Here is a 57671-nt window from a genome sequence, read left to right as displayed (position 1 = left end):
GCTAGCCGGGCAGCGATCTCCTCGCCGTCCGCAGGCGCAGGCGGGGTGAGGTCGACCGGCGCGGGGCCGCCGGCGTTGGTGGGTCCCATGTGCGCGTAGTAGGCGGGCACGTCGTCCAGTGAGGCGAGCAACTCGGCGACGAAGGTGTCCACGTTCCGGGTCAGGGCGTTGTTGGCCCGGCGCTCCCGGCCGATGGTGGTCGCGCCTCCCTCCGCCTGGGCGGAGGAGCAGAAACTTCCGAACCCGTGGGTGGGCAGCACCGGTACCTCGTCGTCCAGTTCGTCAGCCAGACGGTGGGCGGAAGCGTGCTGGGCGCGGGCCAGCTGCTCTGTCAGTCGCGGCTCGACCAGGTCCGGTCGGCCCACGGTGCCGATCAGCAAGGATCCGCCGGTGAACGCCGCCACCGCTCGGCCGTCCTCCTCCAACACGTAGGAGGTGTGGTGCGGGGTGTGCCCGGGGGTGGTGATCGCGCGCAGCACCAGGCGCTCGTCCACCGTGAACGTGTCTCCGTCGGCGACCGGGGTGCGGGCGAAGGCGACCGACGCCCCCGCCGGCACCAGGTACCGGGCCCCGGTCACGCGGGCCAGTTCCAGACCACCCGTGACGTAGTCGTTGTGCAGGTGGGTCTCGGCCACGAGCGCGATCTGCACCCCGCGTCGCGCGGCCGCGGCGATGACCTGCTCGATGTCGCGGGGCGGGTCCACCACCAGTGCGGTCCGCATTCCGCCGGACAGGTAGCTGCGGTTGCCCAGACCCTCGAATTCCATGGTGTCGACGAAGAACACGACTACGACTCCTATTGAGCGAGCGATGTACCCCCCGGGGTATCTGTCCTTCACCTTAGCAGGGGTACCCCCGGGGGTATCTTGAGGAGTGGAGCGCCCCAGTGGATGGCGGTCCGACCAGGTTTGGTCACGTAGGGGGTAGAAGGGCGGTTGTTCCACGTCAGGCCGGGATGTTCGTGCCCTGCGACCGCGCTGTCCGCCGCGACGTGGAAGACCGCGCCACCAGCACCATGACATCGGCGCGGCCGTCGGCACCTTGGTGTGCACTGCACCCCGACGATGTGCGTCGAGTGGCAGCAATACCCCGCCCCGGTATATTGAGGCTCGGCCCTACTCGAACGAACCAGGTGCACAAGCCATGACGACAGCCCTACACCGGCGGAGCGAATCCCCGGGCAGCGCCACGCGCTGGACTCGGGCTGTGATCATTGCGCTGGTCGCTGCGTTCGCCGTCCTCGTTCACCACGACGCGGCCTCTCCCACAACCGGGAGCCCCCCACCCGCGATGAGCGGGATGCGGGGGATGGATCACACGTCGACAGGTATGACGTCGGTGAGCACGGCCATGGACGGCGAAGCCCTTGGGGCCGCCGCACTACCCATGGACGGCGAAACCCTTCGGTTCGCCGCACCACCCATGGACGGCGACCACAGCGCCTGCTCGGTCCTGCTCACGGGGCACTGCTCCGCCGCGAGCATCAACACGTTGCAGCTCGAGCCCCCTACTGCCGCACCCTTCACCGCCCCTACGGACGCCCTGTACGGCGTCTTCGTCGGGCACGTGCCTCCGGGGACGGCACTTCGCGCCCCGCCCGATCTCTCTGTCCTCTCTCGCCTGCTGATCTAGGCCGCGATCCCGAGGCGCCCTCGCGCCCCATTCGGGAGTGAGGTGTGCCCGCATACGGCCTGACCGACGGCACATCGAACAGAGGACCACCACATGAACAGCATCAATCGCCGCTCCGTCCTGCTGGCCGGACTCGGCGCCGCAGGCGCGGGCGCGCTCGCCGCGTGCAGCAGCGGCTCCGGCAACTCCAGCGCCGAGCCTGGCCTGATCAACCCTCGCGGCCCGCAGGTCGCCACCGCGGACAAGCAGCGCAGGAGCACCGGCAAGGTGCATGAGACAACTTTGACCGCCGCGCTCGCGATGCTCGACCTCGGCGGCGGCGTCATGGCCAAGAGCTGGGCTTTCAGCGGCCGAGCCCCGGGCAGGGAGCTGCGACTGTCCGCCGGCGACACGCTAGTCGCCGAATTCTCCAACCAACTGCCGAACAGGACCGCCACGTCCATCCACTGGCACGGCGTCGCCCTGCGCGCCGACATGGACGGCGTGCCTCCGGTCACCCAGGCCGCTGTACGAGCCGGCACCAACTTCACCTACCGGTTCGTAGCCGACACCCCCGGGACCTACTTCTTCCACCCCCACGTCGGCGTCCAGCTCGACCGCGGTCTGTACGCACCCCTGATCGTGGAAGACCCCAGGGAGCCGCTCAGCTACGACGACGAGTGGGTCGTCGTCCTCGACGACTGGGTCGACGGCGTCACGGGGACGCCCGACGAGGTCTTCGCCGAGCTCAAGCAGGGCATGGGCGGCATGAGCGGAATGGGCATGGAGAGCTCCCACTCGTCCTCTCACGACATGGGCGACATGGGCGGGATGGACATGAGCGGAGGAAGCATGGACGGGATGAGTGCCTCGCCGTCCGCCTCCGGCGGCGGGATGCCGATGAAGTTCATGCTCATGCACTCCGACAGTGCGCTGCTGGGCGGGGACGCCGGGGACGTCAAGTACCCGTACCACCTGATCAACGGCCGTGTGCCGGCAGACCCGGACGTCTACACAGCAAAGCCCGGCGCACAGATCCGGCTTCGCATCGTCAACGCCGGCGGCGATACGGCGTATCGGGTCGCGCTCGGCGGCCACAAGATGACCATCACCCACACCGACGGGTACCCGGTCCGGCACCAGCAAGTCGACGCCGTGCTGGTCGGCATGGGGGAACGCTACGACGTCCTGGTCACTCTTGCCGACGGTGTCTTCCCCTTGGTCGCGCTGGCCGAAGGGAAGAACGTCTCCGGCATGGCGCTGGTCCGCACCGGATCCGGCAGCGCACCGAAGCCCACCGTCCGACCGGCGGAACTGAACGGCATCATCATGAGCGCCTCGCAACTCAAGGCCGCTGACGATGTCCGGCTCTCCGCGAAGAAGGCCGACCGGGTCCACCGTATCGAGCTCTCAGGCGACATGGCCGCGTACGACTGGGCCGTCAACGGTGAGCGGTTCGACATGAACGACCCGACAGCAAACCCGGCCCTCGTCGAGGAAGGCCAGCGTGTCCGACTGGACTTCGTCAACGACACCACCATGTGGCACCCGATGCACCTGCACGGCCACACCTACCAACTCGGCACGGACGGCCCGCGCAAGGACACCACGATCGTGCTCCCGAAGAAGACGGTGTCCGTCTACTTCGACGCAGACAATCCCGGCCAGTGGATGCTGCACTGCCACAACGCGTATCACGGGGAGGCAGGGATGACGGCGCTGATGGCGTACCAGGCCTGAAATCGAGCGGACAGGTAGACCACCCTGCCTGTCGATCGCCAACTCCTTGGGCTGTGCCCGTCGCGGTCAGCAACTGATCCCGACGGGCACAGCCACGTGGAGCGACGCGGTAGATCCGCGGGTTGAGCGTTTGGCGTCACCCGGGTAGCGCCACTGGCCGGTGCGCGAGATACCCCGCCCGGTGGAGCCGCACCACCAGTCCCGCAGACGAGAGCCCGGTGACAGTGAGCGCGGCCCAGGGCAGCCAGCGCACGCCGGTGTCGAAGAGCGCTCCGACCGCGAGGTTGCCCAGCGAGATCGCGATGCCGGAGGCGGTGCTGTAGGCCCCGTAGTAGGTCGCGATGAGCCGGTCGCCGGAGAGGCGGACCAGGGTGTCCATCTCGAACGGGTAGAGCAGTGCCCCGCCCCACGCCAGCAGCGTCGCGCTGATCAAGAGCGCGACCATGCCCGCCGCCGCGCCGACGACTCCTTCAGGCAGGCCGGGTAGGAGCGGCAGGAACGCCGTCCCCATCAGGACCAGTCCGTACGCGATGGCCTGTGGTGCGGTCAGACTCCGCTTCGCCCACGCGGTCAACCTCAACTGTCCCGACAGCGCGGCCAGTGCGGAGACGGCGAACAATGCCCCCGTCACGAGCCCCGTCCGCTCGCCGAAGAGAGCACGGGCACGCAGAGGGAGAGCGAGGTACACCTGGAAGCCCAGTACATAGGAACCGGTCATGGCGGCGGCGAAGAGAAGGAAGGGCCGGTTGGCTGCGACGGTACGCCAGTCCGTGGCGACCGCCCGCCACGCCGGCTCGGCGCTCCGGCCGGACGGCGTGCGTGTGGGCAGGGCGCGGGCCTGGAGCAGGGCCAGCGCGCCGAAGATGAGCGCCGAGGCCGTGCACACCACGCCGAAATCCCAAGCGAGCAGGGCAAGTCCGGCAAGAGGTCCGATCAGAATGCCGGCCTGATAGAACACGTTGAAGGCGGCGAAAGCCTCGACCCGGCGCTCCTCGCCCGCATCGGCCGCCAGGTATGCGCGCACGGCCGGATTGAAAAGAGCTCCCGCCAACCCGGTCAGGGCAGAAGCCACGATCAGCGCAGGAAGCGTCTCCGCCACCGCAAGCAGCCCGAAGGCGACTGTCCGCAGAGTGCAGCCGGTCAGGATCATCGGCTTGCAGCCGTACCGGTCGGCGAGGGTTCCCCCGATGAGGAACATTCCCTGCTGGGAGAGGTTGCGCACGCCGAGCACCAAGCCGACCGTCCAGGCCGCGAGACCGAGACCGTGGGCGAGATGGTCGGCCAAGTAGGGCATGAGCATGTAGAAACCGAGATTGATGGCGAACTGGTTGACCATCAGCAGCCGTGCCGGTCGGTCGAAGGAGGCCCACCGGGCTCGCAGGCCGCTCACCGGACGACCACCTCAGTGCGCTGTGCGGGTGTTCGGCCGAGGGGGTCCCGGACCTTGCTGCAGCGGGTCCAGCCGGTCACCACGCATTCGAACGGCTCCGCGATCTCGTCGGGCTCCGACGGCTGTTCCTGACCGAGAAGCTGATGTTCGAGGCACCATGCGTCGTTATAGACGGTCTCGAGGTAGCGGTGTGGTCCGTCGGGGAAGACCGCGGCGATCCGAGTGCCAGATGGATAGGTACGCGCGGCCCATCCCGCTACGAGCGCGACGGCCCCGACGCTCCAGCCGCCTGATGCGTGGTGGCGGCGGGCCAACTGTCGGCAGGCCCACACTGCTTCGGCGGGCGCCACCCAGTGGACCTCGGCGAAGGCCGCGTAGTCCACATTGGACGGGTAGATGCTGGAGCCCAGGCCGCGCATCAACCTCGGTCCTGCGGGCTGTCCGAAGACGGTGGAACCCACCGAGTCCACGCCGATCAAGGTCAGGCCTGGGCAGGCCTCGCGAAGTGCGGCGGCGGTTCCGGCGGAGTGGCCCCCGGTGCCCACCGACGCCACCAGGACGTCGACGCTGCCGAGCTGAGCGATCAACTCGGTGGCCAGCGGCCGGTAGGCGGTGACGTTGTCAGGGTTGTGGTACTGGTCTGTGCAGTAGGCGCCCGGTGTGCCGGCCAGCAGTTCGGCGACGCGCTCGCGGCGGGCTTGCTGCCAGCCGCCGTCCGCGTGCGGGGCGCCGACCTGGTCGACGTGCGCGCCGAGGGTGGTCAGCAGCCGGATCATCGACGGCTCCATGCCAGGGTCGGTCACTACGGTGACCGGATGTCCGAACGTAAGCCCGGCCAACGCGAGCCCCAAGCCGAGGGTGCCGCTGGAGGACTCTACGATCGGTGTGCCTGGTTCGAGGTCCCCGCGACGCCGGGCCTCACTGATCATGTGCAGACCCGGTCGGTCCTTGATGCCGCCGGGGTTGGCGCCTTCGAGCTTGGCGTAGAAGCCGCGGCCGGGCGGGGCGAATGGTTCGTCGATCCACAGGACCGGTGTGCTGCCCACCAGCTGTGAAGGTCTGTGGGCAACCAGAGGGAGCGAGGTGTGTCGGGCGTCGGATTCAAGCAGGGGGAGGTTCATGTGTGCACGGCTCCTTCGCACCCCGTATCGGTGAGCGGGGTGCGTGCAAATGGCGGATCGTGGGCGCGTGGGCACACCCCGGCCCTGGACCGGGTAAGGGGTGCGCGGGCAGCGCCTACTGCCGCCGGATGCAATGGAGCGCGAGTGTGCAACCGCCTTGTACAGGCGCGGAAGCATGCGTCAGGTCGCGCCATGCGCCGCGTACGTCGGTCACTCTCGTCGCCGGGGACGTGGCCGTTGATCCGCTTTCGTGATCGGGTTCGGCAGCCGTGTCCCGAGAGGCTGTTCTGGGCCGATCGGCGGCGTGATCGATGTGCGCTTCGTACTTGTGGTCGTGCCCGGGAGGCGCGGGGGACCTGTCCTCGACGGCGCCATGCTCGGAGATGACCGCAACGGCACTCATATGGGGGCCGGCGAAAGAGCCGCCGTGCACGGCACCTGAGAGGTGAGCGGTGATCAGCACGAGGAGGCCGAGCACCAAGCCGATCCGGCCGGAGCGCCCAGCAACCTTGATCCAATGCGTGATCACATGCGCACCGTATTCGATCGGATGCGCTGCGCCGCGCAATTGAGTGCTCGAGCCTCCATCAACGCGCCGAGTGGACGACATCACCCGAGGTACGCGACGCAGCAGAGCGACCGACGGATCGCATGCCCCCTCGCTGTCGCGCAGCGGTCCCGACGCCTACGGGTTCCATCTTCTGCCGGTGACGACAGTTGGACCCTTCGCAGCCGCGGTTCAGCCGGTGTCGCTGCTGGTCGTTCCATCTCGGGGTGCCGCGTGAGCGCCGGTGGGCGCGGAAAGCCGGGGGAGTCGTAGCCCCTCTCTGCCCCGTGGGCGCGGCGGTGTTTCCGGCCCGGGCCGTGACGGCGACGCGGATTCGTTCCAGAAGCCGGGCGGAAGCTGTCCTGGCGTTACCGGGAGCCGGGCGGGTCCCCAATTGTCGCGGGCAAGGTGGAATGTCGTGGTGAGTCCACCTCGGAACCGGCCGACGGCGTCATCGTCCGGTTCCGTCCTGCGCGTTCCGTCATCTTCGGCCGGGTCGCTGCGGCATGCTGGTGCGCGCGGACGTTGCCGTCCTGGCCCATGGCGTTGTACGCGTCGCGGGCAGCTGCAGCGCCTGGCCGGGCGCGACATCCTGACCGAGCCCGATGCGGGCCTGTTCGCCCTGCCATGGCCATGACCGTCCACTGTGACGCTTGGGCCACTCGCTACTTTCCACAGTTCAGGGCATGATCAGCATTTGAGGCATGCTATCGCGGCAGGCGCGGGTCAGGGGGTGCGCGTAGCCACCTTCGATCTCGGGCAGAACCGATCATTTCTCCGTTCTCCTGGGCGCCTGGGGCGAGGCGGTGAACCTCCGCCAGACCGGCGCATGGTGGTCGACGCCGAGGAAGTTCTGGAAGTCCCAGTAGACGCCTCCTTCAAGGCGGCCATACCCATCGCTCGGACGGACGGGGCTGTTGAGAGGGTCGTGCTCGTTCTCCCAGTCGATGTCCTCGTACCCGGGGTCGTCGATGCTGTACTGGCTCAGATAGCCCCGGGCATGCTCGATGTTCAGGTCCAGAGCGGGGAACTGGGCCAGTAGGAGGTCGGGGCGCCCCTGGCACGGAAGATCGCCGAAGAACGAGCCAATGATGCCGGTCTCCTGCTGGAACTGGTCGATCGCCGTGCCGTGGTGGAACAGCTCGCAGCCCCAGAAGTCGTCGTCGTAGATGAAGACCAGCAGCCCTGGGCAGTCGTAGGCGCGTGAAACGTGAAGCTGGGCGCGTCGGCGCAGATCCCACTCCCAACCCCGGGTCCATTTCAGCACGGTCCAGTCGCCGCGCCGCTCGTGCAGGGCGTAGGAATCGAGGTTGACGTCGTGGGCGTCCTCCAGTTTGAGCGTGTGCTCCTCGTGGTGCCAGAACTCCTCCAACGCGGCGTACACCTGCTCGTGGTCGACGCCGTAGAAGAGGTTGACGCGCGAGAATGTGCCCATGTGTGCCCCCGAGGCATGTGGTTGGCGCCGGCGGCCGGCGCTCTCGCCCGGCTGTGTCGCAGCCGCCCGGCTGGAGCTGGTGACCGGGCCGATGGCGATGTCGGCCGATGCTGTGGATGCCGAGACCCGCTGCGCACTCATGAACCGCACAAACGCGCCTGCGGAGAACGCTCAGATAACAGCGCAGTTACTCACCCCGCGGCAGCGAAACGGACTGTGGACGATCACGTAATTCCCCAGGGCTGCGGTCACGTAGTTCCTCCAGGCTGCCATCCCGTCGTTCCGGAGGGGTGTCCGGGGCCAGCATGCCTTACCGCCCTGAGCGGAGGCCACGCGAATTCACATGACAGTTGCGAGCCAGCTCCGCGATCACGGGCCGATGACCACGAGACCGGACCTTCTCAGTCTGAGCATCGCGTCCCCTCCACCCGACGAGGGCAGCGTGGAGGTCCGCCCGATCGTCAATGGCCGGGATCGTCTGGCCGAGGTCCGCATTCGCCTTGCGATGGATGGCTACTACCCCGTCGGCAGAAGGGTCGACTTCTCTCCGCGCTCGCCCAAAGCCGGCCTGAACTCAGTGGTTCACACCACGCACCGTCAGAACTTTCTGATTCCATCGCGAAGCCGCCCTTCCCACTCGCGGAGTTTCTCACCCGACCGGAAGGCATGGTGTCCTCGCCCAGCCGGGCCACCACGGTTGCCCGGTGACGCGGTCGGCGCTGCACGGAAGGTCAGGTGCAGCGCAGCAGGATCATGAACCCGTAGTCCATGTGGAGCTGCTGGTGGCAGTGGAACAGCGACAGGCCTGGTTGGTCGGCAGTGAAGTCGAAGTCGAGGGTCTGGTATCCGCCGAGCATGACGACGTCCTTGCGCAGGCCGTGGGTGGGAGTGCCGGCGATGTGGCTGACCTCGAAGGTGTGGCGGTGCAGATGGAGGGGGTGGATGTCGTCGGTGGCATTGCGGAATCGCAGCCGGTACCGCTTGCCGTGGACGACATCCATCACCGGCTCGTTGACGCTCATGTCGAAGGGAGCGCCGTTGAGAGACCAGATGTTGAATCCCTTGTCGGCTGCGTTCTTCTTCTCCACCAGCAGGTCGATCGGGTGGTCGGGCTGTTGTGCGGGAGCGCCGGGGTGGGCGAAGGTGCGGTAGTCCCAGGTGAATTTCGGTGGTGCGATCCATTTCGGCATTCCGCTGTGTCCGGCGTACTCCACCACGGTGCCCATGCCGGCGTTGCGGTCGTCGTCGGACAGGTCTCCCAGCACCCACACGCCGGGATGGTTCATCTCCACTACGGCTGAGACACGTTCGGCGGTGCCGATCCACAGCACCGGTACCTTGACCTGGCGTGGTACCGGGTTGCCGTCGAGTGCAATCACTTTGAAGCTGTGGCCCGGTAGGGCAAGGCTGCGGATTTCTGTGGCGCTGGCATTGAGGACATGAAACACCACGCGTTGCCCGGCCTTGACTTTGATCGGCTCGCCGTGGCCCAGTTTGCGGCCGTTGATGCTGAAGGCCCGGTAGCCGACTTCGTAGCCGTGCGGCATCCCCCCGGCCAGCGAGTCGGCCATCGCCTTCTCGCCCTGGGTCTTCAAGTCCTCGACGGGGGAGCCGGCCAGGAAGTTCTGGGCCATGTCCCCGCCGTGGCTGAGAGAGGGTTCGAACTCCTTGAGCGTCAGGAACACTTCCTGGTCGTAGTCGCCGGGCTCGTCCTTCGGCTCGATGTACACCGGGCCGACCTGCCCTGTGTACGTGCTCCGGGTCAGGTCACCGTGTGCGGCCACATGGGTGTGATAGAAGCGGAAGCCGGCCGGTGCGGGGGTGAAGGACAGACGGCGCATCCCGTGTGCGGGGATGAAGGGGGTGCCGTCCTCGGAAGCGCCGTCCACGTCCGCGGGAACGAATTGGCCGTGCCAGTGCAACAGCTCGGGGACGCCCGTGTCGTTGTGGACATCGACGATGACCGGGTGGCCTTCTTTGAACCGCAGAAGCGGGCCGGGGAACTGCCCGTTGTACGTCGTGGTGGAGATGATCGTGTCCGGCGCGAGTTCGACGCGACTTTTTGCGATGCGCACCGTGTAGTCAGCTTCTCCTTCGGGAGCGGCCGCGCCGGTGGGATCCAAGGAGTCGCAAGCGGCAAGTGCTGGGGCACCTGCCCCGGCGAGGAGGGAAGCGCCACCCAGCTTGAAGGCGTCACGACGAGTGATGGACACAGCTCTGCTCCTTCCCCCGTTCCTACGGATCGGGTCTGCAATATGTGTGCAGATCGGGCCATGTGCTCCCAATTCGGTACAGCAGAAGAAGGTAGCCGTGCAACGGTCGGGATGCCGTGGGGACGCGCCCTGGCTGACGCCACGTAAACTCGAAGGCCGATATCGGCTTCGTCACTGCAGGAGCGGTGGCGTGGAGGTGGACGGTGCGTGAATTCCAGCGAGGAGCAGTGCGTTTGCACATCCTGCACCATGCTGCCGAAGGAGAGATCCATGGCGCGTGGATGACGGAGGAGCTGGCGCACCATGGCTACCAGATCAGTCCGGGCACCCTGTATCCGACGCTGCATCGGTTGGAGGCCGACGGGCTGCTCATCTCCGAACAGCGCATTGTCGACGGCCGCACCCGACGCGTCTACACCGCCACCGAAGCCGGCCGCCAGGCACTGGCCGAGGACCGCAGGGCACTGGCCGAACTGGCACGCGAGGTGCTGGGCAACGACACGTCCCCCAGGACGGACTGACAGCCGCATCGACCGATGTCCGCCGGTGGCAAACTCGTCGAGTCGTTCACGCCCGTGGACCTAGGTACCGCCCGAGGCCGGGTAGCGGGCCGCGAGCCGTGCCGACGATGTCGCATTGCAGTACGCCACCGCGAGACCGAGCAGAAGCCCGGAGCCGGCCGCGTGCGCGGCGGGAGCAGGCACGGCGAAGATCCCCGCCCCGATCATCGCTCCCAGCCCGATCAGCACGGCATCCGGCACGCCCAGCCGCCCCTCCAGTTCGCCCGGGACGGAGGCCGCCTCCGATGGTCTGCTCGTCATGCGCTCACCATGGATGATCGGAACTCCGTGTCATCCTTCGGTGGCCGATATCGGGTAGCGATATGGACCGTCGTTGGGCCCTGACAGGACCTACTCGGCGCATCGGCTGCCGAGAGGCGGGCAGGACCGTCCACCACCACTTGCCTTTCGGCTAGTGCCTACGCGGCTTCACCCACCGGAAGCCACGACCGGCATCGGTGGTCCGACCTGGGATCGCGGTCATATGGCGACGACGAGAATTCGGGTCGGTTCAGCGGATGGACGAGGCTTGTGCCCTGTGTCGGGCAATGCGCTTCGCAGCAAACTCCGTTCCTGCCACGAACCTCATCATCGGCCCGAACACGGGGGCGGCGAGTGAACCGGTGAAGTAGAGGCCCGGGACCGACGACTCGAACGAAGCGGACAGGCGGGGTGCCTTCGATCCCGGCACACGGGCGATGGCACCGCGCATTCCAGGTGACAAGAAGAGCAGAGCGTTCAGATCGAGCCGGTATCCGGTGGCCGCGAGTACATGGTCGACGGTGAGTGTGTCGGAACCGCCGGGTCCGTCGATGTCCAGGCGCACCCGGGACCCGGACGCCTCGGCGTGGGTGACGCGGCTCGAAGTGCGTACGGCGACGACGCCCTCGACGCGGTCGCGCAGCCACCACCCCCCGGACGGTCCCAAAGCGCGGCGGAACAGCAGCATGCGAGCAGCCGCCGGAAGGTGTCGCACCCCTTCCGGGGCCTTGCAGACCGCGGCCAGCATCCAGCCCGTGCCCAGGGGCGAGGCGGGCCTGGCCAAGCGCCGCGTCCAGGGCCGTGCCGGATCCGGCTTCATCCCCCACAGCACCCGCGGTTCCCGGACCAGCACCCGCACCTCGGCGCCGGCCTCGTGCAGCAGTGCGGCGCTTTCCAGCGCCGACTGGCCGCCACCTACGACGGCGACGCTGCGGCCGCTGTACGGCGACAGATCTGTGTGGTGACTGGTATGCGACACCAGGGGGCCCACGCCCGGCTTGTCGTGAGCAACTCGCCGCAGTTCCTCCGGAATGGATGCGAGGCCGTTCAGCCCAGTGGCCACCACCACGGCAGCGGCGGGCAGCTCCCGACCGTTGTCAAGCCGGACGAGGAAGCCGTGGCTCGGCCGCGGAGCGCGGTCGACGGCCACGACCCTGGCCGGGTCGACCTCGCCGACGTAGCGCTCCTGAAACCACATTCCGTACCGGACGAAGACGTCGCACGGGATCGGTGTCAGCTCGGTCAACTCCTCCTCACCATGTACTCGGCGGAAGTCCGCCAGCCGGCCGCCCGGCCTCGGCGCGGACAGATCGGTTGCGGCCGGCGTCGACTTCAAGAACATCCCAGTCGCCATCGCGTGCCGCCAACTGCCCATCACCTCACCGAAAATGCGGACCGGCACCCCTGCCCCCCGAAGATGAGCGGCCACTGACAGCCCGTACGGACCGGCGCCGATCACAACGACCGGAAGTCCCGCGTGCCCGGTGAACTGCTCGTCATGGGCAGGGCGTTGCCCCGGAAGCGACTGCGTCATGAATCCCCCCACCAGCACCACACCACCTTCCCCAAGGCAGCGCGAACCCAGGGATGGCGCGTCGGCGCAGCGGCCGAGGCATCCGTCCCCCCTCCAAGACCTCAGTGTGGGTCATCCGTCGGTATCGGGTGGCGATATCGCCATACGTTGTCCAAAACCTGGTCGAACTGTGGAGCGCAGGGCGCCGCGTCGAACTCCCCGCGGCGCACAGTGACCGTGCACCGGGGCTCCGCCTGCGTGGAGACCTTGCGGCGGCTCACTGCACCGCCCGTTTCCACGCTGTCTCGCGCAGCAGCCGCAGTCCGTTGAGGCCGACGATGACGGTGGATCCTTCGTGGCCGGCCACACCGAGAGGCAGCGGCAGGGTGCCGATCAGATCCCAGGCGACCAGACCGGCGATGAAGACACCCGCGATGATCAGGTTCTGCACGACCAGCCTGCGGGCTCGCCGGGACAGTGCGATCACGGCGGGGACCGTAAGCAACTCATCGCGGACGATCACCGCATCGGCGGTCTCCAGCGCGAGGTCGGATCCCGCCCGGCCCATGGCGACGCCGGTGTGGGCGGCCGCCAGGGCAGGGGCGTCGTTGACGCCGTCGCCGAGCACCATCACCCTACGGCCCGCATGCTCCAGTTGCTTGACCGCGTCGACCTTGTGCTGTGGCAGCAGTCCTGCCCGTACGTCGTCGATACCGACCTCGTCGGCCAGACGGGTGGCTGCGCGCGCGTTGTCGCCGGTCAGCAGCATGGGCGCCGTGCCGGTCAGGGAGGCCAGGGAGGCCACGGTCGCGGTGGCGTCGGGGCGCAGCCGGTCGGCGATGGCGAGCAGTCCCATGGGGGTGCCGTCCACGATGACCAGGACAGCGGTCCTGCCGCTGTCCTCCAGTTCGCGCGCGGCGATGGCCGCCCGGACGGAGCGTGCGTCCGAAGACCGCTCCAGTAGCCGTGCCGGCGCGCCGACCACGATCGCTCGCCCGTCGAGGGACGCGCTCACCCCGACGCCGGGTGTGGAGTCGAAGTCGCCCGTCACAGGGAGGTCGAGTCCTCGCTCGCGGGCTGCGTCCACGACAGCGCGGGCCAGTGGGTGCTCGCTAGGGTGCTCGGCCGCTGCGGCGAGGGTGAGCAGTTCATCCTCGTTCAGCCCGGACCCGGCGAGCGGTCGGATGTCGGTCACCCGTGGCGTGCCTTCGGTCAGCGTTCCGGTCTTGTCGAGCGCGACCGCGTCGACCTGTCCGAGCCGTTCCATGACCACCGCTGACTTCACCAGCACGCCGTGGCGCCCGGCGTTGGCGATCGCCGACAGCAGGGGCGGCATGGTGGCCAGGACCACCGCACACGGCGAGGCCACGATCATGAACGTCATGGCGCGCAGCAGCGAGTGGGTGAGGTCCGTGCCGATGGCGAGCGGGATGAGGAAGACGGCGAGAGTTGCCGCGACCATGCCCAGCGAGTAGCGCTGTTCGACTTTCTCGATGAACAGTTGAGTGGGCGCCTTGGTCTCGGACGCCTCCTGCACCATCCGGACGATTCGGGCGATCACGGTGTCGGAGGCGTCCCGCTCGACTCGTACGCGCAGGGCGCCGGTGCCGTTGAGGGTGCCGGCGAATACCTCGTCGCCCGCTTCCTTGGTGACGGGCAGCGGCTCACCGGTGATGGTCGCCTGGTCGACGTCGCTTGCCCCGTCCAGGACACGGCCGTCGGCGCCGACCCGCTCACCGGGCCTTACAACGATGATGTCCCCGACCTCGAGTTCTTCGACGGGGACGATCACTTCGCTTCCATCGGTGTCGAAGCGGGTGGCCTTGGCCGGTGCCAGGTCCAGCAGGCCGCGCACGGAATCAGCCGTCCGGGCGGTGGCAAGCGCCTCCAGCGCGCCCGACGTGGCGAAGATGACGATCAGCAACGCGCCATCCATCACCTGACCGATCGCCGCCGCCCCCAGCGCGGCCACGATCATCAGCAGGTCGACGTCAAGGGTCTTCTTCTTGAGCGCCTGCAGGCCCGCCCATCCCGGCTCCCAGCCTCCGGTCGCGTACGCCAGTGCGTACAGGGGTCCCCACGCCCACGCAGGGTCACCGGTCAGCTGCAGCGGGAGCGCGAGCAGGAAAAGGACGGTGGCCGCGGCGGCCCAGCGTGCCTCGGGCAGGGCGAAGACCCGGGTACGGCGCTGGGGTGCACCGCCATCGCGCGGGGCCACGGCCCGCTCTGTGGAAGGTGCGGTCAGGGTGGAGGGCATGGGAGAGAGCAGTCCTTCACGACGGCATGACAAGACGACGGCAACCGGGGCAAGCCGGTGCCACCTCTCTACCGTACAGGAACACATGAACAAACATTCATGCGTGCCTGTCCGTAGGATGGTGAGCATGGGCCACGGAGCTGACGCCAACACCACCGCCACCGCACGCGAGCGCCTGGAATCCGTTGGTGCCGCCGATGTGGCCACCACCCTCCAGGCCCTGGCCACGCCTTCGCGGCTGAGGATCCTGGCCCGCCTGCAGGAGGGGCCGTGCGCGGCCACGGAACTGGCCGATGCCGTCGGAATGGAGCAGTCCGCCTGCTCCCACCAGCTGCGCCTACTGCGCAATCTCGGCCTGGTCACCGGTGAGCGTCAGGGCAGGTCGGTCGTTTACGCGCTCTACGACAACCACGTCGCCGAGCTCCTGGAACAGGCCCTGTATCACGTCGAGCACCTACGGCTGGGGCTGCGCGACGTCCCCGAGCCCGCTGTCGGCTGAGCGGCCGGGACCGCGCCGCCCTGTTCCCAGTCGCCGGTGGGGTCGGTCGGCGGCCCGGGACGCGGATGGAACGGAAACGTCCCGGCCGTGGGGTAGCTCCGGGTGCCACGGATGTCGATGGCGGCCTATCCGGTCGTGGTCCCCACCACGGACAGACCGATTATCGCGATGGATTGAGGGTGCAGCACCTTGCGGGCGTAGTTGACCCCTACGACCAGTGGTTCGAGGGGGAACGTCAGAGCCGAGAAGTCTGACGACTCGTAAACACCAAGACAGTTGTGCGCCTTTGTGCCGCCGCTGATATCAATGTGTTGCTTCGAGTCGCTGGGTTCCTGGATGCGTTGTCGTCCGTACGGGGTGCGCTTGGAGGCAGTTGCCAGGGACTTCGCTCCCTGGCAGACCGTGTACAGGTACTTCACCTGGTGGCATGACGACGGGCACGGTCGGACGAATCCACGACGCCCTGTGGAGGAAGGTTCGTGAGGCTCCCTTCCCGTGCCTGATCGGGTGGCGTTGGCAGGCATCATCTACGTGCTGCGCAAGGGAGTGGCCTGGCGTGACGTTCCTGTCCGGGTGGTGGGCTGTTCCGGCATCACCGGCCGACGCCGACTGCGGGACTGGACCGAGGCCGGAGTCTGGCCGACCCTGCATCATGCCCTGCTGACCGAACTGCGGCCTGCAGACGCGCTGGACATGGACGACTGCGCAGTCGACGGCTCCCACGTCCGGGCGCTCAACGGGGGGACCACGTCGGGCCTTCGCCCGTCACCCGCGGGCGACCGGGATCCAAGCATCACGTGATCGTGGATCGCCAGGGGACACCGCTCGCGGTCTCGCTGGCCGGCGCAAACCGTCACGACGTCACACAGGTCATTCCACTGCTCGACGCGATCCCTCGCATAGCGGACTGCGGAGCCGCCCGCGGAACCGGCCCAAGCGGATATTCGCCGATCGGGGCTACGACTTCGACAAGTACCGCCGCCTGCTGTGGAAGCGCGGCATCAAGCCACTCATCGCCAGGCGAGGTGTCGCCCATGGCTCCGGCCTGGGGAAGACCCGGTGGGTGGTCGAGCGTACCTTTGCCTGGCTCCACCAGTTCAAGCGCCTGCGCATCCGCTATGAACGCAGCGCCGGCCTCCACCACGGGCTCCTGCAACTGGCATGCTGCATCATTTGTCTCCGCCGACTGCCGGCATCGTCCCGGATGGATCAGTAGGGTCGTTGGCGTGCGTGATGTACGGGTGGTTCTGATCGGCGGGACGTCGAATGTTGGCAAGTCGACCGTTGCCCAAGTGGTGGCGGAGAAGCTCGGGTTCGAGTGCCTGAGCACTGACCGGCTGGCCCGGCACCCTGGGCGACCCTGGAGAACCCCGGAGTGGGAGGTGCCGGCGCACGTCGCCGAGCACTACGGATCACTCACGGTGGACGAACTGATCACGTCTGTTCTCGGCCACTACGATGGACTGTGGCCCCGCATCGAAGAGCTGATCACGGCCCGGGCGACCGAGGACCGCGGCAGAACGGGCCTGATTCTGGAGGGGTCGGCACTCTGGCCCGTCCGCGTCGCGAGGCTGCAGATCCCGCGCACGGCCGCCGTGTGGCTCACCACCGACGACTCCGTAGTACGCGCCCGCGTGCACGCGGCGGGCTGCTATGAAGCAGCCACAGACGAGGAACAGGTCCTGATGGACAAGTTCCTGGCCCGCACTGAGCGCTACCAGACACTCATGATCGATGCCATCGACAGGCTGGGCCTGGATCGCATCGACGCGGGAGGCGGACAGTCCGCCACAGAACTGGCTGACATCGTGCTCGCAGCAGCCGACGCGCAGACCGCGGTGGGACGGTCATCCTGCGGTCAGTGACCACTCGTGGCGGCTCACCTACGGCACATCCCCACGCCAAGCTCCCCACCAGCTCATATTGAAACGATCAGTAATTCAGCTGAGGCCGCTTGAGGGTGCTGTTCGGACGTGACCAGTGTTACTGCCGGCCCAGCGGGGGGCGGGGATAGGCGTGGTCGCAGTGGCTCACCCGGTGGTTGGAGGAGAGGGCGAGTCGGCCGCTTTGGACCGAGCCGCGAGCCTGACTCTGGAGGGTCACGTCAGGTCGTGCTCCGGCCCTCCCGCTCGGGGGATCCGTGCGGGTAGTCGGTGGGGAGCCATTCGCCGACGCTGAACAGGCGGCTGCGGAGCAGGTCACTGTCGGGTTTCAGGAGGCGGCTCGGGGTGTGCTCGTCCAGGTCGAGCCAGGATCGCACCATGCGGTCGTCTTCGGGCTGGTTGAGGTTGGCGATGACGCAGGTCAGTGCGCCCTGCAGGACGTGAGCGCCGACGGCGGGGGTCCACACCCCGAGAGTGACGGGGGCGAACAGGGCGACCCGGGTGATGATGTACCGGCTCTCCGGCACCGGGTCGTCCCAGTCGAGGTGGGTGTCCGCGAGGGGATACGGCGGGCCGGTGATCACCAGTCGTTCCAGCACGGTCCCGCGATCGTGCGCTTCGAGGGCGCACTGGGCCTGGCCGCACAGAAGCTCGAACGGGTTGCCGAGGAATCGGGCGAACAGGTCGAGGGGTTGGTATCGGTGGACGAATGCCGCGAAGTGGCCCTCGCTGGCTATCCCGGGGATGTCGTCGGGGGTTTCGGCCATGGTGAGCGGGCTTGTCCTTCCGCCGTGCGAGGGTGGAGGTCACCTGTGAGTGCCGTGGGACGGGGGTGGCCCTCGGCGACTCCCGCTGCGGCACCTTCTCACGCCTGATCATCATGGGCAACGCTGCCGGGAAGACACGGCTTGGCCCCCAGGAACAGACTTCCGCGTGTGGTACACCACCTGGCCAGCACTGCTGCAGATCTCAAACGCGGTCTGATAGATGCCGAGCCGTTGATTGACCTGCCCTTGGGGCTCGAGGAGTTACCGAGTTCCTTGCAGAAAGCCCCGGCGTTCACGCCGGGGATGAATGCATCTCAAGGCTGCTCTGACGTGCACCTTAGAGCGGACGTTTTTGCTGCTCGAAGTACTGGCGCACGATCGACAATGGTGCTCGGCCGCACGACGCGGAGAAGTATGAGGGCGACCTCAGGTGCCCGTGGATGAGATCGCGGTTGATCCGGCCGGTGAACTCCTCTTCGCAGCGTGTCAGCATCTCGTCGTTGAACACCTCACGCTGTACTTCGTCACGAAGACCAAGTGCACGTGCATCGTCGAATCGACGCGCCTGCCACGCCTGTAGTCATCCTGCACAATCCATGAGGCCAATCGTCATAAGGTCTCGTGTGTGCAGCTCCGTTACACCTACCGGGCCCATCCGGACGCGCTGCAGCGCCGTGCGTCGGCGCAGGCGTTCGGGTGTGCCCGGGTGGTGTGGAACGACTGCCTGCGCGACCGCGTCGACACCCACGACCTGCTGCGGCTGGACCATGTACGGCATCGTCATGTGATCCGCGATCGCCTGGTTGGCCGGGGCGACCGGCGCGGACGGATCCTGGCTGGGGGAGGCGCCTTGCGTACGGCAACGGCCCGTTGGTGCGCCGCGGCGGGCGAGACCTGCGGCAACGGCCGGTAAAAGCACTGCCCATCAATGCACAACCCGTTCGGCCGATATCACCGGTCGACATCAACGATGCCGAACGAGGGTGACAACAGCGATTCGGAGGGAAGGCCCCATCAGCCACGAGGGCTCGTTTCGCGCGGTCGTGCCACCGCGGGTTCGAACTCCTGCAGCGGGTGTCGAAGGCCGGTACGCCCGTGGCCACGGCAATCCGCTTGCCCTGTGCACGAGTTGATGCCGACCATGGCGCATGGCCTTCCCCAATCATCCGGGCAAGCACGCCTTGCCGGCGCTCTTCCAGCCCCGCGACACTCTGCGCCACGCCCTTCGGCAGCAAGTGGTACCGGACGCCGTCGTGATGATGTACAGCGCCAGACTTCGACGTGAGGTCCTGGAACGATACGAATCACGACGCTTCGAAGCTTTCTTCGGCGAGTTCCACGTCGTGGAGGTGGCGAGCAAGCAAGTCGGTTTGTTGAGCGGATTCGGTATCGGCGGCCCGGCCGCCGCGTCCGTACTGGAGGAGGCCATCGCCGCGGGTGCCCGGCGCGTGGTGAGCATTGGTGGCGCTGGTGGGCTCTGCGTCGACCAGGTTCCTGGCGACGTGGTGGTCTGTGACCGGGCTGTACGGGATGAGGGCGTCTCGCACCACTACCTGGAGTCCGATCGCTACGTGCGGCCGCACGAGGAGCTGACAGCCGAGTTGATCGACATGCTCAAGAGGCGCGGACGCCGAGTGCAGGTGGGCGGCACTTGGACGACCGATGCGGTCTATCGGGAGACTCGCCAGGAAGTGCTGGCCTATCGGGCCGAAGGTGTGCTCACCGTCGAGATGGAAGCCGCATCCCTGGCAGCAGTGGCCCAGTACCGAGGCATCGCCTTCGCGACCGGCTTCGTCGTGATGGACTCGCTGGCTGAGGAGGCTTGGGAGCCAAAGGGGCTCGCCGACGCGGCTGCGTACGAGGCACTGAACGATTTGTTCGACTCGACAGTCGCCGTACTCGTCGCTGGCTGAGCCTCTACACGGCCAGGTGTCCCGCCGCGGGGGCTATTCGCGGACGTAGTGGCGTCATACCAGAGGTTCGACCTGACACTGGATTGCTCCGCTGGCCGCGGGCTCGCCCTTCTTGGCTTCGACCCGCAGAGCTATGATCGCCAGAGTGGATGACTCCTTGGTACCCCGAGCTCTGACCAGTGAAGCGCAGCTCCGAGAGCTGTACGCCGACCCCGGAGAGCGGGCGGTACGCAAAGAACTCGACCACATCGACGAGATGTCGCGCCGTCTCATTGCGGTCTCGCCCGTGGTGTTCGTCGCCACCAGTGATGCCGAGGGCCGCTGTGACGTGGCCCCTCGGGGCGGCACCCCCGGTTTCGTCACGGTCCTCGACGAGCGTCACGTCGTGATTCCGGACGCGACGGGGAACAACCGGCTCGACAGCTATCGCAACATCCTGGCCAACGGGCACGCCGGGCTCAACTTCGTCATCCCCGGCCGGGACACGACGCTTCGTGTCAACGGCGCAGCCTGGATCACGGCCGATGGGGACCTGCTTGCGCGGCTGACCCCGGTCGGCAAGCCGCCGAAGACTGCGCTGGTCGTGCGGGCCGACGAAGTCTACGTCCACTGCGCCAAGGCGTTCGTGCGGTCGAAGGTTTGGCGCCCCGAGGCATGGCCGCTCAAGGAGGAGCAGCCGACGCCGGCCGAGGTCGCTCTTGCTCATCAGCGCGACCCCGACTTGACCCTCGCCGAGGTCGAGCAGGATCAGCGCGACTCCCTTCTGCACCGGCTGGCCTGATATCGGTTCGCCGAGGCGACGCCCATCAGTGCCGAGTGTCCTGGTTGCCGGGCCCTGCCTGGGCCGTCCGAGGCGAACCGACGTCGACAAGCGACGACAGCCGGCCCCGGCATCGGCGCAGGCCTCGCGGGTAGCCAACTGACCCCTACGTTGTTCTGCGGGAGGTGGTGAGCTCTTCGTATGGTTCACCCGCCCACGGGTGTCGAGTGTGGCTTTAACTGATCTGCTGCTCGTAGCCAGAAGCGATTGGCTGCTCGGCGGCCCACGACGACTCGGCCCGTTCGTCTGCAGCACCGGGAGGGAGGCGAACCGCTACCCGCGGCAGGAAGTAGCCGACGAGGGGCCCCATGAATAGTGCGATAAGCACGGTTCCGACTCCGACAGTTCCCCCGAGAAGCCAGCCGGCGGTGGCGACGGTGATTTCGATGCCGGTGCGCACCGCCGCGATGGGTAGGCGGGTGAGCCGGACAAGCCCGGTCATGATGCCGTCGCGGGGGCCCGCTCCGAACTGTGCACCGAGGTAGAGCGCGTCGAAGAAGGCCAGTGCGATGAGGCCGAGTGCGAGGTATCCGATCTCAGCGAGTGTCCCTTGGGGGTGAGGGAGCACGGTGGCGGTGGCATCCGCGGCGAAGCCGACGATGGCCACGTTGAGGAGTGTGCCCAGGCCGGGCAGTTCCCGCAGAGGAATCCACAGGAGAAGCACAAGAAGCGAGATCAGGTTTGTCGTCCAGCCGAAGGAGATGCCAAGGGCCTCGGCGGTGCCCTCCGTGAGCACGTTCCAGCTGGCTGCTCCCAGACCGGACTGTACGAGTGTCATCACGGCGGCCCCGTACCCCACCAAGCCGAGCAAGAGCTGGGGGATGCGACGCACCTTTCGCCCCGCCTGAATTTGGGCGAAGGTGTTCATACGGTTCAGGGCGGGCTGGTCGTGGCCAGCCGGGATGGGGGTGCGTGCAACGGACGCAGGAGGTGCCATAAGGCAAGCCTGAGAGGCATCTGGACCTGGATTCCATAGCCAGATTGGTTAGGCTGGCTGGGTGAAAGTAACTTCGCACGTGGTGGCACGCATGCTGGGGACCTGGCAGGAAGGGCCCGGGCCGGCGCATCAACGCCTCTCCGACAGGCTGCGGCTGCTGGTCCTGGACGGCCGCCTCCCCCTCGGCTCTACCCTGCCCAGCGAGCGAGACCTGGCCACCGCCCTCTCCACCAGCAGAACCACCGTCGGCGCCGCATACCGCACTCTGGTCGAGCACGGATACCTGGCCACACGGGCGCGCGCCAAGGCGACCGTGCGGCTCCCCGATGACCCGCCCCCCGAGCGCCGGTCCGGCACGAATTCGGCGACCATCGACCTGTCCTTCGCGGCTCCCCCCGCGCCTGTCGAAATCCTCCACGCTGCGTTCGCAGCCGCTCTCGAACAGCTGCCACGACACTTCGAGCGGCACGGCTACGACCGAAACGGCACCGCAGAGCTGCGCGAAGCGGTGGCCCACTGGTATCAACGGCGCGGACTGCCCACGCCGCCCGATCACATCCTGATCACCAACGGCGCGCAGCACGCGCTTGCCCTCCTGGCGCGAACACTCCTGTCGCCACGCGACCAGGTCCTGATCGACCATCCGACCTACCCGCACGCGATCAGCACGTTCACCGAGGTGCGGGCTCGTCTTCTACCCGTCGCCGTGGCATCTTCAGGCTGGGATACGGCGCAACTCCACGCAGCGGGCCGAATCGCGACTCTGGCCTACCTGATACCTGACTTTCACAATCCGACAGGGCTGTGCATGCCTACGAGCGCCCGCCAAAGCCTCAAGCTCGCCTGTCCCACAGTCATCGACGAAACCATGACCGACCTGGCCCTGGACCGCGCAAGCCCGGACCCCTTCGCGATCCACATGCCGACCGCCATCAGCATCGGCTCGGTTTCCAAAAGCATCTGGGGCGGCCTGCGCATCGGCTGGATCCGCGCGACGCCCTCTCTCCTGGAACGCGTCCAACAGACCCGTCACGCCACAGACCTCGGCACCCCTGTCGTCGAGCAACTCGCCACAGCCATCCTCCTGGACGAGGACCAGACCCAGCGGCCCGGCACGCTCGAGCAACTGAGATCGCAACGCGACGTACTGCGCCAGGCACTTACCGAGGACCTGCCCGACCTCCACGTCCCTCAACCAGCCGGCGGCCTGACGCTATGGGCAACATTCCCCCAGCCCATCAGCTCACGGTTGGCCGCGATCGCGCCGGACTACGGAGTGACAATCGCAGCCGGACCGCGATTCGGGATCGGAGGCGCGTTCGAACGCAACATCCGACTTCCGTACACACTTCCTCAGGATCAGCTGACTCAAGCAATCCGCAGACTCGCACAGGCAGAACAGGCGCTCACCCGAGGCGCTACAGGAGCTCACAGCCCCGCACCCGTTGCATGAGCCTCGACACGTCATGACCCGGAGCAGCTTCCAAAACTGACGATCATCGTTGGCACCTGGGTCTCCCATCACCACGGAGATCTACACGTCGAAGTCGACGCCTCTCACCCCGCCGCTTGACCGTGAGGCCAAGCGGCGTCTGGCCGTTATACGCCCGCCGGAAGAGGTCACCGGGAACGGCACCGTGTCCTGCAGGTGCTTCGGGATCAGCCGGCAGGCCTACTACGCCTGGTATCGAGGGCGTCGAGGGCCTGCGCACACGCCCCAATGCGCCCACGGCGAGGGCCCCGGACCCGGATCTTCTTCAGCACCGGGACGAACTGCGGGCTGTCGGCTGCCTGCCCAGCGGTCAGGACGAACGCCGGCGGGCGGCACTTGCGGTCGGCGGCGAGGTGGACCTTGCCGGTCTGCCCGCCCCGCGAGCGTCCGAGGAGGGCGGCCTTCAGCCGGAGTTTTTGCTGGCACCGGATGCGCCGCCGCTCTTCCCGCTCGGGATCCACTTCGGCATCCAGTCCGTTCTGTCCTTCAGGGTCGTCCCCTTTGACCTGTTCTTTTTCTCCTCAGCGGCTGCCTCCTCCAGAGCGGCGAGCACGTCCTGGCCCAGGTGCATCCCGGCAGCGTCGTGGTGAGCGCGCGCGGTGGTGGAGTCGACGCTGACCAAGGACAAGTCCACCTCGCCCCGCTTCGCGGCTTCCGCGACCAGGCCCTCCAGTAGAGCCTCGAAGACACCCGCGTCACGCCACTGCCGGAAGCGGTTCGAAACGGTCGACCAGGCACCGAACTCCCGCGGTATCTCACGCAACTGCCCGCCGACCCTGAACCTCCAGACCACACCCTCGAACTGCTGCCGCAGCCCTCGGGGTACGGCCCGTACTGACCGATCGGCAAGTACGGCTCAACGAACTCCCATTCGTTGTCACTCAGTTGCGCCTCGTCATACAAGTCGGTCTACCAGTCTGTCCTGTGATAGCGAATCTCGTTCGGTTGCCACTGAACTTTGACCACCGGTACTCATCAGCCCCCTTGGAATCGATCATCTAGGCTGACGCGGTGACTGATGAGCAGGAGCGGGTGCAGCCGTCGGGAGTGTGGGCCACGGCGGTCGGGGTGGCCAGGGTGCGGGCGCTGGAGACCGAGCGGGAGAACGCGCTGTTCCGCGACCCACTGGCACAGGCCTTCGCCACCGCCGGTGGCCTATGGCCCTCCTCGCCGCCGCTGCCCGATGACGAGGCCGCGCGCCGCCGTCGACTGGCCGTGTCGTTCTCCATCGTCATCAGGACGAAGTTCCTCGACGACCTGTTGCAGCAGGCCTCCGCGTCCGGGGTCCGGCAGGTCGTGCTGCTCGGAGCCGGCATGGACAGCCGGGCCTTCCGGATGGACTGGCCCGAGGGCACCCGGCTGTTCGAGGTCGACACCGCCGCGCCACTGGACTTCAAGGCTTCGGTGCTGCGCCAGGAGCGGGCCGTCGCACGCTGCGAGCGGATCACCGTCGCGGTGGATCTGCGTGAGGACTGGCCAGGCGCGCTGGCCGCCGCAGGGCACGACCCGACCGTGCCGACCGCGTGGATCGCCGAAGGACTGCTGATCTATCTGCCCGAGGACGCGGTGGAACTGCTGCTGGCCCGGATCAGCGCGCAGTCGGCGGCAGGCAGCCGGATGGGGCTGACATTGGGCTCGCGCGGCGTGATTGAGCGCTTCGGCGCGGACGCCGTGCCGGGATCGGCGGCGTCCATGTGGGTCTCGGAGATGCCCGACGACCCGGTGGGCTGGCTGGCCGGGCACGGCTGGGAGGCCGACAGCCACACCCTGCGCGAGCGCGCTGCCGCCTACGGCCGCCCGATCAGCACCCCGCCGCAGCGCGAGGAGCGGCCCGGCGGACTGATCTCGGCGGTCCGCTGGTAAACACCTCCAGGCGGACCACCTTCAGTGGCAATCGGTCAAGGTCACTGTCACAGGACCCAGTCCAGCCCCACCGAGAGGGGCGAATCCCACAGATTGATCACGACTCGATACGCGCCCTAGCACGTCATTGGGCTTGTCAAGGACGTCAGTGCCCTGCGGGACCGTGACCCGCACCCACAGCTCTCCGTGAACCTCTGCCGGCGGCACCTTCAGGCTTGGCAGGGTCGTCCGTGCGCAGTCCGAGGCGAACCGACGTTGGCAGATGCCGGCAACTCAGGGGCAGTTGCATGCTGCGGCCGGGCTCGTCGGGGAAGGTCAGCTTGCCGACTTGGCGGGGCCGAGCCCGAACGCGGAGCGGTTCTCGTTGATGAACTCCTCGACCGTAACCAGCGGCTGGCCGGTGATGTTCGGGGCCGCGTCGCTGACGCCTGCCAGCAGCCCCTCCTGCTGGTCGATGATCATCGCCTCGAAGTGCTTGAGCTTGGCGGTGTCGTTCAGAAGACCGATCGACTCAAGGAACGTGCTTACGGTGATCTGCTCAAAGGGAAGGTCCTTGCCCAGCACCCGGCACACCTCGGCCGCGAGCTCCTGGTGGCTGTACTCCACCGGGCCGGTGAGCCTGTAGGTCTGGCCGGCGTGCTTCTCGGGCGAGGCGAAGATCTTGGCGGCGGTCAGTGCGACGTCACGGCCGGCGATCGGAGCGACGCGGCTGTCCCTGTTGAAGGGCATCGCGTAGCGGCCATTGCGGATGAACCCGGAGATGTAGAGGAGCCGCTGCGCGAAAACCGTGGGCCTCAGGTGAGTGGTCGGGACGCCGGACCAGTCGAAGACCTGCTCGGCCAGCCAGTGGTTCTGGGTGGTCTTGCTGCGCGCGACGGGACGCGACTGAAAATGCGACATGTTCACGATGAGCTCGAGCTTCTGCTCCTTCGCTGCCTGCGCGAACATGACGGCCGCCTCCACCAGGCCGTCCGCTACCGGGCAGTTGAAGTAGGCACGCTGGACCCCGTCCAGGGCCGCTCGCACGTCGCGGAGGTTGAGAAGGTCACCGAAGACGACCTCGGCACCCGCCTCGCGCAGTTCCGTGCCCGTGCGTCGTCCTTGCGGACCAGGGCGCGGAACACCGCCGCGTAGTCGACCTCCGGTTCCGACATGACTTTCTTGCCTTGCCTTGCCGCTGCCGCTGTCTGTCTTCCCACGATACGAGCGGAGTGTCACAGCTCGCGCGCCGGCGGGCGGACATCAGCAGCTCGCTTCAGCTGAGTCGCGCGGGTGGCCCGCGGTCCTTCAATCCCAGGCAGGACCGCAATCCAGCCGTGCCTCTTGCGCTCCCGATCCGAGGGGAGACGGCGGGGATTCACGGGAAACGGCAGCGCCGAGCGCACTCCGGCCCAGGCCAGCGCCTTGGCAAGTCAGCCCTCCATCTTGCATACCGCGTCTTCCGGGCTGGTGCACCGCCGATCAGGAGTAGCAGCCCTGGCTGAAGGCTGTACTCCTCGGGCCCGACGGTGAAGTCGTCCGGACAATCACGGCGCAGCTCCTCATACCGCACCACGAACACGTCGATGGCTTCATGAATTGTGCAGCTCAATGTCTCGCGGATCACCCTGATCGCAAACAGGATCCGATGATCGAGGATGTGGCGGTCCACGGGCATCGACGATGCTCCGACCGACCCCGTCGATGGACCCGACGTCCGGCGCCTTGGCGCGTGCCCCGCTGGCTCCGACGACAACCGGGGCCGCCCACCATGGACAGCCCCGAACGTCTTGGCACCGGTGCAGCTTCGCACTCGGACGTTACTGCGGTCGCGCCGCGGCCCGGACCTGGCGGACGACTTCCTGCACGCCCCCGTTCCAAGGGGTGCCGTGTCCCGGGAGGACCCATTTCGCCTGCAGCTCGCCGAGCCGGTCGAGCGACTCGAGTGCCTGGTCCCGATCATCGGTGAACGGTGCCGGCTGGGGACCGTGCTGTCCGGTCAGCACGTGCCGGGTCGTGAGGCCGTCGCCGACGAACACCGCGTCGACCGCGGGCACATGGACGGCGATGCTGCCGGGTGAGTGTCCGGGCATCCCCAGGATGCGGGGCGCGCCCGGCAGGTCGAGCACGTCGCCGTCGGCCACCTCCGACACCTCGGTCAGATACGTCGTGCGCAGGCCGCCCTTGCGGCTGGCGTACCAGAGAAAACCGGCCGTGGCGCCGATTTTCGCCTGGCCCCAGGTGTTCTTGACCTTCACCTCACCCCGTGCGCGCGCGGCATCGGCGCTGTGGACGAAGACCGGTACCCCGTACTCGCGACGGAGCCGTTCCGCGAAGCCGAGGTGGTCGGTGTCGCCATGGGTGAGCACGAGGCCGCGGATGTCGGCCGGGGTCCGGCCCAGGGCGGCGAGCTCGGCGGTCAGCTCGCCCCAGTGGCCGGCCATTCCGGCGTCCACGACCGTCACGCCGTCGTCGGTGACGACCAGGTAGACCGCCACGATGTCGTTGCCTATGCGATACAGCTGCTGATCGAGCTTCATGAACCTTCTCCTCGCCGAACCGGGAACGATGGCTACGATACATAGCCATCATGGCTATGGCCAATAGCTATGATGAAGACGACACCGCACCCGCCGGAAGGAGAAGGCATGCCGACGCCCGAACGCACCTCGCTCGAAGCCATCGTCGGAGCAGCCCGCGACATCCTGGAGTCGCAAGGGCTCGCGCAGCTGACGATGCAGGCCGTCGCCGACCGGGTCGGCGTTCGCGCCCCCTCGCTCTACAAACGCGTCCGCAACCGCGACGCGCTTGTCCTGCTCGTCACCGAGGAGACCCTCCTCGACCTGGAGAAACACCTCGACGCTGTACCGCCGGCCGCCGACCCCCGCAAGACTCTGGCCGACCTGCTTCGGGCCTTCCGCGCGTTCGCCCACGCCCGCCCGGCCGCCTACCACCTCATCTTCGCCGGCGCCCCGGGGCCGACCAGGCCCGATCCCGCCCGCCTGGCGCGCGCGGCGGCCCCCGTCCTGCAGATCGCCGCAGAACTGGCCGGCCCCGCCCAAGCCCTGGAAGCGGCCCGCACGATCACCGCCTGGGCGTACGGCTTCATCAGCATGGAGCTGGCCGACGCCTTCAACCTCGGCGGCGATGTCGACCGCGCCTACGAGTACGGACTGACCCACTTGGCGGCCGCCCTCACCGAAGGGGCCTGATGCCGACCGCTCGACCCTACTTCCCCCGGTCCGGGCCCTACGAGGTCTGCTGATCTTCCTTCACGACTCCGGAAGCGGACTCGGCCGGCTGCCGGCGGACCGCCGGGGCTCTCGACTCAGCGGTGCGTCACGGTTCTGCCCTCGCTGTACAGGCGTACCGCCACTTCAGCGGACTTGCGGGCGCCATTCGAAGAGGAGGATGGTCGCGTCGTCCCGCAGCTGGTTGCGCCGGCGGTCGAGGATGGCGTCGATGAGCAGTCGCAGCACCTCGGCCGGGCGCTGGCCGGCCGCGGAGGAGCGGATGATGAAGTCCGTGAACCGGTCGAGGCCGAACTCCACTCCGTTCGCGTCACGCGCCTCCACGACACCGTCCGTGTAGAGCAGGACCTGATCACCCCGCCTCAGCGTCGTCTCGTGAACTTCCCGTGCGCCCGGAGCGAACGGTCCGGCCAGGCCGAACGGGGGCTGCGGAGGACTGTCGAGCACGCCGTGGACCACCTGCTCGGCCCGGATCAGGAGCGGCGGCGGGTGCCCGCAGTTGACCCAGTGCAGCACCCCGGTCTCCGCGTCGAGCCGGCACAGCACGCCGGTGCAGAAATGGTCCGGTCGCCATCGGGCGAGCGACTGGTCGACGCACCTGACGATGTCCGTCAGGTCACCACCACCGCGCCGAGAGGTGCGCGCCGCCGCCATGACCACCGATGTGGCCAGTCCGGCGGCCAGATCGTGCCCCATGGAGTCGAGGATCATGGTGTGGAGGATGTTCTTGACGACCGAGTGATCGAAGGCGTCGCCGGCGATCTTGTACGCCGGTTCCAGGACCGCTGTTGAGACACATCTGCGACTGCCGACGGTGTGCGGTGGCAGGAAGGCCCGCAGCATCTCTGCCGGAAGTCGCATGGTCGTGGTGCGGGTGCGGGCGGCGAGCCAGTCGCTGTAGGTGCGCTTGGAGGTGACCAGCATGGCGAACAGATGGGCCAGCATCCGGCTGCGGCGCATCCGCACCCCATCGAGGGCGGCCGTCCGCAGCGCCAGTACACCGAGCCGCTCCGCACCGTCGACCAGAGGCATCCAGACGATCACGCCGCCGTCGGACTCGACCACTCGCGGGGAAACAGTGCGGTACGCCCAGCCCGCCGAGGAGCAGTCCACCGGCAGTGGTTCCAATGCCTCGTCGAGGGATATCAGCAGCTGTTGTTGCAGGTCGACGAGGTAGATCAGGGCGGAGTCCAGGCCGAGAGCTGTAGCGCACCGGTTCGCCAGGGCGGGCAGTTCGAACGGCAGAGCCGTCTGCGCCTCGATGATCAGCTCTTCCAGTCGACTCTCGTCGACGGCGGCGTCGGGGCCGGCGGACGCATGCGGTGGGTCCGACACGAGGATCACCTCTTCCGCGCCCAGTCTCACACCGAAACCCACCTCTCTCACGTCAAGCGTGATCGGAGCGGGGCGGCCGTGACGGGGGGCGCTTCGGTGCTCTACGTGGGGTGATGGGCGATCGGGTTCTACGAGAGGCAGGGGCGAGCCAGGGTAGTGGGGTGCCGATCACGGCTCGGCGCAGCATCCGCTCGCTGCCAAAATCGAACGTAGGGTCTATGTGGCGCAAGATCTCGGATGCCTTTGGCCTGGTCTGCTCCACCTCGAGCAGCCAGCGCCCGTGCCCGCACCCTCTCCGCAGGCGCCCGCACGCACGGGCAGATCCGGATTGCGCTTTGCGGGATGAGGTCGGTCAGCGCACCAGTTCGGCGGCCAAGACATCCATCAGGAGACCGTCGTGCCAGGTGCCGTCCGGGCCGCGCTCGTACTGTCGCATGATGCCGACCGGCTGGAAACCGACCTTCGTATAGCAGCGAATCGCAGGGGTGTTGTCGGCCGCAGGGTCGATGACCAGACGGTGGAACCCGTGGTCGTCGACGAGGTGGCAGGCGAGTGTGCGAACCGCGTCGGTGCCCAGACCGCGCCCATGCACCGCGGGATCGAGAATGATGTCGATACCTGCGTGGCGGTAGTCGGGATCCTCCTCGGAGTACCACTGGATCAAGCCGACCGTCTGCTGCTGGTAGAGGATGGTCAGAATGTCGACGCCGGGGTCGGCGAGATCGGCTGCGATGTCCGCTTCGAGGTCGTCTTCGACCCTCCACCGTGCGCGCACCTCGGGCGTGGCCCGAATGGCGGCCAAAGCGGGAATGTCCCCTGTGACGGTGGGGCGGAGGACGACGAAGGCGCCATGCAGCACGGTCATGGCCAGGAACACTAATCCACCAGGACGCCGGACGCAGGTCCCCGGCATTCTCGCCGTCAGGGACATCGATCACGGGTCAGAGACCCGGGACGGGACCCGCGCCGGATCGGAACTCCGGTCGGTCGGCCGGAGTTCCGATGCCGGGATGCCGTCAGATCACCGAGAGGCTGATCAGCCGGGCGTCGTTCTTCCCGCTCGCGTCGGTTGCCAGTGCCACGTAGCGCGCGGTGGCGTCCGTGGCGAGTTGTCGCGTCCGGCCGTGACCGGTGAGCCGTCCGGCCGGTGTGTAGCTGATGCCGTCGCTGCTGAGCTCCGCTGTCAGTGCGGGGAGCCGACCCCCCGTCCACTCCGTGCGGATACTGCGGATCGGGAGTTGGGCCCCGAGGTCGACGACCATGCGGCCATCGGATCCGGGAACCCATGCCGTCTCCGTATCACCGTCGACGGCGGCTGAGGGGTCCGACATTCCCGGCGGCAAGGGGTTGGTCGGGAAGACCGTACGGCCGAGAGCGAGGTCGCTCAGGGGGTAGGCGTCGGCGCGGCGCAGGGAGACGGTGGTGGTACGACCCGCGCGGACCACCGCCACTTCGTTGTCGCCCTGCCCGGCCACCTGGATACGACACGACGGGCCGGTGAGCCTGAGCGTGGCGCCGTCGACGACCTCCGCCACCAGGCCCACGGGCAATGAGCCGCCGGAGAGCGGTCGAAGCGTCAGCCGCGGCGGCAACAGGACGGCCGTAGCCGTATCCAGGGCCGCCTCGTAGGCACTGCCTTGCGCAGTCACTGTTTGGCGACCCTCGAAGAGCACGACGTGGGATCGGTCCTGCGGAAGGTCGACGCGCGTGGTGATCTTGCGGTCCGACAGGTTGAACAGGCTGAGATGGTCTTCCGTGAGAGCCACACGGACGGCGTCGTCCTGGGACTGCGGGACGGCGCCTTGGGCAAGTCTCCGCAGGGTGTCGGCGGAAGCGTTCGGGAGTCCCTCGACCAGGAGGGGAGCGGCCGGTCCATCGGACAGGACGACGGTGTCGTCGTAGACGGCGAGTTGCTGCGTTGCGCCGCGCACGATGACGCCGGCGCGGCCGTCGATGTCGAGCCACCCGCCCCGGCTGGCGACATCGGGTACGGGCCAGGAGACGAGATCCGACCACTGCTGCCCGTCGGCCGATCCCTGCACCGTGTAGGCGCGTCCGGCCGCAGCCTCCCAACGCAGGGTGACACGGTCCACGCCCTGCGTGGCGCCGAGGTCGACGGCGAGCCAGCTGTCCGCGCGGGGCCGGTCGCCACGTGAGACCGCCCATCGGGTCGTGGCGTTCCCGTCCACGGCCAGCGCCGGCTCTTTGCCCGAGTCGAAGGAGGAGGCGGTGGCCGTCCCACCCTGGGCGAGGTCGGCGCCGCCCGCCCCGCCGCGCGCCTCGAAGGCGTACAGCGAATAGCCGTAGGTCGGGTCGGGCCTGACGCCGAGCATGCGCAGATGCCGCACCTCGGTGCGCGCGAACGTCAGCTCGTCCACACGTGGCGTGGTGGCCGACGGACGGGCGTCCTGTGCGGTGACGGTGGCGGTGCCCTCGGCGAAGCGGTAGGTGCGCGAGCCGGTCAGGCCCGCTATGCCCGGCATGGTGAGGTTGTGCACCTCGAGATGCCCCTCGCCTGCGCCGATACCAGTGGTTGCGTAGACGACAGCGCCCGAGGGCAGGGTGGTGAGACCTGCGTACCCCGAACCGAGCCGCAGCACGGTGGCGCTGCCGTGGAACCCGTCGCGGAGCCTCGTATAGGTCCGCACCTGGCGGCTCGTCACCTGCGCGGTGACCGTCGGCAGGAACATCGGGGTCGATCCGCTGAGCCGGAACAGCCAGTCGTCGTGGGCCGGTTGCCACGCGAACTTCACGAATCCCGGTTTGGTGACGGCCCCGGCCCAAGCGGCGGTCGATTGGTGTGACACCAGACCCGGTCCGGTACCGAAGTCGGTGACTCCCGAGGCCTGCCGGAACAGTTCGTCCTGAGACAGAGGCCGGACCGTGCGGTGCTGTCCCGCCGCCCACAGGTGCAGCAGATAGCTGATGGCCAGCTCGGCGCGTGCTTCCGGCTCGTACTTCGGCTCGCCCGAGAATTTGGCCAGCCGGTACTCCGGCGGGTACTTCTGATAGGCCTCCAACCGTTCCGCCAGGGCCACCTCGGCCCGCGCTGCCGCTCGGTCGCCACCCACCTGAGCGAGGAACGCCAGCGGGATGACGTCTCGGCCGTAGAGGTGCTCGCGGTCGTTGACCATGGGCATCAGCGGCTCGCCCGCGTCACTCATCACTCCCAGGAGTGTGCGCCACAGCGGGTCGGCGTTCGGCTGGTTGGTGAGCACCTGCGGCAAGGGGCGCCCCGCGGTGATGAAATGCGCGGCGTTACGGCCCGATGTACGCCACAGTTCTTCCTGGTAGTGCGGCCCGAAGGAGCCGTGGTTCTCGACGATGAAGGTGTCGTACAGGTTTCGGGCCGTGTTGGCGGACACGGATCTGCCGTCGACGCGGGCCGGGTTCGCGAGGTCCGCCTGAGGCAGGCCGGCCTCGTTGCGCGACCAGGTGCCGAACGCGGCTTCCCAGTCCGCGTGCCGCGGATCGTCGGCCGCCCAGGCCAAACCGGGTGCAAGGGACTGGGCGTAGACACCCATCTCCTCGAGCTTGGTGTCGCCCTGATAGCCGCCGGTCAGACCGTTGGGAGTCCAACTGCCGGAGTTCGGGTCATTGCCCGTCCCCAACTTCGTCGTGTAAGCGGCCTGTTCACGAGCAATGGTGTCGACGTTGGCACGGGTCGCCTCGTCGAGGTCGGTCCACAACAGGCGGGCAGCCAGTACGAAGTACAACTGGAAGGTGGTGTCGAAGAACAGCGTGCGGCCCCACTGCGTGCCACCGGTAAGCCGGTTGGACGCGGCGAAGTGCTGGATCGTGGCTATGGTTCGGGTCCTCAGCGTCTGCTCGTCCACTCCGGCGCGATCACCGTCGTAGGAACCGTGGGTGAGCAGGACGGCGTTCCCGAGTACGACCGCGAAACCGAAGTCCTTGTCCGTGTAGTAGCCGCGGGCTTGGTCCCATTGCGTTTCGGACCAGTGCGTGTGGTTCAGCAGAACGCGGTAGTAGGTCTCCGCCACCTCGTCGGGCACCGCGCTCGACTGCTCCTCGGCGAGGGCGTTGCCGGTGCCGAGGGTGACGGGGACGGTCGCGAGGGCGGCGGAGGCGCCGACGAGTTGGATGAAACGACGGCGGTCGATCTGCAGGGGTCCGTGTGGCACTCTCGACGCCTTTCTGCCCGGGTAAGACAACGTTGTCAGGGGACGGCGGCAATTCTTCGTCCGTATTTGTCGACGCGTCAAGGGGTGTGACGGGGGTGATCACGAGGCACTGCCAGGACGTCGGGCCGAAGCACTCGCGCCCCGTGCGGCCTGCGGTGGGGGAGTGAAAGGCCCGGAGACGGGTCGGACGACCCGAGGCGATCATCGTCGTGTCGACTGCTTCGGGGCCACCCGGATCGATCTCCCGGACGGTGGACTGAGGGTGTGCGTCGGGTCCGGTGATCTCGAGGTGGCAGCCTGGGTGCGAGGGCCGTGCCCGGATCCATGCCGACCGGCAATTGGGGCTGACGGCATGGGCAAGGTCCGGTTCGGTGATCCGGCTTCCGTTCTGTCGAGCGTCGATGGGCAGCCAACCGAGCCGCTGAGTAAGGAAGTTCAAGCCGCCGCTGCGAGATGGCGGCGATCGCCTCGGGAGTCACTGCCAATGCGGCACGATGAGCGTGGCCTTGCCGTCAAGTGCACTCCAACTCCTAGGCTGAGGCTTACAACCCGCCCTCATCTGAGACGGAGCACCGATATGCGCTATCGAGTCCTCGGCAAGACCGGTATCGAGGTCAGCACCCACTGCCTTGGCACGATGATGTTCGGTGCCGTCGGCAACCCCGACCACGAGGACAGCGCACGCATCATCCACACAGCGCTCGACGCCGGTATCAACTTCGTGGACACCGCCGACATGTACTCGGCCGGCGAATGCGAGGAGATCGTCGGCAAGGCGCTCAAGGGCAGACGTGACGACGTCGTGCTCGCCACGAAGGTGCACTTTCCGCTGGGGGAGGGGCGCAATCGCAGCGGCAATTCACGCAGCTGGATCCTCAAGGCCGTCGAGGACAGCCTGCGGCGGCTGGACACGGACTGGATCGACCTCTACCAGGTGCATCGTCCTGACCACACCACCGACATCGAGGAAACGCTGTCCGTCCTCAGCGACCTGGTGCGGGCAGGCAAGATCCGGACGTTCGGCTGCTCCACGTTCCCAGCCGAGGACCTCGTCGAGGCTCACCACGTCGCGGAGCGGCGCGGACTGATGCGGCTGCGCACGGAGCAGCCGCCGTACTCGATTCTTGCGCGCGGGATCGAACGGTCGGTGCTGCCCACCGCGCAGCGCCTGGGCATGGGAGTGCTGACCTGGTCACCACTCGCCTCGGGATTTCTGTCCGGCGCCTACCGTGAGGGCTGGCCCGTCGACCTCAGCACCGGCCGGGCCAAGCTCACTCCGCACCGATTCGACCCCGCCATCCCTGGCAACGCCGCGAAGCTCGCGGCCGTCGAGCGGCTTGTCGCTCTTGCCGAGGAGGTGGGCTGCACGCTGCCGGAACTGGCTGTTGCCTTCCCGTTGGTGCACCCGGCCGTCACATCGGTGATCACCGGTCCGCGCACGATGGAGCAGCTCACCTCTCTTCTCAAGGGAGCCGATCTGCTGCTTGACGACGAGGTGCTCGACCGCATCGACGAGATCGTGGCGCCCGGCACGGATCTCTATCAGGCCGACGGCGCGTGGAAGCCGCCGTCGCTGACGGAACGCACTTGGCGCAGGCGCCCGGCCGGGGAGCGGAAGGCCGCCGACTGAGCTTCTCGTTCGAGGGACCGGGTATCACGGGCATGGCGACGGTGTAAGGCGGTCGTGTGTCTGGGTCGGCCGAACCACCCGCGTCGGCCGGACCATGCCACCCGCAGGGAGGGCGTTGTCCGCGCTCCCCGTGCCTGACGGTGGCCCGGCATAAGGGTATTCGGGCCACCGGGCAGGTCTACGTGTCGCGCAACCATCCGCCCGTGCACGCACCTCCGAAGGGCCGCGGCAGTCATTCTCTCCCGCAGTGCGCTTTGTACGACGTTACGGCATCCTCTGTCGCAAGTGGTCCTTTCAACCCGCCCAGGCCGAGGACCCGGAACGTGAAAAGCTCGAAGGGCCTCGTGTGCCCCTGGGCCGCGGCCCGTCCACGGGTTCGATATTCTCCGTGATGCCAGCGACTTCCATTGATCAATGAAATGGGTGAGCTCCGGGAGGGCCAAGATGGTGTTCGACGGGTTGCCGCGAGGATCAGTGCCCAGGCTGGAACGCCCGGAACCGCTGCGTGAGCGCGTGTACGAGGCGCTGTTGGAGCTGATCAGCTCAGGTTCACTGCAGCCTGGCCGGCACTTGGTGGAGGGCGAGCTCGCGGGTCTCCTCGGGGTGTCCCGGCAGCCCGTCCGCGAGGCGCTGCAGCGGCTGAACACCGAGGGGTGGGTGGACCTTCGCCCCGCCCAGGGCGCCTTCGTCCACGAGCCGACCGGTGATGAGACCGACCAACTCTTCGTCGTCCGTGCCCTGCTGGAGACCGAGGCGGCGCGACTGGCCGCGGTGGGCCCTTGTGACGAAGGGCTGGAACGACTGGACGAGTTGTGCGCGACGGGTGAGGCGGCGGTCGCCGCCCGGGATGTGGACGCGGTGGTGATCGCGAACGCCACCTTCCATGCCTGCGTCATGGAACTCGCCGGGAACGCGGTGCTCGCGGAACTGGCGGCTCATGTCGAGCGAAGGGTCCGCCGGTACTACACGCCCATCGCACGCCAGGCGTGGGTGGAACACCGTGAACTGATCGCGGCCATCGCCGACCGCGACGACGCACGCGCGCAGCTGGTGATGCACGCTCACACGGCGAACGCCAGGACGCGCTTTCCGGCGATGCCGATTAGTTGACGTAGCTTTCGGTAAGCGCCCCCCCCGAAGGCCGAAGGCGCGATGCCAGGACGTGGCGGCTCACGGCCACCGCATGATCCCCGGGGGCACAGCCCCCGGCGACCAAGCGGTGGCCGTTGCGTTCCCTGCCGGCTGGACTCCGGCTACGACCTGCTGGGTCGGAGCCTCAGAAGGTCAGGCTCCAGCGCTGGAGATGGCCCGGGTCCCAGGAGCTGTAGATGCCCGGGGTGCCGTCGGTGACGCGCAGCTTCCAGGTTCCGACCTTCGTGACCGCCGAGGCGTCGACCGTGTAGGTCTCGTGCAGCTCGGGCACGGGCTGCCAGCCCGGTCCCCAGGGCTTGACGGGAATGACGGTGCCGTCTGGGCCGATCAGGTCGATGATCATGAAGTTGCTGAACTGGTGGTCGAGGTCGACCGCGACCTTGAGGTCACTCGGGGCATTGCCCGGCTTCCCCTGGACGATGAGTGGGGACTCGGCCTTGCTCTCAAAGGGGATCAGATATGTGCTGGGGTTGACGAAGAAGTGTCCACCGGACTTGAGAGAGGTCCAGGTGAACGCGAGCTTCCGAGTGTCTCCGGCCGCATCTCGGATGACGATGACGGTTTTGTAGTCCCCGGCCTTCTTGGGCGTACCGGTGATCAGGCCGGTGGTGTGGTTGATCGACAGGCCCTTGGGCAGCTTCTTGGCGGAGTAGGTCAGCGGCCCCGGCCGGGTGCTGGAGGCGCTGAACTGGCGACTGACCGGCTGGCCGACAGCCACCGGCTCGGTCGGCGGCGGCTCCACGGCGATGTGATTGACGAAACGGTTTCCGACGTTGACGGCCGCCCATGCGTTGGCAACGGCCTCGTAGGCGCTGCTTTGCGAGCCGTAGAGGTCGGCGGCGGCCTGGAGCGTCGCGGTCCGGGCGCCCGCGTAGTCGGTGGTGCTGGTCATGTAGACGGTGAGGGCGCGGTACACCACGTCGGCGGCGCCGGTCCGTCCGATGCCCGCCACCGGCAGCTTGTCGTATGTGGGGCTGTCGTAGTTCACGCCGTTGATGGTCTTCTGCCCGCTGCCCTCGGCAAGCAGGTAGAAGAAGTGGTCGCCCACTCCGGCCACCATGTGTGGTTCTTGCGACTTCGCCTGCGGCGTCCAGTAGTCGAGCGGTGCGTAGCCGACGGAGCTGATGCCGGCCTTCGAGGGGCGGTCCATGTAGCGGATGGGCTTGCCGTCGCCGTGCAGGTTGTCGAGCTCGGCCATCGTGTAGTCCGGCACGTCGTTCGGGTTGTCGGCGTAGAACTCGACCGCGGCGGCCATCATGTCGCTGATCGCCTCGTTGAGGCCCGGTGATTCACCGAAGTCGCCCAGCCCGGCGGTGGAGGAGGTTACGCCGTGCGTCATCTCGTGGGCGGCGATGTCCAGGGACGTCACCGGATGCTGTCCGTCCGCGCCGTCGCCGTAGCTCATGCAGAAGCAGCCGTCCTGCCAGTTGGCGTTGGCGAGGGGGACCCCTTGCTGCGATTCGTAGTGGACTCGGGAGGAGCTGCCGCGCCCGTCGTCGGCTATGCCGTTGCGGCCGAAGCGGTCGTTGTAGAAGTCCCACGTCGTTTGCGCGCCGTATGCCGCGTCCACCGCCGCGGTCTGGGGATTCGCCACTGTTCCGTCGCCCCAGACATCGTTGTCAGCAGTGAACAGAACCCCATTGGAGTTGACGCTCGAGTCGAGGGTCCGGTGACCGCCGTGCTGCGGGTCGATCAGGGCGTAGGTGCCGTCATCCTGGCGAGTGGAGCCGATCGTGACCTGTCCGCTGTAAAGGCTGTTGCCCTGCGCGGACTCCACGTGTTCGGCGTTCTCCAGGGTGGAACCGCTCGCGGCGTCGGTCACGACGTGACGTTCGCTGGGGGAACCGTCCTGCTGTACGCCGGTGACGACCGTCTCCCAGGCCAGCTTCGGCCTGCCGCCCATCATCCAGACGACCTGTCTCGGGGCCGCGTGTGAGCCCGCTCTGCGGGTGCCCTTCTCCGTTGCCTTGCTCAGGGCCGACTTCTTCGCCGTGGCGGCCGGCACCTTGGCCGTGGTCGTCGGCAGGGTCAGCTTCGCCGCGGTGGCGTAGGTGACGGTGTGGGTCCCGTGCTGCTGATGGACCACCAGGTCACCGCCGATCACGGGCAGTCCGGCGTAGGTTCGCTCGTAACGGGTGTGAACCGTCCCGTCGGCGTCCTGGATGACGTCCTTCGGGATCAGTTTCTCGTGAGGGCCGAGATTCAGTGAACGGGCGGTGTCCGGTGCCGCGTTGGCCGCCTGGTCGAGCAGCCGTCGACGCTGAGCGGGCGAAAGGTGAACAGTCCCGGCGTCAGGCCTGGTTGTCGCCTTGATCTGAGGGAGCGCTCCCACCGTCCGAGTGTTCCCCGGTGCATTGGAAGTGGCGGCGGCGCCGGCCGAGGCGGGCAGTGCCGAGAACGAGAGTGCTGCGGCCGTGATCACCACGGTCGCGGCCAGACGCCGTCGGGGTCGGTGCGAACCCTGTGGGGGCGCAGCCCTGTTGCTGGAGGAAATCAATCCCGGATCCTTCCGTTCGGCCGTCTGTCGATGTCGACGGCCGCCGATACAAGGAGGCTGGAGGCCACAGTGCCTCCGACTGCGGATTGCAGCGGGAGTGATCGTGACAGCAGGAACTGCCTCTGCAAGAGATTCGTATGGATCATGAACAGATCTTTACCTGGCAGATGTTGATCATTTTCGATCAGTTTCAGATGTCATGTCAGTCTTGCCTGGGGTCCCGCGCCTGCGGGGTCGACTCGAGCAGCCGATCCGCCGAGCTGCTCACGACATGACTCGAGGCGTGACGCGTAACTGCTGGTCAGGGGCAAGAAGTTCGTGTCGTGACCGGAGCCGTCAGTGTGTCGAGCCGTCCTCTGAACACCCCCCGCGTAGGCCCGGTGTTCGGATCGTCCAGTACGCGTGGGTAACCGGGAAGCGGAAGCAGCCGCCTCGTGTCCGCCTGGTAGTGCCTGACCGCGGGGGCCGGTTTCACACCTGCGCAACTGCGCGTTTTACCCCCCGGCTTTTCCTTGTCATGTTGCGCATGTGGCAGTGAAGATGCAGGGCGAGCCGCGGGCGCGCTGGTGCGCCGCTCAACTGACGCCCCACTACCGGGCCCGGGCTGCGCCGGGCCGTCGGAGGCACTTGTCCATGCCATCACACATACGTCATCGCCTTCGCCGTAGACCCGGCCACACCGGTCCGATCGCGTTGCTCGCTGCGACGGTCCTGCTGTCCCTCGGCATGACTTCGCCGGCACATGCGGGCCAGCCACCGATCGTGGGTGGTGAGGCCGCGGAACCGACGACGGACACTCCCGCGCTGGTGGACGGGTTGGCCGACTCGGTGGACGCGTCCGTGTCTGCCGCGACCGCGGCCCGTACGCATCTGGCGGGTCACAAGGACCGGTACCACATTTCCTCTCCCGACCGGGATCTGGTCGCGAACACCGTGACGGCGGACGCCGACGGCGCAGAAACGGTGCGTCTGGACCAGAAGTACCACGGTGTCCCGGTCCTGGGCGCCCAGTACGTGGTGCGCATGACCCACAAGAGCGGGAAGCGGACGGTCACCGGCACGTCCGGTTCCTACTTCACCGGCCTCGATGTCGACACCGACCAGGGGACCCTTCCCGCCAAGACCGCCGTGGACGACGCGGTACGGCACGTGCGGAGCGAGCTGGACAGGGGCGGCTACCGGCCCAGTCACGCCAAGAACGGCACGGCCGTCCTGTCGGGCGACGACCAAGGGCTGACGATCCTGCCCACAGGCAAGGGCGTCCTGGCCCGCCATGTCACCGTGAGCGGCTCCGACCCCGCCACCGGCACACCGCTGGTGCAGGAGGTGTACGTCGACGCGGTCACCGGTACGGCGCTGTTCGAGTCCGGCGGGTTGCCCACCTTTACCGCGCCAGGACAAGTGGCGGGCGTCCACCCGAGCGGCACGCCGGCGAAGCAGAGCAGGCCCGACCGATCCGCATCCGGCTCCGAGGCGGCGAGCATCACCGGTAGCGGCACCCTGCTCAACGGCTCCACTGTGCCGCTGTACCTCACGAAGGACGCCGCCACCGGTGCCTATCTGCTGCGTGACACCGCGCACATGGCCGACACCAAGGGCCACAACGTCATCCAGACCTGGGACGCCTCCAGCCTCTGGTACCAGGATGTCTCCGGCGTATGGCCGGACGGCGTCGTGCCCTTCGCCTCGCCCACCTCGAAGGTCGGACCGGAGCTGACCTCCGTCGGCGCGGTCGACGCGCACTGGGCGGCCGGGAAGGTGTACGAGTTCTACCGCGACACCTTCCACCGAGACAGCCTCGACGGCCACGGCATGGCGATCAACTCCCTGGTCGGCGTGACCGACTACGGCAGCCCGTTCGTCAACGCCTTCTGGGACCACACAAAGATGGTGTACGGCACGGGGGACGACGAATACCGCTCACTGGCCTCCGATCTCGACGTGGTGGGCCACGAGATGACCCACGGCGTGGTCGAGCACACCGCGAACCTCGTCTACTCGGGTCAGTCCGGCGCGATGAACGAGGCGCTGGCCGACTACTTCGGCAACGTCATCGACGTCACCGTCAACCACACCGCCATGAGCGATCCGGAGGCCGGACTGATCGGCGGCGACCTGTGCCGCACCCGGACGCCCGAGGAGTGCGCCTTCCGCGACCTCAACGACGGCGCCACGACGGCCCACTTCCTCGGCCTGCCTCTTGGCGCGGCCGGTGACAACGGCGGCGTGCACCTCAACTCCACCATCTTCAGCGGCGCGTTGTGGGACATCCGGGAGAGCCTCGGCGGCGCGCTGGCCGACAAGATCGTCTACCGGGCGTTGACCTCCTACATCACCCCGCTCGACGGCTTCGAGGAGGGCCGGGACGCGGTCGTCGCCGCGGCCAGGTCGCTCGGTGTGAAGGGCGCCAAGCTGACTGCCGTGAAGGGCGCCTTCGACGCGCACGGCATCGTCCCGGGCTGGGAGAAGGGTCTCGGCCTGGACAGCAATGTGCTGCTCGGCAGGCTCGGCACGCTGCCGCAGTACGTGGGCACCGGCAACGCGCCCGGCGCCGGGGGCGGTTGGTGGGCGGCGCCGAAGTCCAGCCCCGACGGGGTCGACCCGTACTCGGTGTGGGTGGGACGCATCGACGGCAAGGGCCGGCCGCACCAGGTCTCCCCGGACGACGGCCGCAGCCACATGAGCGCGGTCACCGACGGCAAGCACGTCGTCTGGGTGGCGGTCGGCAACGTCCCCGACGACCCGTGGTCCCACACGTACGACATCATGTCGGCGCCGGTGCAGGGTGGTAAGCCGAAGACGCTGTTCAGCGCCCCTTCCGAGGTCACGGGTGTGAGCATCGACGGCGGCACCGTGGCGTGGTCCTTCCGGGACCCGGCGAGCGGGCTGCAGCGGGTCTCCTACCTCAAGGACGGTGCCACCGTCCCGCAGCAGGTGCCAATGGCCCGTGACCACAACCAGGCTTCCCAACCGGCCCTGAAGAACGGGCGGATCGCGTACATCGAGGACGGCTTGTTCGACGGGACGTACGGGGTCCGGATCCAGATGTACAACATCGCCAACGGCACAACCACGGCCCTGGGGGCGCCCTCGCAGCCGGAGTGGATCAGTACCCCGGTCATGACCTCGTCGGATGTGTACTGGCTCATCGACACCGACTACACCGACCAGGACCAGACCACATTGCGCCGGGCCCACCTCGGCGGCCCTGACGGTGCGGTGGTCACGGATGTCATCCCGGAGAAGAGCGACCGTGCCACACCGGCCTACGGCCTCACCGCCACGGATTCCGCGGTCACGTTGACCGTCTACCCCTCATGGGGCCAGGTCTTCGACGACCCCAACGACTCCCTGGCCAAGCTGTACCAGTACACCCCGGACGGTGCCCCGCTCGGTCGTGTCTCCTGCAGCGTCGGCCAGCAGTCCAACGCGGTGGCCGGCACCGGCAGTCGTGTGCTGTGGATGGACACCACGACGACCGACACCGACCTGGTGACCCGGAACCACCCGGCGGGCAGCTGCGCCTGAGCACTGCGTGCGACAACCGGTCCCGCCTTGTGTGTGAACTGTCCACCAGCACACAAGGCGGGACCATCGCCCTTCCAGAGGGTATCGGCACCCACTTCCAGTAGTTGCGGTACGCCGAGTGCTGCTGGACGACGGTCACCGGCCGGGCTGTCCGCGGCCGGTTTTGCCGTCCCCTCACACGTGAATCGAGAGGACGCCGACGGCCGCCTGCCCCGCAGGACGCTGCTGCCTTGCTGAACTGGAAAAGAGCTCACCTCTGGTGTGGCTCTGTGTTCAGCCGAGCGGGCGCAGGCCGTCACCGCCGATCCGGTATTCCGGGACGCTGCCGGGGTCGTCGGCCAGGTCGGTGACGGCCTTGGCGACCTGCTCCGGAGTCAGGATCGGCTGCAGACCGGCGGCGAAGGTGTCCGGGTCGACGCCCTGCTGTGCGGCGTAGCCTGCGACGCCGACCGAGCCGAGGGCGGTAGCCGGGGTCAGTTGGGGAAGCAGGGTGATGAAGCGGATGTCGAGCTCGGCACGGCGGGATTCCTCGGCCGCGTAGCCACGTAGGTACTGGATGGCCGCTTTGGCGCTGGCGTAGCCGCCGCTGAGCGGCGATCCGACCAGTACGGCGCCGCTGGAGATGCTGACGACCACGCTGCCCGGCGCCAACGGCGCCAGCAGCGCGGCACGGGTCCAGGCGAAGACGTGCCGGGTGTCGGTGTGCCAGTTACGGCTGAATGTCTCCCACGTTTGTTCGTGAACGGGGGCCATGTGCGGGGCTGCCCCGGCGTTGAGGACGAGGAGGCGCGGGCCGTGTTCGCGGATCGTCTGTTCCGCGACGGTCTCGTCGGTGGCGTCCGCGGTGAGGGGTGTGAAGCCCTCGCCGAGTTCGTCACGTACGGCCAGCAGGTCCCGTTCGGTGCGGGCGATGCCGATGACGTGGGTGCCCGCGGCGACGAGCGCAGCGCTGATGGCGCGCCCGAAGCCGCGGCCGGCACCGGTGACGACGGCGGTCTGGCGGGGATCTGACATGGCGCGGAGGGGATCGGGCATCGGGCACTCCTGAGGTGGTGGTCGGTTTCGGTTGGATATGCAGACCAGCCACCGGAGAAGAAGTAGTCGCCCTGGCAAACACGCGGTATGTGATGTGGGTCATATCAGGGTCGATGGGTGTTCAATCCGGGACGGCAGTCCGAACCGTGCGACCAGACTTGCGTCATGGAAAGCCGTGACCTCGGCGATCGCCGGGCCGCGCAGGGTGAGGACCTGGACGCCGTAGGCCCTGCCGGCCGCGTACGAGGCGAAGCCGGGCTGTCCGTTGGCGCGCAGGGGGAGCAGCCGGACCGGCTTGCCGCGCAGGCGGGCGGTGAGCAGTGCGATGACGTGGTCGCGGCCGGCGAACCAGGCAGGATTCGGCGGCATCTGCCAGACCGCGTCCTCGGTGAGGAGGCGGGTGAGGGCGGGGATGTCGGCGCGTTCGAAGGCGTCGGCGTAACGGTCGAGCAGGTCGCGCTGCTCCTGTTCGGGTGGCTCGGTTATCTCGTCGATCGCCGGGGCCAGCCGCTCCAGACGGGCGCGGGCGCGCTTCAGCGTGCTGTGGACGGCGGCGGGGGTTACGCCGAGGACGTCGGCAGCCTCCTCGGCCGACCAGGCCAGTGCGTCGCGAAGGATCAGCACCGTTCGCTGCTGTGCGGGCAGATGTTGCAGGGCGGCGATGAGAGCCAGCCGTAGACCGGCCCGTCCGGAGACGATCGCCGCGGGATCGGCGCGCTCGTCGGGGATCGGCTCCAGCCAGGCGATCTCCGGATGCCGGGCGGTCGGCGCGATCGGGTCGGTGGCGGGGGCGCCCAGTCCGGCGGGGAGCACCCGGCGGCTGCCGTGCCGTAGTGCGTTGAGGCAGGCGTTGGTGGCGATCCGGTACAACCAGGTGCGCAGTGAGGCACGGCCTTCGAATTCGCCGTACGATCGCCAGGCCCGGAGGTAGGTCTCCTGCACCAGGTCCTCGGCGTCCTGCAACGACCCCAGCATCCGGTAGCAGTGGGTGAGGAGCTCACGCCTGAGTGGCGTGGTCAGGCGGATGAATTCGTCACGCTGTTCTTCGATCACGGTCACGCGATGTCCCTCCCTTTCTTGTACAGACCCGCCGGGCCGCCGGAATTCGTCGGACCGGGCCCGACCAATCGGGATGGGCCGCCGGTCGGTACTGGCATGAACAGAAAATGGGTGCTGGGGCTCGCGTCCGCGGCCTCGGTGATGGTGGCGCTCGACGCCACGGTCGTGACGACGGCACTGAGCCGGATCAGGCTGGATCTCGGCGCGTCGATGGAACAACTCGAGTGGACGGTGAACGCCTACAGCCTGAGCTTCGCCGTCCTGCTGATGACCGGGGCCGTGCTGGGCGACCGGTTCGGGCGTCGGAAGGTGTTCACCACCGGGCTGGCGCTGTTCACGGCGGCTTCGGCGGCGTGCGCGCTCGCGCCGGGAGTGGGCTGGCTGATCGCGGCACGGGCGGTGCAGGGTATCGGTGCGGCCCTGGTGATGCCGTTGGCGATGGCATTGCTCAGCGCCGCCTATCCGCCGCAGGAACGGCCGCGAGCGCTGGGGCTTTTCGCCGGGCTTACCGGGCTCGCGGTGGTGGCAGGTCCGGTGGTCGGCGGCGCGGTGACGCAGGGGCTCGCCTGGCAGTGGATCTTCTGGCTCAACCTCCCGATCGGTCTGACCGTCATCCCGCTGGTCCTGCGCCGGGTCCCGGAGAGCCGGGGCATCGCGGGTCGTGTGGACGCCGGCGGGCTGGTGCTGGTCACGAGCGCCGCGCTCGGGCTGGTGTGGGGTCTGGTCCGCTCGTCCGCCGCCGGGTGGGGCAGTGCCGAGGTGGTCGGGACGCTGATCGCGGGTGCGGCCTGTGCGGCCGCTTTCGTGGCCTGGCAGCGGGTCGCAGACCGGCCGATGGTGCCGCTGCGCCTGTTCCGGCTCCCCGGGTTCGCGGCGGGAAACGCCGCGGGGTTGTTCCTCTATGCCTCCCTCTACGGGTCCTTGTTCTTCGCCGCGCAGTTCTTCCAGATGGGGCGCGGTGACCGTCCGCTGGCCTCCGGGCTGCATCTACTGGCTTGGACCGCATCCGTGACGATAGTGGCACCCCTGGCCGGACGTCTGACGACCCGGATCGGCGCACGACCGCTCGCCTCACTCGGGCTCGCCCTGCAGGCGACCGGCATGGGATGGCTCGCCCTCGTCGCCACACCCGCCCTGCCGTACTGGGAACTGATCGCCCCGATGCTCATCGCGGGAGCCGGCGTCAGTATGGCCATGCCCGCCACCCAGACGGCCGTCCTCAACGCCGTCACCCCCGAACAACTCGGCAAGGCATCCGGCGTGTTCAACACAGGCCGGCAACTGGGCGGCGTCTTCGGAGTCGCAGTACTGGCCCTCGCGTTCAGCAGGACGGGCGACTACTCGGGCCGGGCCGCCTTCACCGACGGGTTCACCGCAGCGATGACGGCCAGCGGCGCGCTGTCGCTTGCGGGGGCGCTTGCGGCACTCGGGATCCCGGGGCGCCGCTCGGCTACGCCGTCTTCCACACCACCCGCCCCCGTACTGACGACGAACCGCTGACCTGCTCGGTCATGGCGGGCGGGCGGCGGCAATCATACGTCTGCCCGCCCGCAGTCCGTTGTCGACGGAGCCCGGTGGCCAGTACGTTCGTCTCGCCAACGGTTGAGGCGTCTGGGGGGCTGGTGCTGGACACGCTGGTGACGACGGCTGCGGTGGCTCTCTTCGCCACGATGCGCGTTCTGGGCGGCGGTACCGTCACACATCGCGCACAGGACCGCCAGTGGCTACGTGACCGGCAACTGATCGCTTATCGGGAGCTGTTCGGCCACTGTGCCAGGTTCACGATGGAACTCAGGCGAGCGCACACCGATGAACGCGGCTGGGACCACGACTGGGGTGAGTGGAGCGCGGCCCTGACGCGGGCGATGTCGTTGACGTTGGCGGCGGTCGTGATGATGTGCAGCGTGGTGCCCTTGCCGTCGCAGATCAGCTGGTGCTTGCTGCCTGTCTTCCGCCGGTCCACCGGCGACGTACCGGTCGCGGCTCCCCCTCTTTCGCGCGCGTGGGAGCCGTCCGCGCAGGCGCGGGTCGTTGGCGGTGCGCGCCCCGAAGGCGCGATGTCCTTCGGGGCGCGGGGCAGGGGTTTGCGGTTCAGGCGTTGTAGCCACCGTGGGCGTCCAGCACGGCGCCCGTGACGTACGACGCGGCGGGGCTCGCCAGAAAGGCGATCGCCGCGGCGATTTCTTCGGGGTGACCCATGCGTTGCAGAGACAGCGAGCTGACCAGGGCCTTGAGGGTCTCGGGGTCCGGCGCTTCCATGCCGCCCTCCATCAGTCCGGCCTCCACGACGTTGGCCGTGATGTTCCGGGGCCCGAGGTCCCGTGCGACCCCCATGGTGTACCTCTCGATCCCTGACTTGGTCGCCGAGTAGTCGGCAGCTCCCGGGACACCGACCCGGGAGCCCAGTCCGGAACTCACCGTGATGATGCGGCCGCCCGCGCGCAGCACTCGGGAGGCGGCCCGGATGACGGCGATCACGCCGAGGTAGTTGGTGGCGTGCATCCGGTCCAGTGCGGCGGTGTCGGTGTCCGGGTCGTCCACCGTGCCGGCCGCGGAGATCGCCGCGTTGTTGACGAGGATGTCCAGGCCGCCGAAGTGCGCGACCACGTCGTCGATCAGCGCCGGCGCCCCACTCATGTCCGCCTGGTCGGACTTGAAGGCGACGGCCTTCGCTCCCTTGCTGTGCACCTCGTCGACGACAGCCTGCGCCTGCTTCTCGGAGCTGACATAGGTGAAGGCGACGTCGGCGCCCTGCTCGGCCAGCAGTCGTACGGTCGCGGCTCCCAGTCCGCGCGACCCCCCGGTGACCAGGGCGACCTTGCCTGTGAGTGGCTTGCTCATTCTTTTTCACCTCGTTGATTGAATCTTCCCGACAGTCGGAACGTTAATTGTTACGACAGGCTATTGCAACCTTCTCTGTTACGACTGTGCTGTCGTAACATGGAGCGTTGCGGCCGAGAGGAGGGGTTCATGAGTGCCAACAGCAGGTTGACCATTGCCGCCCATGCGCTGGCCTGGATCGGTCTCTACCAGCGCCAGGGTCATGAGGTCGCCACCTCCGAGCAGATCGCGACCAGTGCGAACACCAACCCCGTGGTGATCAGGCGGCTGCTCGGCGAGCTGCGCAGGGCCGGGCTCGTGGAGTCCCGGCGGGGCGTGGGCGCGGGCTGGTCGCTGGCGCGCGAGCTGGGGTCGATGACCCTGCTCGACGTGTACGAGGCAGTGGAACCCGGCCCGCTGTTCGCGATGCACCGCACCACCCCGGACCAGGGATGCGTGGTGGGTTACGGTATCCAGCCGGCGATGCAGGGCATCTACGAGGGCATCGAGGAGACCCTGAGACATGAGCTGGCCCGCGTCACGCTCGAGAACGTACTCCGGGACGTACTCGCGGCACCTCGCTAGCCCTCCCCGTTACGCCCTGACATCACCAAGATCCCCCTCCATGCCCAGGCCAGTGAACAGCCCGGCAACCAGTCACACCGAAGACCGATGCAGTACTAGACCCCTCTAGGCCGTCCTCTAGGCCTTGACTGGTGCGGCCGACCTGGCGGCCTGCTCGATCTTCGCGCAGTAGGCTGCACGGGCTTCCTCGTCGATCTGCTTCTCGTGTTCGGCGCGCAACCCGGTCCGGCCGTCGAGGCCCTCGCGGAGGATATCGGCGTGCCCGGCATGCCGGACGGACTCGCCGAGGACATGGACCATGATGGCGAACAGGTTCGCGTCGGCATAAGGCTCCGGCCACCACGGCACGTGGCCGGGGGCGTCGAGGGGGAGCTCGTTGATCGTCGCGTCCGAGTGTTCCCACGTGCGCCGGTAGAACCCGATGATCTGATCGCGGGTCTCGTCCTCGGTCGCCCACAGATCGCTGCCGTTGGAGTCCTGCCACCGGGGCAGCGGTTCCGGGGAAGGGCGGTCGAAGACCTCGCCGAAGTATCTGGCCTCGAGGGTGGCCACGTGTTTGACCAGGCCGAGGAGGTTGGTCCCGGTCGCTGTCAAAGGTCGGCGGGCGTCGTATTCGGACAAGCCGTCGAGTTTCCAGAGCAGCGCCTTGCGGTCCCGCCGCAGTCTCCCGTGCAGGTTGTCTTTCGCGAATTCATCGATCATGCGGCATGAGCCTGCCATGGGCTGCTCGTGGTCTCAAGATCCCGTACGTGGTCCGCAGCGACTGGCAGAGCCGAGGCCTGACCATGGCCGCCGCCCTGACCTGCTACAAGAAGCTGCGGATCGAGCCGCTGCTGCCGAAGCGGGAGTGTAGGTTGCGCTACCCGGGCCGTAAGCCGCTGCCGGACCGGCAGGTGCTGTGCGGGTTCCTGTACGTGCTGCACACGGACATCCCGTGGGAGTACTTACCTCGGGAGCTCGGGTGCGGTTCGGGCATGATGTGCTGGCGCCGGCTGCGGGACTGGAACGAGGCCGGGGTCTGGCAGCGGCTGCACGAAGTCCTGCTCGCCGAGCTGCACGCGGCAGGGAAGTTGGACTGGTCCCGCTGCGTGGTCGGCTCTTCCCACGGCAGGGCGTTAAAGGGGGGCTCGCGACGGGTCCGTCGCCGGTCGACCGGGCCCGAGTGGGCTCCAAGCATCACTTGATCACCGACGGACATGACACCCCGCTGGCTGTGATCTTGACCGACGGCAACCGCAACGATGTCACCCAGCTCCTGCCCCTGCTGGATGCTGCCCCGCCCGTCCGTGGCCAGGTCGGCCGGCCACTGCGGCGAGCGGTCAGGCTCTTTGCGGACCGTGGCTACGACCACGACAGCTACCGCAAGCGAGTCCGTGCTCGCGGCATCCTGCCCGTCATCGCACGGCGCAGCACCGGGCACGGCAGTGGTCTCGGCGTTTACAGGTGGGTGGTCGAGCGGACCTTTGCCTGGCTGCACGGTTTCCGCCGACTGCGGGTGCGCTGGGAACGACGCGCGGACATGCACGAGGCGTTCCTCAAACTCGCATGCTGCTTGATCACCCATCGCCAACTCACCTCATTGTGTTAGCCGTTGCAGGTCCTTCAACGTGTGGGCACGGCCGGGCCCCACTGTCCAAAGGGCCCGGCCGTGTCTCTCACACCAGGAAAAGACGGCATGCGAGATCACTGTATGCGCCGGTCGGGATGCCGTGAGTGACAACGCGCAGGCGACCGATGCCGACGGGCTTGGCCTGCAGTCTGCTCCAGTCAGTCAGTTCCTCGCAGCCCTGGTAACTCGTGACTCGGCATGTTGTGCAGTTCAGCAGCGGCCTCGGCTCGTTCGGGGCCGTCTGACGCGTCGCGGAGGAGCGCGGCAGGAGCGGTATGACGCTGCTGACAGCGGACACGAAGGTGACGGACCCGGTCCTGTGGCGGTTCGCCTACGACACGAGCCGCCGGCTCGGGGCGCCCCTGACGATGGTTGCTGAGGGGCGTACACCGTGCGAGGTGTTGCGGGACGTCCGGTTCCTGGGCAACGGCCGCATCACGCCGTGCAGGGAGTTACGACCAGGTCGCGGATTGCGTTCCCGCCTGCGCAGGACCGCTGTTGGAGGTGATGGGAAGTGTCATGGTCCTACAGGCGGGTTGGACGATGATGCGGCATCTCGACCGAATCTGCTGCTGTGTGTGGGTGAGGAGGCCTTGCGGCGCACGGGAAGGGGCGCGGGAGGCGGTTTTGCTCCCAGTGTCCGCGACATGGGCGAGGGATTCGTCTGTGCTCCGGCGGTCACTGCGCTTCAAGGAGAGCCATGCGATACACCACACTGTCCGGCATCGCCGCCCTGGCCACGTTCGTGGTCAACGGTGTGAGTGCGGTACCGGCCGTGGCGGCCCCCGGTATTTCGGTGACGTGCAGCACCACGGCCCTGACCACGGTGCTCGCCACGGCGCCGGCGGGATCCACGCTCGTCCTCGCCCGTCACTGCACCTACCACCTGGCCACCGCCTACGCCGGCGCCGACGGACTGCCCCCATCGACAGGCAGCTCACCATCGAGGGCCGCGACTCCACGATCGTCCGCGATGGGCTGACGGCCGGTGCCTTCCGCATCTTCCACGTCACCTCGACGGGTGACCTTCGGCTCGACGACGTCACGATCCGCGGCGACAACGCGCCCGATGCGGGGGGAGGCATCCTCGTCGACAGCTCGGCAATCTGAAGCTCGACAAGGTCACCCTCGACAACAACCAGGCGGACATCGAGGGAGGCGGCGTGTTTGTCGTGGGTGGCGCCACGGCGTACATCACCTGCAGCGAGTTCACCTTCAACAACGCGGGAGAGGGCGGAGGCCTGCAATCGGACGGCACCGTCACCACCGACAGCGTCGAATTCACACACAACAACGCCGGGGTTGGCTGGGCCATCGGTCACGAGGACGGTAACGCGGTCTTCCGCAATACCACCCTGAAGAACAACACCAGCAGCCTTGACGGCGGTGGCATCGACACAGAAAGCGGCCCCGTCCAGTTCATCAACAGCAAGATCATCGGCAACACCACCACAGGTGCGCAGGGCGGCGGGATCTGGAACGCGGTCTCGCTGACGCTCATCAAGACCGAGGTCTCAGGCAACGTCGCAGGAGGGTCCAACGGCCAGGGCGGCGGCATCTACGACAATCCCGCCGACACTCTGGTGCTGCGGGACAGCTCGGTCGACCGCAACAGCGCGAACGGCTCCGGCACGTCACAGGCCGGCGGCATATACAACCTCAGCGCTGCGGTGACGCTCGATCACAGTGAGGTGAACAACAACGCCTCGACCGTCGCACCGGGCGGCGTGTGGACCGACACGCAGTTCACGGTGAACCGGTCGGAGATCCGGCGCAACATCCCCACCAACTGCGCGGGCAGCTCCGCCATCGTCACCGGCTGCGTCGGCTGACACAACCTCTGATGCCGCGCCCCGCACCGACCGCCGACTCCGGTGCGGGGCGCCAGGCTCAGCACATCAGAGGGCCAGCGCGGGCACGCACCTGCCCCGACAAGTCGGACAACGCTCGACTCGCCGCCCGGACACGGCTTCAGCTTCGATCCACCTCATTCTGTTAGCCGCTGTAAGGGCGTGCAGATCTTTAACTCGTGGCTTTCTGCTTGGTGATTCGTTGGTCTGGCATGAGCGGGTTGGATGGGCAACGGGCCGCGCTGGCAGCCAAGTTCAAGGCGATTTTGCCGCACCTCGACGAGCGGCAGCGTCGCCTGCTGATAGGGGCGGAGGCCCAGTCCCTTGGCCACGGCGGGATCAGAGCGGTCGCTCGTGCCGCCGGTGTCCGTGAGGCCACTGTGTCTGCCGGAGTGCGGGAACTCGGCTCCGGGGAGGCTCCGTTGGGCCGTGTCCGTCGGCCCGGTGCCGGCCGCAAACGCGTCGTCGACCGCAACCCAGCCGTTCGGGAGGCACTCCTCACTCTGGTCGAGCCCGACGTCCGTGGAGATCCCGTGTCGCCGCTGCGCTGGACCACCAAATCCACCCGCAAGCTCGCCGAGCAGCTGACCCGGCAGGGCCACAGGATCTCCGCGGACACGGTGGGCGACCTGCTGCGCGAGGAGGGCTTCAGCCTGCAGAGCAATGCCAAGACGCTGGAAGGCAAGCAGCACCCCGACCGGGACGCGCAGTTCCACTACCTCAACGAGCAGGCCCGCGACCACCAGGATGACGGTGCTCCGGTGATCAGTGTGGACACGAAGAAGAAGGAGCTGGTCGGCCCGTTCAAGAACAACGGCCGTGAGTGGGAGCCGAGAGGCGAGCCGGTGCGGGTCGACACCCACGACTTCCCCGACCGCGTGCTGGGCAGGGCGGTGCCCTACGGCATCTACGACGTCGCCGCGAACACAGGCTGGGTCAACGTCGGCACCGACCATGACACCGCCGCGTTCGCCGTCGAGTCGATCCGCCGTTGGTGGAACGGAGCCGGGCGGGCCACGTACCCGGCGGCCGGCCGACTGCTGATCACCGCCGATGCCGGCGGCTCCAACGGGTATCGCACCCGCACGTGGAAGACCGAACTCGCCCGGTTCGCCGCTGAGACCGGCCTCACGATCACCGTCTGTCACCTGCCTCCCGGGACCTCGAAGTGGAACCGAATCGAGCACCGGCTGTTCTCCCACATCACCATGAACTGGCGCGGCAGGCCCCTGACCAGCCACGAAGTCATCGTCGAGAGCATCGCGGCGACCACCACCAAGACCGGCCTAACCGTGCACGCGGAACTCGACACCAACCCGTACCCCACCGGCATCCAGGTCAGCGACGACGAGATCGCCTCCCTGCCGATCACCCGCCACCGCTTCCACGGCGACTGGAACTACACCCTCCACCCCCAGCATCCGATAGACGCGGCCACGACCAACAGCACGTCGGAGGCCCCGGCGGGCAGACCGCCTCGCCTCACGCGGCGTTCGCTGCAGGACCCGGAACTGACCGGGATGACCCGTCAGCAGTTCAGCGAGCTCATCGACGCGCTGACTCCAGCGCTGGAGGTTCAACGCGAGCAAGTGCTCCGCACACGTCGCGGTCACGAGCGCCTGGTGGCCCCCGGCACAGGTGCCAAAGCCAAACTCACCCCGGCCGACCGGATCCTGGTCACCGTGCTCCATCTGCGCAAACTCGCGACCATGGACCTTCTCGGCCAACTCTTCGGCGTCACCGCTATGACCATCAGCCGCGCGAAACAGGAGGTCCGCCCACTCCTGGAAGCACACGGCCACCACATCAACACTTCTACCGCCCGCCTCCGCACACCAGCCGACGTCGCGACGTTCCTCGCTCCCGACCCCACCCAGACCAAGGTCAAAAAGACGAGTTAAAGATCTGCACGCCCTAAGCCTGATTGCGCCTCCGGAAGTTGCGACCGAGATCGACAATTTCGCCCGCGCGATCAATTCCTTCCTGAACGGAGTGGCGCGCAGTCGTGACACGGCGCGGGATCCGATGAGTCCGGAGGAGTTCGAGCACGCAAGACAGGCACTTGCGGGGGCGCAGGTGAAACTGGTGAACGCCGCACGCAGATCCCGAGGGACGATCAAAAAGGACTGACCTTCGGTCTCGGTGGATGACGGCGGGCACTCCCGTGGGAGTCCCACCGAGCGTGCGGTCAGAACCAGTGGAGACAATGCGGCGAACGCTCGGCACGGAAGAGAGTGTCAGCGAGGATGGCCGCGCCGGGGCGGTGGGCTCGTATGTGTCCGGCACGTATGAGCGTGCTCGGGGCGGTGCCGCCGAGATAGACCGAGCCCAGGTCGCTCAGGTCCAGGGACAGATCGGGATCTCGGTCCGTCGGGACGCACTCGGCCTTGCCGTTCCGGACAGTCAGTAGGTAGCGGCCGTGCTCGCCGAGGAACGGGTCGTTGACATCGAGGACGAGCTCCCCGTCCACGAGCCAGCCGCGCGCGGTGAGCGCCCGCGGGACATCCAGCAGCCGTACCCAGAGCCAGTCGGTGTCGTCACTCACCTGACCGGCGCGGAAGTCTGCGAGCTGCCAGCGCAGCGGGTGATCCGGTGGGAAGTGCTTGAACACGACCTGTTTGACCAGGTCGTGTCCGAGCACGAACCGCGCCAGGGATGTGAAGGCGGCGTCGTCGGTCGCGATGGTCTCGTCGACCATCAGGGTGTTGGGATCGGTGACCGAGTAGCTGGCGTACCCGTCCGGGACGCCGTCGGCGTCCCGGTGGACGGCTACGTAGCGCGGAGCCGGAGCCACCGGAGGCTGTCCCGCACTCAAGGCCCACCATCGATGCGGACGGGACAGCGCACCGGGCTGCGCGCGACGGTAGCGGTCGTAGACGTCTTCCAGGATCTCGACGCACTCGGCACGCCGCCGCAGCTCGACCGAGCCGGTGTCCAGTCCGGTTGCAGGGCTGTCGGCGGTGGCGTGAGCCCGGGGGAGGTCGAGGGCGGCCTGGTGGCGCGGGACCGTGAGCCGCTGCGTGTAGGTCGCCGGTCCGTAGCCGAACCTGCGGTAGATCCGGGCCTCCGAAGCCAGTAGCACGGAGAGGAACTCACCTCGGGTCCGCAGCTCGGCGAGCTGATTGCGCATCATTGCGCTGAGCACGCCTTGGCGTCGGTGCGAGGGCAGGACGCCGACGGCGGTCACCCCTGCGGCCGGAACGAGAACCTCACCGGGCAGGGTGAGTTCGAAGGAGTACGCACCGGCGGTACCGATGGGCCGCCCGTCCGCCGCCAGGGCAAGGAGGTTGCGGTCCATTTCGAGCGCCGACCACCAGACCCCACCGTTCTCGGTCGGGGTTTCCGGGAAGCGCCCGAACGCGGCATGGAGTGTGTCGACGAAAACGTCGAGGTCCTGGTCGGTCGTGGGACGGATCTCCATAGCTGCCGCTGCCCCCCGGGATTCCGGCACCACGGCTCGTAGTGCCCGCCACAGTGCAGCGTTGACCCGTGGCCAGGTCAACTGAATTTCGGTCGGATCCGCGGCCTGTCGCAGCACGGACCTATGGGGGAGTTGCGGTCTCCGGGTTCGACGGCGCTGATCCCCGCTGCAACGCGCACGGGGGCTCAGCCCTCGGCACCACGGTGGGCGTTGGCCGTGATCGTGTCGGAGGCCGTAGGAGTGTCGGATTTGCCATAGCTGACTCGGGTCGTGGTCCCACCGTCGCTCGGCTGGTTGCATCTCTGGACGGCTGAACAGTCCCTCATGCCCGGACGCTCCCATGCGGCATCGGGCAGCCCGCGGTTCCGCATCATTACGCAAACCAAGAAGGAGCGACCTGTGAGGGGCATCCGGGTCGCGGGGCAAGCGCGCCATCGGTCGCGTCGTGCTGGATCGCTGACGTCGGGTGGTCGGCTATCAGGCGTTGGCGTCGTCCGGTGGCCTGTGGGTCGGAGTGAGGGGGCCGTTGGTGGTGGTGATCGTGGTGAGGGGATACGGGGGGTGGTTGGTGCCGGGGAGGGCGAGGAGGGGGGTGTTGTCGGATTGACGTTGGCCGGTGTAGTGCCAGGTTTGCCCGTGGCGGTCGGTGTGGGGGTGGGTGAGGTCGTAGATGCGGCCGTGGTGGTAGTAGGGATCTTTGGCGTTCTGGGTGGCTTGGTCGAGGAGTTGGGGGACGTGGTGGGCGGTGAGGTGGATGGGGGTGTCGTTGATGTGGCCGGTGGTGGTTTGGGTGGTGCCGATGCGGTGGGTGGGTGTGTCGAGTGCGTTGATGGCAGTGAGCCAGTACTCCCAGTCGTTGAGGGTGGCGGCATTGATATGGATCGTGACGTGGTCGTGGTGGGGGGTGATGTGGGCGAGTTCGAGCCGGTGAGCGTGGTTGGTCTGAAGCTGTGTGGCGGTGGCGGCCGTGTGTTGGACGCGGTCCGGGTCGGGGCCGGTGGTGTGGGCGGCGAGGGCTCCGTCCGGTGTGTGAGTGTCTGACGGCGCACCGTCGGGTGAGCCGGCTTCATCGGGTGAATGGGCTTCGCTGGGTGTGGTGGTGCGGGCCCAGCGAGGTGTGCGGTGAGTGGTGCGGGGGAGGGTGATGGCACCGCGGAGCATGGGACTGGGGGTGGGGATGCTGACGGGTGTGCGGTCTGTTCCGACCAGGACGTGCTGTGGCGCGAGAAGGGCGGTGACGCCCTGACGGTTGTCCGGTGGGTCGGTGGGGGTTGGGATTCTGTCGGGTGGGTCGTTGGGCGTGTGTTGTGCGCCGTTCGCGGTGAGGTGGGCGGCGAGGAGGTCGGAGAGAGTCTGCGGAGGGTCGGGGTGCAGGGCGTGGAGATCGGCAAGAGTTTGGGGCGGTCGGGTCTGGGCGTGGGGTGTGAGTTGTGGTCCGGGTTGTTCCGGTAGCGGGGTGAGCGCTTCGGCGGTGTTGACGTCCGTCTCAACGGGACTGGGTTCGTGAGGTGTTGGAGGGGGTGTGGCTTGGTGTCGGTGGGGGGTGTGGGTGAGGTGGCCTCGTGCGGAGAGGTCGGCGATGAAGGCGCGGGCGAGTTCGGCGAGGCGCTGGGTGAGGTCTTGTTCGATGTCGGTGTGGTGGTCGGGGGCGGTGGTCATCTGACTCTTCCTTCTGCCGTGATACGGGTGTTCGGTGGTCGGCGCTGCGTTGTACAGATGCCTGTCCTGCTGGTCACTTAGGTCTGAGTGCCGCACAGTGGCCGGGGGTGTGCGGGCTCCGGGCGCGGTGGTTTTCCGTTGCCCGTTCTCGTTGTGGTTTCTGTGGATGTGAGGGGTCCGGGATCGCGTAGGTCTTGCGGAGGGTGTCGAGGGCGCGCCATTGGAGGGTCTTGACGGCGGCGTTGGTGGTGCCGAGGGTCTGTGCGGTCTCGGTGACGGTGAGTTCGTTGAGGAACCTGAGGCGGATGACGGCTTGTTGCCGCGGGGTGATGCTGCCGAGGGCGTGGTGGAGGTCGTGTACGGCGAGGGTGGCGAGGGCGGTCTCTTCGGCGGTGTTGGCGGGGGCGGTCCAGGTGTCGTGGACGTGGGTGATCTGGTCGACGTAGGTGAGTCGACGGGTGGCGGCGATCTTGTAGTGGTCGGCGATGGTGTTGCGAGCGATGGTGCAGAGCCAGGCGCGAATGGAGGTACCAGTCCAGGTGAAGGTGGTGATCTTGGTGAGGGCTTTGACGAAGACGTCGGCGGTCAGGTCCTCGGTGAGGGTGGGGTTGGACCTGACGCGGTGGTTGATGAACGTGGCGATCATGTCGTGATGCCTACGGTAGAGCTCGCCGAATGCGTCCGGGTCGCCTTGTTGGGCACGGGCGATGAGGGTGGATTCGGCCTCTTTGTGACGCGGCGTGGTGCGTGTCTTGGTGATCAAGGGTTGCTCTCTTGTGTGGATGATGGGTGGCCGGGTTGGTGGCTGCCGGCCGGAGGCGGGATGGCCGGCCTGCGGCGTGTCAGGCCGTAGCGCGGCGTGGTGGACGCTGGGGTCCCCAGGCCGGGGGCTGCGGCGGCGCGGGTCGGATATCAGGGCGATGTGATGCCGGGGCGGGCCTCGGCGGTGCCGGTGAGGCATGGGCCTGAGTGATGGTGCCGGGACTCGCTCTACCTGGACCGCAGTTGTGACGGGTCGGCGTGGATGCGTGACGGGGATTGAGTGGTGCCCCGGGGGCCGAGTCGGCATGGGTGGTGCCGGTGTCGGCCGTATGTGGCTGGGCGTGCGGTGGTGCAGGGCTGGGGATGTGGCCTGACTGACGAGTGCTGAGGTGTTTCCGCGTCAGTTGGATGTGGCGGGCCGGTGTGTGGCCGAAGTGGTGTGTGGGTCGTTGTAGACGAGGGTGTCGAGTTGGATGTTGTAGGCGTGGTGGAGGGTCCAGAGGGTGGTGAGGCTGGGTTGTTTGGTGCCGGCGGC

Annotated in this window: 43 protein-coding genes and 5 pseudogenes (1 of these 48 running past the window's edge); 22 read left to right on the top strand and 26 right to left on the bottom strand. The window is 67.8% G+C overall.

The features are described 5' to 3' along the window. Nucleotides 1-785, bottom strand: partial view of an MBL fold metallo-hydrolase gene (locus ADL25_RS38530; RefSeq protein ID WP_059132568.1) — the 5' portion only. It extends 592 nt beyond the left edge of the window; 785 of the gene's 1377 nt are visible here — the first part of the coding sequence; the start codon lies at nt 783-785; the stop codon falls past the left edge of the window. Nucleotides 786-1308: 523 nt separating this feature from the next. Here ADL25_RS38530 and ADL25_RS38525 point away from each other — a divergent pair. Both ADL25_RS38525 and ADL25_RS38520 read left to right on the top strand, forming a co-directional pair. After that, nucleotides 1309-1632 carry a hypothetical protein gene (locus tag ADL25_RS38525; RefSeq protein WP_234381210.1) on the top strand — a complete coding sequence of 108 codons (324 nt, stop codon included), beginning with the start codon at nt 1309-1311 and terminating at the stop codon, nt 1630-1632. 93 nt (nt 1633-1725) lie between these two features. Then, nucleotides 1726-3351: a multicopper oxidase family protein gene (locus tag ADL25_RS38520; protein ID WP_059132566.1), complete on the top strand. Its 1626-nt coding sequence runs from the start codon at nt 1726-1728 to the stop codon at nt 3349-3351. Nucleotides 3352-3487: 136 nt separating this feature from the next. Here the strand turns inward: ADL25_RS38520 and ADL25_RS38515 are convergent, their stop codons facing one another. The 4 genes from ADL25_RS38515 to ADL25_RS38500 all read right to left on the bottom strand — a co-directional run bounded on the left by ADL25_RS38515 (nt 3488) and on the right by ADL25_RS38500 (nt 10057). Continuing rightward, nucleotides 3488-4741, bottom strand: coding sequence for an MFS transporter (locus tag ADL25_RS38515; protein ID WP_402530061.1), 1254 nt, complete (start codon nt 4739-4741; stop codon nt 3488-3490). Continuing rightward, a complete protein-coding gene (locus ADL25_RS38510) occupies nt 4738-5862 on the bottom strand; it encodes a PLP-dependent cysteine synthase family protein (RefSeq protein WP_059132565.1) in 1125 nt (374 codons plus the stop codon). Before ADL25_RS38510 ends, ADL25_RS38515 begins: the two co-directional genes overlap by 4 nt. Nucleotides 5863-7178: 1316 nt before the next feature. Continuing rightward, nucleotides 7179-7844, bottom strand: coding sequence for a hypothetical protein (locus ADL25_RS38505; protein ID WP_059132564.1), 666 nt, complete (start codon nt 7842-7844; stop codon nt 7179-7181). A 731-nt stretch (nt 7845-8575) separates the two neighbouring features. Next, a complete protein-coding gene (locus ADL25_RS38500) occupies nt 8576-10057 on the bottom strand; it encodes a multicopper oxidase family protein (protein WP_059132563.1) in 1482 nt (493 codons plus the stop codon). 203 nt (nt 10058-10260) lie between these two features. Here ADL25_RS38500 and ADL25_RS38495 point away from each other — a divergent pair, with 203 nt between their 5' ends. Next, a complete protein-coding gene (locus ADL25_RS38495; protein WP_059132562.1) occupies nt 10261-10578 on the top strand; it encodes a PadR family transcriptional regulator in 318 nt (105 codons plus the stop codon). Nucleotides 10579-10641: 63 nt separating this feature from the next. On the opposite strand, the pseudogene ADL25_RS38490 reads toward ADL25_RS38495, so the two are convergent. The 3 genes and pseudogenes from ADL25_RS38490 to ADL25_RS38480 all read right to left on the bottom strand — a co-directional run. After that, nucleotides 10642-10878 (bottom strand): annotated as a pseudogene (locus ADL25_RS38490) (amino acid permease); the annotation flags it as partial. Between the two features lie 250 nt (nt 10879-11128). Then, nucleotides 11129-12412, bottom strand: coding sequence for an FAD-dependent oxidoreductase (locus tag ADL25_RS38485; protein WP_079050895.1), 1284 nt, complete (start codon nt 12410-12412; stop codon nt 11129-11131). A gap of 256 nt (nt 12413-12668) precedes the next feature. Then, nucleotides 12669-14648 (bottom strand): heavy metal translocating P-type ATPase, encoded by a 1980-nt coding sequence (locus ADL25_RS38480; protein ID WP_059132560.1) that lies wholly within the window; start codon nt 14646-14648, stop codon nt 12669-12671. Between the two features lie 127 nt (nt 14649-14775). Here ADL25_RS38480 and ADL25_RS38475 point away from each other — a divergent pair, with 127 nt between their 5' ends. From ADL25_RS38475 to ADL25_RS38465, 3 genes and pseudogenes are all read left to right on the top strand, one after another. Continuing rightward, a complete protein-coding gene (locus tag ADL25_RS38475; RefSeq protein WP_059132735.1) occupies nt 14776-15147 on the top strand; it encodes an ArsR/SmtB family transcription factor in 372 nt (123 codons plus the stop codon). Between the two features lie 483 nt (nt 15148-15630). After that, nucleotides 15631-16363, top strand: a pseudogene (locus ADL25_RS47275) (IS5 family transposase); the annotation flags it as partial. 25 nt (nt 16364-16388) lie between these two features. Continuing rightward, nucleotides 16389-17012, top strand: a complete 624-nt coding sequence (locus tag ADL25_RS38465; RefSeq protein WP_059132559.1) for a hypothetical protein — start codon at nt 16389-16391, stop codon at nt 17010-17012. 239 nt (nt 17013-17251) lie between these two features. Here the strand turns inward: ADL25_RS38465 and ADL25_RS38460 are convergent, their stop codons facing one another. Together ADL25_RS38460 and ADL25_RS52445 are read right to left on the bottom strand one after the other, a co-directional pair. Beyond that, nucleotides 17252-17797 (bottom strand): hypothetical protein, encoded by a 546-nt coding sequence (locus tag ADL25_RS38460; RefSeq protein WP_059132558.1) that lies wholly within the window; start codon nt 17795-17797, stop codon nt 17252-17254. Nucleotides 17798-18134: 337 nt separating this feature from the next. Next, nucleotides 18135-18346 (bottom strand): annotated as a pseudogene (locus tag ADL25_RS52445) (hypothetical protein). Nucleotides 18347-18422: 76 nt separating this feature from the next. On the opposite strand from ADL25_RS52445, the gene ADL25_RS52440 reads away from it, so the two are divergent. The 3 genes from ADL25_RS52440 to ADL25_RS38440 all read left to right on the top strand — a co-directional run bounded on the left by ADL25_RS52440 (nt 18423) and on the right by ADL25_RS38440 (nt 20491). Beyond that, the gene (locus ADL25_RS52440; RefSeq protein ID WP_059132557.1) at nt 18423-18710 is read left to right on the top strand and encodes a helix-turn-helix domain-containing protein; all 288 of its coding nucleotides are present in this window, start codon (nt 18423-18425) and stop codon (nt 18708-18710) included. A 235-nt stretch (nt 18711-18945) separates the two neighbouring features. Then, a complete protein-coding gene (locus tag ADL25_RS38445) occupies nt 18946-19710 on the top strand; it encodes a nucleoside phosphorylase (RefSeq protein WP_063805825.1) in 765 nt (254 codons plus the stop codon). Between the two features lie 133 nt (nt 19711-19843). Further along, nucleotides 19844-20491 (top strand): MSMEG_1061 family FMN-dependent PPOX-type flavoprotein, encoded by a 648-nt coding sequence (locus ADL25_RS38440; protein ID WP_059132556.1) that lies wholly within the window; start codon nt 19844-19846, stop codon nt 20489-20491. A 214-nt stretch (nt 20492-20705) separates the two neighbouring features. On the opposite strand, the gene ADL25_RS38435 is transcribed toward ADL25_RS38440, so the two are convergent. Then, nucleotides 20706-21398 (bottom strand): YczE/YyaS/YitT family protein, encoded by a 693-nt coding sequence (locus ADL25_RS38435; protein WP_063805824.1) that lies wholly within the window; start codon nt 21396-21398, stop codon nt 20706-20708. 130 nt (nt 21399-21528) lie between these two features. On the opposite strand from ADL25_RS38435, the gene ADL25_RS38430 reads away from it, so the two are divergent. Both ADL25_RS38430 and ADL25_RS52435 read left to right on the top strand, forming a co-directional pair. Beyond that, nucleotides 21529-22920, top strand: a complete 1392-nt coding sequence (locus tag ADL25_RS38430) for a PLP-dependent aminotransferase family protein (protein ID WP_059132555.1) — start codon at nt 21529-21531, stop codon at nt 22918-22920. Nucleotides 22921-22999: 79 nt separating this feature from the next. Next, a pseudogene (locus tag ADL25_RS52435) lies at nt 23000-23192 on the top strand (IS481 family transposase); the annotation flags it as partial. On the opposite strand, the pseudogene ADL25_RS51155 reads toward ADL25_RS52435, so the two are convergent. Beyond that, nucleotides 23175-23862 (bottom strand): annotated as a pseudogene (locus tag ADL25_RS51155) (transposase); the annotation flags it as partial. The pseudogenes ADL25_RS52435 and ADL25_RS51155 overlap by 18 nt on opposite strands. Nucleotides 23863-23970: 108 nt before the next feature. Here ADL25_RS51155 and ADL25_RS38420 point away from each other — a divergent pair. Beyond that, a complete protein-coding gene (locus ADL25_RS38420) occupies nt 23971-24822 on the top strand; it encodes a class I SAM-dependent methyltransferase (RefSeq protein WP_107116821.1) in 852 nt (283 codons plus the stop codon). 315 nt (nt 24823-25137) lie between these two features. Here the strand turns inward: ADL25_RS38420 and ADL25_RS38415 are convergent, their stop codons facing one another. Together ADL25_RS38415 and ADL25_RS38410 are read right to left on the bottom strand one after the other, a co-directional pair. Further along, a complete protein-coding gene (locus tag ADL25_RS38415) occupies nt 25138-26040 on the bottom strand; it encodes an NmrA family NAD(P)-binding protein (protein ID WP_199839285.1) in 903 nt (300 codons plus the stop codon). A gap of 581 nt (nt 26041-26621) precedes the next feature. Next, on the bottom strand, nt 26622-27341 hold the full coding sequence (locus ADL25_RS38410; RefSeq protein ID WP_059132552.1) for an MBL fold metallo-hydrolase: 720 nt from the start codon (nt 27339-27341) through the stop codon (nt 26622-26624). A gap of 108 nt (nt 27342-27449) precedes the next feature. Here ADL25_RS38410 and ADL25_RS38405 point away from each other — a divergent pair, with 108 nt between their 5' ends. Next, a complete protein-coding gene (locus ADL25_RS38405) occupies nt 27450-28013 on the top strand; it encodes a TetR/AcrR family transcriptional regulator (RefSeq protein ID WP_059132551.1) in 564 nt (187 codons plus the stop codon). Between the two features lie 165 nt (nt 28014-28178). On the opposite strand, the gene ADL25_RS38400 is transcribed toward ADL25_RS38405, so the two are convergent. From ADL25_RS38400 to ADL25_RS38390, 3 genes are all read right to left on the bottom strand, one after another. Beyond that, nucleotides 28179-29417 (bottom strand): PP2C family protein-serine/threonine phosphatase, encoded by a 1239-nt coding sequence (locus ADL25_RS38400; RefSeq protein ID WP_079050894.1) that lies wholly within the window; start codon nt 29415-29417, stop codon nt 28179-28181. Between the two features lie 322 nt (nt 29418-29739). Beyond that, a complete protein-coding gene (locus tag ADL25_RS38395) occupies nt 29740-30252 on the bottom strand; it encodes a GNAT family N-acetyltransferase (protein WP_059132732.1) in 513 nt (170 codons plus the stop codon). A gap of 151 nt (nt 30253-30403) precedes the next feature. After that, nucleotides 30404-33529, bottom strand: a complete 3126-nt coding sequence (locus ADL25_RS38390) for a discoidin domain-containing protein (RefSeq protein WP_059132550.1) — start codon at nt 33527-33529, stop codon at nt 30404-30406. Between the two features lie 577 nt (nt 33530-34106). Between ADL25_RS38390 and ADL25_RS38385 the strand changes: the two genes are divergently transcribed. Further along, on the top strand, nt 34107-35159 hold the full coding sequence (locus ADL25_RS38385) for an aldo/keto reductase (protein ID WP_059132549.1): 1053 nt from the start codon (nt 34107-34109) through the stop codon (nt 35157-35159). 444 nt (nt 35160-35603) lie between these two features. Next, nucleotides 35604-36269, top strand: a complete 666-nt coding sequence (locus tag ADL25_RS38380) for a GntR family transcriptional regulator (protein WP_059132548.1) — start codon at nt 35604-35606, stop codon at nt 36267-36269. A gap of 166 nt (nt 36270-36435) precedes the next feature. Here the strand turns inward: ADL25_RS38380 and ADL25_RS38375 are convergent, their stop codons facing one another. After that, complete coding sequence (locus tag ADL25_RS38375) at nt 36436-38643, bottom strand: M4 family metallopeptidase (RefSeq protein ID WP_234381207.1); 2208 nt, start codon at nt 38641-38643, stop codon at nt 36436-36438. Between the two features lie 891 nt (nt 38644-39534). Here ADL25_RS38375 and ADL25_RS38370 point away from each other — a divergent pair. Beyond that, the gene (locus ADL25_RS38370) at nt 39535-42336 is read left to right on the top strand and encodes a M4 family metallopeptidase (RefSeq protein WP_159045104.1); all 2802 of its coding nucleotides are present in this window, start codon (nt 39535-39537) and stop codon (nt 42334-42336) included. 273 nt (nt 42337-42609) lie between these two features. On the opposite strand, the gene ADL25_RS38365 is transcribed toward ADL25_RS38370, so the two are convergent. Both ADL25_RS38365 and ADL25_RS38360 read right to left on the bottom strand, forming a co-directional pair. Continuing rightward, on the bottom strand, nt 42610-43371 hold the full coding sequence (locus ADL25_RS38365) for an SDR family oxidoreductase (protein ID WP_199839284.1): 762 nt from the start codon (nt 43369-43371) through the stop codon (nt 42610-42612). A 99-nt stretch (nt 43372-43470) separates the two neighbouring features. Beyond that, complete coding sequence (locus tag ADL25_RS38360; RefSeq protein WP_059132545.1) at nt 43471-44430, bottom strand: sigma-70 family RNA polymerase sigma factor; 960 nt, start codon at nt 44428-44430, stop codon at nt 43471-43473. Between the two features lie 96 nt (nt 44431-44526). Between ADL25_RS38360 and ADL25_RS38355 the strand changes: the two genes are divergently transcribed. Beyond that, on the top strand, nt 44527-45930 hold the full coding sequence (locus tag ADL25_RS38355; RefSeq protein WP_059132544.1) for an MFS transporter: 1404 nt from the start codon (nt 44527-44529) through the stop codon (nt 45928-45930). A 247-nt stretch (nt 45931-46177) separates the two neighbouring features. Here ADL25_RS38355 and ADL25_RS52430 read toward each other — a convergent pair whose 3' ends face one another. Both ADL25_RS52430 and ADL25_RS38345 read right to left on the bottom strand, forming a co-directional pair. Continuing rightward, on the bottom strand, nt 46178-46393 hold the full coding sequence (locus ADL25_RS52430) for a hypothetical protein (RefSeq protein ID WP_079050874.1): 216 nt from the start codon (nt 46391-46393) through the stop codon (nt 46178-46180). A 128-nt stretch (nt 46394-46521) separates the two neighbouring features. Then, nucleotides 46522-47271 (bottom strand): SDR family NAD(P)-dependent oxidoreductase, encoded by a 750-nt coding sequence (locus tag ADL25_RS38345; protein ID WP_059132543.1) that lies wholly within the window; start codon nt 47269-47271, stop codon nt 46522-46524. A 129-nt stretch (nt 47272-47400) separates the two neighbouring features. Between ADL25_RS38345 and ADL25_RS38340 the strand changes: the two genes are divergently transcribed. Beyond that, nucleotides 47401-47835 (top strand): Rrf2 family transcriptional regulator, encoded by a 435-nt coding sequence (locus ADL25_RS38340; RefSeq protein ID WP_014182561.1) that lies wholly within the window; start codon nt 47401-47403, stop codon nt 47833-47835. A 117-nt stretch (nt 47836-47952) separates the two neighbouring features. Here ADL25_RS38340 and ADL25_RS38335 read toward each other — a convergent pair whose 3' ends face one another. Continuing rightward, nucleotides 47953-48537 carry a DinB family protein gene (locus ADL25_RS38335; protein ID WP_059132542.1) on the bottom strand — a complete coding sequence of 195 codons (585 nt, stop codon included), beginning with the start codon at nt 48535-48537 and terminating at the stop codon, nt 47953-47955. An 83-nt stretch (nt 48538-48620) separates the two neighbouring features. Between ADL25_RS38335 and ADL25_RS47245 the strand changes: the two genes are divergently transcribed. The 4 genes from ADL25_RS47245 (at nt 48621) to ADL25_RS38310 (ending at nt 53195) form a co-directional block, all read left to right on the top strand. Further along, nucleotides 48621-49423, top strand: a protein-coding gene (locus ADL25_RS47245; RefSeq protein WP_420711412.1) for an IS5 family transposase whose coding sequence is annotated in 2 segments (ribosomal slippage) — nt 48621-48963 and nt 48963-49423 — 804 coding nt in all. Because the reading frame shifts where the segments join, the coding sequence is not laid out codon by codon here. Between the two features lie 721 nt (nt 49424-50144). After that, the gene (locus ADL25_RS38320; RefSeq protein ID WP_059132541.1) at nt 50145-50426 is read left to right on the top strand and encodes a hypothetical protein; all 282 of its coding nucleotides are present in this window, start codon (nt 50145-50147) and stop codon (nt 50424-50426) included. A 181-nt stretch (nt 50427-50607) separates the two neighbouring features. Continuing rightward, complete coding sequence (locus tag ADL25_RS38315; protein WP_059132540.1) at nt 50608-51276, top strand: hypothetical protein; 669 nt, start codon at nt 50608-50610, stop codon at nt 51274-51276. Between the two features lie 230 nt (nt 51277-51506). Then, entirely contained in the window at nt 51507-53195 is a 1689-nt protein-coding gene (locus ADL25_RS38310; RefSeq protein WP_059132539.1) for an ISAzo13 family transposase, read from the top strand. 287 nt (nt 53196-53482) lie between these two features. Here the strand turns inward: ADL25_RS38310 and ADL25_RS38305 are convergent, their stop codons facing one another. The 3 genes from ADL25_RS38305 to ADL25_RS38295 form a co-directional block, all read right to left on the bottom strand. Then, entirely contained in the window at nt 53483-54715 is a 1233-nt protein-coding gene (locus ADL25_RS38305) for a GNAT family N-acetyltransferase (protein ID WP_059132538.1), read from the bottom strand. A 477-nt stretch (nt 54716-55192) separates the two neighbouring features. Next, a complete protein-coding gene (locus tag ADL25_RS38300; RefSeq protein WP_059132537.1) occupies nt 55193-56374 on the bottom strand; it encodes a BN159_2729 family protein in 1182 nt (393 codons plus the stop codon). Between the two features lie 73 nt (nt 56375-56447). After that, complete coding sequence (locus ADL25_RS38295; RefSeq protein ID WP_063805821.1) at nt 56448-57137, bottom strand: RNA polymerase sigma factor; 690 nt, start codon at nt 57135-57137, stop codon at nt 56448-56450. Between the last annotated feature and the right edge of the window lie 534 nt (nt 57138-57671).

The organism is Streptomyces sp. NRRL F-5122 (genome assembly GCF_001507435.1).
In the GTDB taxonomy this organism is placed as follows: domain Bacteria; phylum Actinomycetota; class Actinomycetes; order Streptomycetales; family Streptomycetaceae; genus Streptomyces; species Streptomyces lannensis.
The sequence above is the reverse complement of the archived record's forward strand: the minus strand, read 5'-3'. Positions and strand labels throughout refer to the sequence as shown.

Excerpts from the sequence above, each read along its gene's own strand:
- ADL25_RS38525 (WP_234381210.1), top strand. The coding sequence starts at position 1,309 with ATGGATCACACGTCGACAGGTATGACGTCGGTGAGCACGGCCATGGAC.
- ADL25_RS38520 (WP_059132566.1), top strand. The coding sequence starts at position 1,726 with ATGAACAGCATCAATCGCCGCTCCGTCCTGCTGGCCGGACTCGGCGCC.
- ADL25_RS38510 (WP_059132565.1), bottom strand. The coding sequence starts at position 5,862 with ATGAACCTCCCCCTGCTTGAATCCGACGCCCGACACACCTCGCTCCCT.
- ADL25_RS38505 (WP_059132564.1), bottom strand. The coding sequence starts at position 7,844 with ATGGGCACATTCTCGCGCGTCAACCTCTTCTACGGCGTCGACCACGAG.
- ADL25_RS38485 (WP_079050895.1), bottom strand. The coding sequence starts at position 12,412 with ATGACGCAGTCGCTTCCGGGGCAACGCCCTGCCCATGACGAGCAGTTC.
- ADL25_RS38480 (WP_059132560.1), bottom strand. The coding sequence starts at position 14,648 with ATGCCCTCCACCCTGACCGCACCTTCCACAGAGCGGGCCGTGGCCCCG.
- ADL25_RS38475 (WP_059132735.1), top strand. The coding sequence starts at position 14,776 with ATGGGCCACGGAGCTGACGCCAACACCACCGCCACCGCACGCGAGCGC.
- ADL25_RS38460 (WP_059132558.1), bottom strand. The coding sequence starts at position 17,797 with ATGGCCGAAACCCCCGACGACATCCCCGGGATAGCCAGCGAGGGCCAC.
- ADL25_RS38445 (WP_063805825.1), top strand. The coding sequence starts at position 18,946 with ATGGCCTTCCCCAATCATCCGGGCAAGCACGCCTTGCCGGCGCTCTTC.
- ADL25_RS38440 (WP_059132556.1), top strand. The coding sequence starts at position 19,844 with ATGATCGCCAGAGTGGATGACTCCTTGGTACCCCGAGCTCTGACCAGT.
- ADL25_RS38435 (WP_063805824.1), bottom strand. The coding sequence starts at position 21,398 with ATGAACACCTTCGCCCAAATTCAGGCGGGGCGAAAGGTGCGTCGCATC.
- ADL25_RS38410 (WP_059132552.1), bottom strand. The coding sequence starts at position 27,341 with ATGAAGCTCGATCAGCAGCTGTATCGCATAGGCAACGACATCGTGGCG.
- ADL25_RS38405 (WP_059132551.1), top strand. The coding sequence starts at position 27,450 with ATGCCGACGCCCGAACGCACCTCGCTCGAAGCCATCGTCGGAGCAGCC.
- ADL25_RS38395 (WP_059132732.1), bottom strand. The coding sequence starts at position 30,252 with ATGACCGTGCTGCATGGCGCCTTCGTCGTCCTCCGCCCCACCGTCACA.
- ADL25_RS38385 (WP_059132549.1), top strand. The coding sequence starts at position 34,107 with ATGCGCTATCGAGTCCTCGGCAAGACCGGTATCGAGGTCAGCACCCAC.
- ADL25_RS38380 (WP_059132548.1), top strand. The coding sequence starts at position 35,604 with ATGGTGTTCGACGGGTTGCCGCGAGGATCAGTGCCCAGGCTGGAACGC.
- ADL25_RS38370 (WP_159045104.1), top strand. The coding sequence starts at position 39,535 with ATGACTTCGCCGGCACATGCGGGCCAGCCACCGATCGTGGGTGGTGAG.
- ADL25_RS38365 (WP_199839284.1), bottom strand. The coding sequence starts at position 43,371 with ATGCCCGATCCCCTCCGCGCCATGTCAGATCCCCGCCAGACCGCCGTC.
- ADL25_RS38355 (WP_059132544.1), top strand. The coding sequence starts at position 44,527 with ATGAACAGAAAATGGGTGCTGGGGCTCGCGTCCGCGGCCTCGGTGATG.
- ADL25_RS38345 (WP_059132543.1), bottom strand. The coding sequence starts at position 47,271 with ATGAGCAAGCCACTCACAGGCAAGGTCGCCCTGGTCACCGGGGGGTCG.
- ADL25_RS38340 (WP_014182561.1), top strand. The coding sequence starts at position 47,401 with ATGAGTGCCAACAGCAGGTTGACCATTGCCGCCCATGCGCTGGCCTGG.
- ADL25_RS38335 (WP_059132542.1), bottom strand. The coding sequence starts at position 48,537 with ATGATCGATGAATTCGCGAAAGACAACCTGCACGGGAGACTGCGGCGG.
- ADL25_RS38320 (WP_059132541.1), top strand. The coding sequence starts at position 50,145 with ATGCGATACACCACACTGTCCGGCATCGCCGCCCTGGCCACGTTCGTG.
- ADL25_RS38310 (WP_059132539.1), top strand. The coding sequence starts at position 51,507 with ATGAGCGGGTTGGATGGGCAACGGGCCGCGCTGGCAGCCAAGTTCAAG.
- ADL25_RS38305 (WP_059132538.1), bottom strand. The coding sequence starts at position 54,715 with ATGGAGATCCGTCCCACGACCGACCAGGACCTCGACGTTTTCGTCGAC.
- ADL25_RS38300 (WP_059132537.1), bottom strand. The coding sequence starts at position 56,374 with ATGACCACCGCCCCCGACCACCACACCGACATCGAACAAGACCTCACC.